At 31.7% G+C, this 57,671-nt stretch carries 47 protein-coding genes and 2 pseudogenes (1 of these 49 cut by a window edge); 31 read left to right on the top strand and 18 right to left on the bottom strand.

Annotation, left to right across the window (positions count from 1 at the left end):
* The 5 genes in view from argC to carB are tightly spaced (at most 36 nt apart) and all read left to right on the top strand, a layout consistent with a single transcriptional unit that may run on beyond the window.
* On the top strand, window positions 1–541 hold the 3' portion of the coding sequence (argC, locus tag B4H69_RS14965; RefSeq protein ID WP_180905958.1) for an N-acetyl-gamma-glutamyl-phosphate reductase. It extends 446 nt beyond the left edge of the window; only the last 541 of its 987 coding nucleotides appear in the window; the start codon falls outside the window, past its left edge; its stop codon occupies window positions 539–541.
* A gap of 36 nt (window positions 542–577) precedes the next feature.
* Window positions 578–934 carry a four helix bundle protein gene (locus B4H69_RS14960; RefSeq protein ID WP_180905959.1) on the top strand — a complete coding sequence of 119 codons (357 nt, stop codon included), beginning with the start codon at window positions 578–580 and terminating at the stop codon, window positions 932–934.
* 32 nt (window positions 935–966) lie between these two features.
* Window positions 967–2,103: an aspartate aminotransferase family protein gene (locus tag B4H69_RS14955; RefSeq protein ID WP_286514262.1), complete on the top strand. Its 1,137-nt coding sequence runs from the start codon at window positions 967–969 to the stop codon at window positions 2,101–2,103.
* A complete protein-coding gene (carA, locus tag B4H69_RS14950) occupies window positions 2,096–3,184 on the top strand; it encodes a glutamine-hydrolyzing carbamoyl-phosphate synthase small subunit (protein ID WP_114999100.1) in 1,089 nt (362 codons plus the stop codon). The genes B4H69_RS14955 and carA overlap by 8 nt, the downstream gene beginning before the upstream one ends.
* Window positions 3,185–3,195: 11 nt before the next feature.
* A complete protein-coding gene (gene carB / locus B4H69_RS14945; protein WP_180905961.1) occupies window positions 3,196–6,426 on the top strand; it encodes a carbamoyl-phosphate synthase (glutamine-hydrolyzing) large subunit in 3,231 nt (1,076 codons plus the stop codon).
* A 190-nt stretch (window positions 6,427–6,616) separates the two neighbouring features.
* Here the strand turns inward: carB and B4H69_RS14940 are convergent, their stop codons facing one another.
* The 5 genes from B4H69_RS14940 to B4H69_RS14920 all read right to left on the bottom strand — a co-directional run bounded on the left by B4H69_RS14940 (window position 6,617) and on the right by B4H69_RS14920 (window position 10,767).
* Window positions 6,617–7,651 carry a DUF3667 domain-containing protein gene (locus tag B4H69_RS14940; RefSeq protein WP_291094698.1) on the bottom strand — a complete coding sequence of 345 codons (1,035 nt, stop codon included), beginning with the start codon at window positions 7,649–7,651 and terminating at the stop codon, window positions 6,617–6,619.
* A gap of 236 nt (window positions 7,652–7,887) precedes the next feature.
* Window positions 7,888–8,508 (bottom strand): hypothetical protein, encoded by a 621-nt coding sequence (locus B4H69_RS14935; RefSeq protein ID WP_038336845.1) that lies wholly within the window; start codon window positions 8,506–8,508, stop codon window positions 7,888–7,890.
* 96 nt (window positions 8,509–8,604) lie between these two features.
* Window positions 8,605–9,312 carry a hypothetical protein gene (locus B4H69_RS14930; protein ID WP_038336844.1) on the bottom strand — a complete coding sequence of 236 codons (708 nt, stop codon included), beginning with the start codon at window positions 9,310–9,312 and terminating at the stop codon, window positions 8,605–8,607.
* A 60-nt stretch (window positions 9,313–9,372) separates the two neighbouring features.
* Window positions 9,373–10,095, bottom strand: coding sequence for a tRNA threonylcarbamoyladenosine dehydratase (locus tag B4H69_RS14925; RefSeq protein ID WP_038336843.1), 723 nt, complete (start codon window positions 10,093–10,095; stop codon window positions 9,373–9,375).
* A gap of 15 nt (window positions 10,096–10,110) precedes the next feature.
* Entirely contained in the window at window positions 10,111–10,767 is a 657-nt protein-coding gene (locus tag B4H69_RS14920; RefSeq protein WP_038336842.1) for a TatD family hydrolase, read from the bottom strand.
* A 73-nt stretch (window positions 10,768–10,840) separates the two neighbouring features.
* Here B4H69_RS14920 and mdtD point away from each other — a divergent pair, with 73 nt between their 5' ends.
* Window positions 10,841–12,244, top strand: a complete 1,404-nt coding sequence (mdtD, locus tag B4H69_RS14915) for a multidrug transporter subunit MdtD (RefSeq protein WP_291094696.1) — start codon at window positions 10,841–10,843, stop codon at window positions 12,242–12,244.
* A gap of 62 nt (window positions 12,245–12,306) precedes the next feature.
* Here mdtD and B4H69_RS14910 read toward each other — a convergent pair whose 3' ends face one another.
* Window positions 12,307–13,347, bottom strand: a complete 1,041-nt coding sequence (locus B4H69_RS14910; RefSeq protein ID WP_180905964.1) for an asparaginase — start codon at window positions 13,345–13,347, stop codon at window positions 12,307–12,309.
* Between the two features lie 125 nt (window positions 13,348–13,472).
* Here B4H69_RS14910 and B4H69_RS14905 point away from each other — a divergent pair, with 125 nt between their 5' ends.
* The 6 genes and pseudogenes from B4H69_RS14905 to B4H69_RS14880 all read left to right on the top strand — a co-directional run bounded on the left by B4H69_RS14905 (window position 13,473) and on the right by B4H69_RS14880 (window position 19,218).
* Window positions 13,473–14,309 carry a hypothetical protein gene (locus tag B4H69_RS14905; protein ID WP_291094694.1) on the top strand — a complete coding sequence of 279 codons (837 nt, stop codon included), beginning with the start codon at window positions 13,473–13,475 and terminating at the stop codon, window positions 14,307–14,309.
* A 63-nt stretch (window positions 14,310–14,372) separates the two neighbouring features.
* Complete coding sequence (gene lysM, locus B4H69_RS14900; RefSeq protein WP_038336838.1) at window positions 14,373–14,828, top strand: peptidoglycan-binding protein LysM; 456 nt, start codon at window positions 14,373–14,375, stop codon at window positions 14,826–14,828.
* Window positions 14,829–14,977: 149 nt separating this feature from the next.
* Window positions 14,978–15,820, top strand: coding sequence for an OmpA/MotB family protein (locus B4H69_RS14895; RefSeq protein WP_038336837.1), 843 nt, complete (start codon window positions 14,978–14,980; stop codon window positions 15,818–15,820).
* 88 nt (window positions 15,821–15,908) lie between these two features.
* Window positions 15,909–17,207: pseudogene (locus B4H69_RS14890) on the top strand (cation:proton antiporter).
* Window positions 17,207–17,713, top strand: a complete 507-nt coding sequence (locus B4H69_RS14885; protein ID WP_114999127.1) for a hypothetical protein — start codon at window positions 17,207–17,209, stop codon at window positions 17,711–17,713. The pseudogene B4H69_RS14890 and the gene B4H69_RS14885 overlap by 1 nt, the downstream one beginning before the upstream one ends.
* A 119-nt stretch (window positions 17,714–17,832) precedes the next feature.
* Entirely contained in the window at window positions 17,833–19,218 is a 1,386-nt protein-coding gene (locus B4H69_RS14880) for an AAA family ATPase (RefSeq protein WP_291094691.1), read from the top strand.
* Window positions 19,219–19,285: 67 nt separating this feature from the next.
* Here B4H69_RS14880 and B4H69_RS14875 read toward each other — a convergent pair whose 3' ends face one another.
* Genes B4H69_RS14875 through dnaN form a run of 3 tightly spaced genes read right to left on the bottom strand, consistent with a single transcriptional unit; the run spans window position 19,286 to window position 23,318 of the window.
* Window positions 19,286–19,720: an META domain-containing protein gene (locus tag B4H69_RS14875; protein WP_291094689.1), complete on the bottom strand. Its 435-nt coding sequence runs from the start codon at window positions 19,718–19,720 to the stop codon at window positions 19,286–19,288.
* 13 nt (window positions 19,721–19,733) lie between these two features.
* Window positions 19,734–22,163 carry a phenylalanine--tRNA ligase subunit beta gene (pheT, locus tag B4H69_RS14870; protein ID WP_291094687.1) on the bottom strand — a complete coding sequence of 810 codons (2,430 nt, stop codon included), beginning with the start codon at window positions 22,161–22,163 and terminating at the stop codon, window positions 19,734–19,736.
* Window positions 22,164–22,199: 36 nt separating this feature from the next.
* The gene (dnaN, locus tag B4H69_RS14865) at window positions 22,200–23,318 is read right to left on the bottom strand and encodes a DNA polymerase III subunit beta (RefSeq protein ID WP_125350238.1); all 1,119 of its coding nucleotides are present in this window, start codon (window positions 23,316–23,318) and stop codon (window positions 22,200–22,202) included.
* A 268-nt stretch (window positions 23,319–23,586) separates the two neighbouring features.
* Between dnaN and B4H69_RS14860 the strand changes: the two genes are divergently transcribed.
* The 7 genes from B4H69_RS14860 to B4H69_RS14830 all read left to right on the top strand — a co-directional run bounded on the left by B4H69_RS14860 (window position 23,587) and on the right by B4H69_RS14830 (window position 29,936).
* Complete coding sequence (locus B4H69_RS14860) at window positions 23,587–23,865, top strand: GNAT family N-acetyltransferase (RefSeq protein WP_125350239.1); 279 nt, start codon at window positions 23,587–23,589, stop codon at window positions 23,863–23,865.
* A gap of 6 nt (window positions 23,866–23,871) precedes the next feature.
* Entirely contained in the window at window positions 23,872–24,498 is a 627-nt protein-coding gene (locus B4H69_RS14855; protein ID WP_125350240.1) for a carbonic anhydrase, read from the top strand.
* Between the two features lie 63 nt (window positions 24,499–24,561).
* Complete coding sequence (locus tag B4H69_RS14850) at window positions 24,562–27,387, top strand: hypothetical protein (RefSeq protein ID WP_291094677.1); 2,826 nt, start codon at window positions 24,562–24,564, stop codon at window positions 27,385–27,387.
* Window positions 27,388–27,391: 4 nt separating this feature from the next.
* The gene (locus B4H69_RS14845; protein ID WP_180905974.1) at window positions 27,392–28,141 is read left to right on the top strand and encodes an SDR family NAD(P)-dependent oxidoreductase; all 750 of its coding nucleotides are present in this window, start codon (window positions 27,392–27,394) and stop codon (window positions 28,139–28,141) included.
* A 125-nt stretch (window positions 28,142–28,266) separates the two neighbouring features.
* Window positions 28,267–28,776 carry an RNA polymerase sigma factor gene (locus B4H69_RS14840; RefSeq protein ID WP_180905975.1) on the top strand — a complete coding sequence of 170 codons (510 nt, stop codon included), beginning with the start codon at window positions 28,267–28,269 and terminating at the stop codon, window positions 28,774–28,776.
* A complete protein-coding gene (locus B4H69_RS14835) occupies window positions 28,748–29,449 on the top strand; it encodes a hypothetical protein (protein ID WP_180905976.1) in 702 nt (233 codons plus the stop codon). The genes B4H69_RS14840 and B4H69_RS14835 overlap by 29 nt, the downstream gene beginning before the upstream one ends.
* Window positions 29,450–29,459: 10 nt before the next feature.
* On the top strand, window positions 29,460–29,936 hold the full coding sequence (locus B4H69_RS14830; protein WP_180905977.1) for a DUF4252 domain-containing protein: 477 nt from the start codon (window positions 29,460–29,462) through the stop codon (window positions 29,934–29,936).
* A gap of 28 nt (window positions 29,937–29,964) precedes the next feature.
* Here B4H69_RS14830 and B4H69_RS14825 read toward each other — a convergent pair whose 3' ends face one another.
* Both B4H69_RS14825 and B4H69_RS14820 read right to left on the bottom strand, forming a co-directional pair.
* Window positions 29,965–30,423 carry a GNAT family N-acetyltransferase gene (locus tag B4H69_RS14825; protein ID WP_180905978.1) on the bottom strand — a complete coding sequence of 153 codons (459 nt, stop codon included), beginning with the start codon at window positions 30,421–30,423 and terminating at the stop codon, window positions 29,965–29,967.
* A gap of 47 nt (window positions 30,424–30,470) precedes the next feature.
* On the bottom strand, window positions 30,471–32,837 hold the full coding sequence (locus B4H69_RS14820) for an outer membrane beta-barrel family protein (RefSeq protein ID WP_180905979.1): 2,367 nt from the start codon (window positions 32,835–32,837) through the stop codon (window positions 30,471–30,473).
* Window positions 32,838–32,959: 122 nt separating this feature from the next.
* Between B4H69_RS14820 and B4H69_RS14815 the strand changes: the two genes are divergently transcribed.
* Together B4H69_RS14815 and B4H69_RS14810 are read left to right on the top strand one after the other, a co-directional pair.
* Window positions 32,960–34,282: a sensor histidine kinase gene (locus tag B4H69_RS14815; protein ID WP_180905980.1), complete on the top strand. Its 1,323-nt coding sequence runs from the start codon at window positions 32,960–32,962 to the stop codon at window positions 34,280–34,282.
* A complete protein-coding gene (locus B4H69_RS14810; RefSeq protein WP_180905981.1) occupies window positions 34,272–34,949 on the top strand; it encodes a response regulator transcription factor in 678 nt (225 codons plus the stop codon). Before B4H69_RS14815 ends, B4H69_RS14810 begins: the two co-directional genes overlap by 11 nt.
* Window positions 34,950–35,036: 87 nt before the next feature.
* On the opposite strand, the gene gdhA is transcribed toward B4H69_RS14810, so the two are convergent.
* Entirely contained in the window at window positions 35,037–36,386 is a 1,350-nt protein-coding gene (gene gdhA / locus B4H69_RS14805) for an NADP-specific glutamate dehydrogenase (protein ID WP_180905982.1), read from the bottom strand.
* Window positions 36,387–36,585: 199 nt separating this feature from the next.
* Window positions 36,586–37,176 carry a DUF937 domain-containing protein gene (locus B4H69_RS14800; RefSeq protein WP_180905983.1) on the bottom strand — a complete coding sequence of 197 codons (591 nt, stop codon included), beginning with the start codon at window positions 37,174–37,176 and terminating at the stop codon, window positions 36,586–36,588.
* Window positions 37,177–37,280: 104 nt separating this feature from the next.
* Here B4H69_RS14800 and B4H69_RS14795 point away from each other — a divergent pair, with 104 nt between their 5' ends.
* Window positions 37,281–38,318, top strand: a complete 1,038-nt coding sequence (locus tag B4H69_RS14795; RefSeq protein WP_180905984.1) for a GyrI-like domain-containing protein — start codon at window positions 37,281–37,283, stop codon at window positions 38,316–38,318.
* Window positions 38,319–38,404: 86 nt separating this feature from the next.
* Window positions 38,405–41,230, top strand: coding sequence for an excinuclease ABC subunit UvrA (gene uvrA / locus B4H69_RS14790; RefSeq protein WP_180905985.1), 2,826 nt, complete (start codon window positions 38,405–38,407; stop codon window positions 41,228–41,230).
* Window positions 41,231–41,275: 45 nt separating this feature from the next.
* On the opposite strand, the gene B4H69_RS14785 is transcribed toward uvrA, so the two are convergent.
* Window positions 41,276–41,812, bottom strand: coding sequence for a hypothetical protein (locus tag B4H69_RS14785; RefSeq protein WP_180905986.1), 537 nt, complete (start codon window positions 41,810–41,812; stop codon window positions 41,276–41,278).
* Window positions 41,813–42,064: 252 nt separating this feature from the next.
* Here B4H69_RS14785 and B4H69_RS14780 point away from each other — a divergent pair, with 252 nt between their 5' ends.
* Window positions 42,065–42,529, top strand: a complete 465-nt coding sequence (locus B4H69_RS14780; RefSeq protein WP_114999161.1) for a Dps family protein — start codon at window positions 42,065–42,067, stop codon at window positions 42,527–42,529.
* Between the two features lie 109 nt (window positions 42,530–42,638).
* On the opposite strand, the gene B4H69_RS14775 is transcribed toward B4H69_RS14780, so the two are convergent.
* Both B4H69_RS14775 and B4H69_RS14770 read right to left on the bottom strand, forming a co-directional pair.
* Window positions 42,639–42,965: a YegP family protein gene (locus B4H69_RS14775; RefSeq protein WP_125350254.1), complete on the bottom strand. Its 327-nt coding sequence runs from the start codon at window positions 42,963–42,965 to the stop codon at window positions 42,639–42,641.
* 128 nt (window positions 42,966–43,093) lie between these two features.
* Entirely contained in the window at window positions 43,094–45,043 is a 1,950-nt protein-coding gene (locus B4H69_RS14770) for a KUP/HAK/KT family potassium transporter (RefSeq protein WP_221854639.1), read from the bottom strand.
* Between the two features lie 326 nt (window positions 45,044–45,369).
* On the opposite strand from B4H69_RS14770, the gene B4H69_RS14765 reads away from it, so the two are divergent.
* The 7 genes and pseudogenes from B4H69_RS14765 to B4H69_RS14735 all read left to right on the top strand — a co-directional run bounded on the left by B4H69_RS14765 (window position 45,370) and on the right by B4H69_RS14735 (window position 53,999).
* Window positions 45,370–45,831, top strand: a complete 462-nt coding sequence (locus B4H69_RS14765) for a MarR family winged helix-turn-helix transcriptional regulator (protein ID WP_019976592.1) — start codon at window positions 45,370–45,372, stop codon at window positions 45,829–45,831.
* Window positions 45,815–48,149, top strand: a pseudogene (locus B4H69_RS14760) (3-hydroxyacyl-CoA dehydrogenase/enoyl-CoA hydratase family protein). Before B4H69_RS14765 ends, B4H69_RS14760 begins: the two are co-directional and overlap by 17 nt.
* Window positions 48,150–48,185: 36 nt before the next feature.
* Entirely contained in the window at window positions 48,186–48,545 is a 360-nt protein-coding gene (locus tag B4H69_RS14755) for a four helix bundle protein (protein WP_180905989.1), read from the top strand.
* A 34-nt stretch (window positions 48,546–48,579) separates the two neighbouring features.
* Entirely contained in the window at window positions 48,580–49,761 is a 1,182-nt protein-coding gene (locus B4H69_RS14750) for an acetyl-CoA C-acyltransferase (RefSeq protein WP_038336965.1), read from the top strand.
* Window positions 49,762–49,847: 86 nt separating this feature from the next.
* Window positions 49,848–51,650: an acyl-CoA dehydrogenase family protein gene (locus B4H69_RS14745; RefSeq protein WP_291094669.1), complete on the top strand. Its 1,803-nt coding sequence runs from the start codon at window positions 49,848–49,850 to the stop codon at window positions 51,648–51,650.
* A 495-nt stretch (window positions 51,651–52,145) separates the two neighbouring features.
* Window positions 52,146–52,826, top strand: coding sequence for an SIR2 family NAD-dependent protein deacylase (locus B4H69_RS14740; protein ID WP_286496104.1), 681 nt, complete (start codon window positions 52,146–52,148; stop codon window positions 52,824–52,826).
* A gap of 39 nt (window positions 52,827–52,865) precedes the next feature.
* Window positions 52,866–53,999, top strand: coding sequence for a M20/M25/M40 family metallo-hydrolase (locus B4H69_RS14735; RefSeq protein ID WP_291094666.1), 1,134 nt, complete (start codon window positions 52,866–52,868; stop codon window positions 53,997–53,999).
* 1,011 nt (window positions 54,000–55,010) lie between these two features.
* Here B4H69_RS14735 and B4H69_RS14730 read toward each other — a convergent pair.
* Window positions 55,011–56,108, bottom strand: a complete 1,098-nt coding sequence (locus tag B4H69_RS14730) for a hypothetical protein (protein ID WP_291094664.1) — start codon at window positions 56,106–56,108, stop codon at window positions 55,011–55,013.
* Window positions 56,109–56,110: 2 nt separating this feature from the next.
* On the bottom strand, window positions 56,111–56,893 hold the full coding sequence (locus B4H69_RS14725; RefSeq protein WP_291094661.1) for an RNA polymerase sigma factor: 783 nt from the start codon (window positions 56,891–56,893) through the stop codon (window positions 56,111–56,113).
* Window positions 56,894–57,671: the final 778 nt, after the last annotated feature.

Genomic DNA, 57,671 nt, shown 5'->3' with positions numbered 1-57,671 from the left:
ATTGGCAGTGAATAATGAAATCAAAAATGATATTCACATCAATGCTGTAACGGGTTCTACAGGTGCCGGACAAAGTTTATCTGCTTCTACGCACTTTAGTTGGCGAAATAATAACGTTTCTTTCTACAAAGAATTTACGCATCAACATGAAGGAGAAATTTACCAAACATTGAATCAATTAGAAAAAGATTTCAATAACAAAGTATATTTTTTACCAATGCGAGGAGATTTTGCGCGCGGAATTTTAGCAGGTGTTTATTTAAAATCTGATTTATCAGAAGAAGAAGCAAAAAATATCTTCAATGAATATTACAAAAACGAACCTTTTACACATGTTTCTGATGCTCCAATTGCTCTGAAACAAGTTGTAAATACTAATAAATGTTTTTTACACGTACAGAAACAAGATGATGTATTGTTAATTACTTCTATCATTGATAATTTAACAAAAGGAGCTTCTGGACAAGCCGTAGAAAACATGAATTTGATGTTCGGTTGGGAAGAAAACTTAGGACTTAATCTTAAAACGGTGGCGTTTTAAAGAGTTGTACGTTATAAGTAATAAGTTGTACGTTCTATGCAGGATTATAAGAAATTAAAAGTTTGGGAATTAAGTCACGAATTAACATTAGTGGTTTATCAAAAAACTTCTGTTTTTCCGAAAGAAGAATTATTTGGTTTGATATCTCAGCTTCGTAGAGCTTCAAGTTCAATTCCAACTAACATAGCAGAAGGATGTGGAAGATTTTCACAAAAAGAGTTATCGCAATTCTTAAATATTAGTTTAGGATCAGCCAATGAAACATCATACTTATTATTCTTATCAAAGGATTTAAACTATATCACCGCAGAAGATTTTCAAGATTTAGAAAATAAAATTGAGCAAATTAAAGCGATGTTAATCAAATTAATCCAAAAAATTAAAAACGTATAACTTACAACGTAATACATAAAACATAAACAAAAATGAAACTATTCGACGTATATCCATTAATGAATGTAACTCCGGTTAAAGCTAAAGATTGTATTCTTTGGGACGAGAACGGAAAAGAATATTTAGACCTTTATGGAGGTCACGCAGTGATTTCTATCGGTCACTCTCATCCATATTATGTTGAGAAATTAACAGAACAAATTAATAATATCGGGTTTTATTCAAACTCAGTTAATATTCCGATTCAGCAAGAATTAGCAGAAAAATTAGGTAAAGCATCAGGTTATGAAGATTATACTTTATTCTTAATCAACTCTGGAGCAGAAGCCAACGAAAATGCAGTAAAATTAGCGTCTTTTCATACAGGAAAAGATCGTGTAATTGCGTTCAAAGATGCGTTTCATGGACGTACTTCTGGAACAGTTGCGCTAACAGATAATCCAAAAATTGTAGCGCCTTTCAATGCTCATCATAAAGTATCTTTCGTAGAATATAACATTGATGAAGTGAAAGAAGTAATTGCTGGAGGAGATGTTGCAGCGGTAATTTACGAACCAATTCAAGGAGTTGGAGGAATCATTTTACCTTCTGACGAGTTTGTACAAGAATTAAGAAAAGTTTGTACAGAAAATGGAGTGGTTTTAATTGCAGATGAAATTCAATGTGGTTACGGACGCTCAGGGAAATTCTTTGCACATCAACATTCTGGTATCAAAGCAGATTTGATTACGATGGCAAAAGGAATGGGGAATGGATTTCCAATCGGAGGAGTTTTAATCTCTCCAGAATTTAAAGCTTCTTACGGATTATTAGGAACAACTTTTGGAGGAAATCATTTAGCTTGTGCTGCAGCGGTAGCCGTTTTAGATGTGATTGAGCAAGAAAACTTAATCGAAAATGCAAAAGAAATTGGAGAATATGTTGGAATCCAATTAAATAAATTTCCAAAAATTAAAGAAGTTCGTGGTCGAGGATCAATGATTGGTATCGAGTTTGATTTCCCAATCGGCGAATTAAAAAACAACTTAGTTACAAAACACAATATTTTTGTAGGCTACGCTGGTACAAACGTTATTCGTTTATTGCCACCTTTAACAGTAACAAAACAATACATAGATAAATTCATATCAGCTTTAGAAACTGAAATTAACATTATCATCAATGGATAAGACAGTAAAATTAGTATTCCAAGACGGATTAGAAATCGAAGGAAAATCTTTCGGTGCGTATACTTCTGCCGCAGGAGAAGTAGTATTCAACACAGCTTTGGTTGGATATAATGAAAGTTTGACTGACCCTTCTTACAAAGGGCAGATTATGGTGATGACAGCTCCAATGATCGGTAACTACGGTGTTCCTGATGATAAAGCAATGATTAATGAAATTGAAGCTTGGATGGAATCGAACCAAATTCAAGTAACTGGATTGGTTGTTTCTTATTATGCTGATGATTATTCGCATTGGAACGCTATTCAAAAATTAGGAGTTTGGTTAGAAAGTCAAAACATTCCTGGTATTTATGGTGTTGATACACGTATGATTACAAAAAAATTACGTGAGCAAGGTTCTACTTTAGGAAAAATTGTTGCTGATACAGATGTCGCATACTATGATCCAAATGAAGATAATTTAGTAGATCAAGTTTCTTGTAAAGAAGTGATTCGTTACAACGAAGGTGCTGATATTAAAATTGTTTTGATTGATTGTGGAGTGAAAAATAACATCATCCGTTGTTTTGTAAATCGTGATGTTGAGGTAATTCGAGTTCCTTGGGATTATGATTATTCAACATTAGAATATGATGGATTATTTATCTCGAATGGACCTGGTGATCCAGCTTTATGTGTTCCTACAATTAATAATATCAAAGAATCTTTGAAAGGAGATAAACCAATTTTCGGAATTTGTTTAGGAAATCAATTGGTAAGTTTAGCAGCTGGTGCATCTACTTTTAAATTAAAATACGGACACCGTTCGCACAATCAACCTGTACAATTAGTAGGAACAAAAAGATGTTTCATTACATCTCAAAACCACGGTTTCGCAGTAGATGATTCGAAATTACCAGAAGGATTTAAAACATTCTTTACGAACTTAAATGATGGAACATGTGAAGGAATTCGTCACGAATCAAAACCAATTTTTACAGTTCAATTCCACCCAGAAGCAATGGGAGGACCAGTTGATACAGAATATTTATTTGATGAGTTCATCGAAGAAGTAAAAAAATATAAAAACGCTAACGCATAATCAGAATCACGATGTTAAAAAAAGATATTAAAAAAGTATTAGTATTAGGATCAGGAGCATTAAAAATTGGTCAAGCTGGTGAGTTTGATTATTCTGGTTCGCAAGCGTTAAAAGCGTTAAAAGAAGAAGGAATAAAAACAGTTTTAATCAATCCAAATATTGCAACTGTTCAAACTTCTGAAGGTATTGCAGACGAAGTTTACTTCTTACCTGTAACACCTTACTTTGTAGAAAAAGTAATTCAAAAAGAAAAACCAGACGGAGTTTTGGTTGCTTTTGGTGGACAAACTGCCTTAAACTGTGCAGTTGAGTTGAACAAAGAAAATATTTTCGAGAAATATGGTGTTGAGGTTTTAGGAACTCAAATTCCAGTAATCGAAGCGACGGAAGACCGTGATATTTTCATCGAAAAATTAAACCAAATTGGTGTATTAACAGCTCGTTCAGAAGCAGTAGAAACTGTTGCTGATGCAATGGAAGCTGGTAAACGAATTGGTTTTCCATTAATCATCCGTGCAGCATACGCTTTAGGAGGTTTAGGTTCTGGTTTTGCAAATAACGAAGAAGAATTATTAGATTTAGTTGAAAAAGCATTCAATTATTCTTCTCAAGTTTTAGTGGAAGAGTCATTAAAAGGTTGGAAAGAGATCGAGTACGAAGTAGTTCGTGACTCTTACGATAACTGTATCACAGTTTGTAACATGGAGAACTTCGACCCAATTGGAGTTCATACAGGAGAGTCAATTGTAATTGCGCCTTCTCAAACTTTATCAAATTCAGAATATCACAAATTACGTGAAGTTGCAATCCGTACGATTCGTCACCTTGGCGTAGTTGGAGAGTGTAACATTCAGTATGCTTTCGATACAGTTTCTGAGGAATATCGTGTAATTGAGGTGAACGCTCGTTTATCTCGTTCGTCAGCTTTGGCGTCAAAAGCAACAGGTTATCCTTTAGCTTTCGTGGCGGCTAAATTGGCTTTAGGTTATTCTTTGGATGAGTTGAAAAATAGTGTAACGCAAACGACATCTGCGATGTTCGAACCTGCGTTAGATTACTGTGTAGTGAAATTGCCTCGTTGGGATTTAAATAAATTCTACGGAGTTCGTCGTAACATAGGTTCTGCAATGAAATCTGTTGGAGAAGTAATGGCAGTTGGACGTTCTTTCGAGGAAGCAATTCAGAAAGGAGTTCGTATGTTAGACATCGGACACAGAGGTTTCGTAGCAAATGGATTCAAAATTCCAGAAGGAGAATCGTTGGATACTTGGTTAGCTGAGCCAAATGACGAGCGTTTATATGCGATTACTGAAGCTTTCAAAGCGGGATATTCGATTGAAAAAATTCATGATTTAACAAAAATCGATTTATGGTTTTTACAACGTTTAGAAAGAATTTTTAATGTATCAAAAGAATTTGAAGCGTTAGAAAGATTTGAACAAGTTGAAGCAGATTTAGTAAAACGTGCAAAATTATTAGGATTCTCGGATCAACAAATTGCAGTTTTAGTAAAAGGAGATCAAAACGTACACAGAAACGAATTAACAGTTCGTGAATTACGTAAAAACTTCGGAATTAAACCTGTTGTAAAACAAATTGATACGTTAGCAGCAGAATTCCCAGCACAAACAAATTATTTATATGTAACCTATCACGGAACTGAAAATGATTTGGAGCCAGAAACTGAGAAAGCAGTTTGTATTTTAGGATCTGGAGTTTATCGTATTGGTTCGTCTGTAGAGTTTGACTGGTGTTCTGTAAATGCAGCGCATACAGCATCAAAAAATGGTTACAAAACAATTATCATCAACTATAATCCAGAAACGGTTTCGACAGATTATGATGAGTCAGATCGTTTATACTTCGAAGAATTGTCTTTTGAACGTGTAATGGATATTTTAGATTTTGAACAACCTGAAGGAACAATTATTTCGACAGGAGGTCAAATTCCAAATAACTTAGCGATGAAATTGTACGATCAATCAATTAATATTTTAGGAACTTCTCCTTTAAGAATTGATGATGCAGAAAATCGTCACAAATTCTCTGAAATCTTAGACGAATTAGGAATCGACCAACCACGTTGGAAAGAGTTATCTTCTTTAGAAGCGATTCATAACTTCGTAGAAGAAGTAAATTTCCCAGTATTAATTCGTCCTTCTTATGTCTTATCTGGAGCTGCAATGAACGTAGTTTCAAATAAAGAAGAATTAGATGCTTTCTTAAAATTAGCGAAAGAAGTTTCTCCAGATTATCCAGTTGTAGTTTCTGAATTCGTACAAGGAGCAAAAGAAATTGAGTTGGATGCAGTTTGTCAAAATGGAGAAATTGTAGATTACGCAGTTTCTGAACACGTAGAATTTGCGGGAGTTCACTCAGGAGATGCAACAATGTATTATCCACCACAAAAAGTGTACATCGAAACAATTCGTCAAATGCGTAAAGTTGCAGCGAAAATTGCAAAACGTTTCGAAATTTCTGGACCAATGAACATTCAGTTTTTATCAAAAAATAATACAGTTCGTGTTATCGAAACTAATATTCGTGCTTCTCGTTCGTTTCCATTCGTATCGAAAGTTGCAGGAAATAATTTAATCGAAAAAGCAACAAAAGTTTTATTAGGATTAGAAGTAGAAAAAGGACATTCAGAAGTCGTTTACGATTTAGATTATGTAGGAGTGAAAGCTTCTCAGTTCTCATTTACACGTTTAGCAGGAGCTGACCCAGTTTTATCAGTTGACATGTCTTCGACAGGAGAAGTAGGGTGTATCGGTGATACAGCAGAAGAAGCTTTATTAAAATCAATGTTATCTGTTGGATATGAAATTCCTGAGAAAACCGTTTTAATTTCTGGTGGACCAATTGCTTCTAAAGTTGCTTTATTAGAGCCTGCGAAACAATTAATCGCAAAAGGTTACAAAATTTATGCAACAGAAGGAACGCACAAATTTTTTACAGAAAATGATGTGTATTCTACGCTTGTTTACTGGCCTTCTGATAAAAAAGAGCCAAATGTAATGTCTTATTTACATGACAAGAAAATTGATATGGTGATCAACATTCCGAAAAACTTAACAAAAGCGGAATTAGACAACGATTATCAAATTCGTCGTACAGCTGTAGATTTCAATATTCCGTTGGTAACAAATGCACGTTTAGCTTCGGCTTTCATTAATGCATTTACAAAATTATCGATGGATGATTTAAAAATCAAAACTTGGAATGAATACCGTAATAAATAGAAATTAGAATCTAGATATTAGAAGTTAGAAAGCCTCGCATTTGCGAGGCTTTTTTTATGTTATTTTTTTGAATTTGTCATTCCGACAAAAGAAGGAATCTAAATTTAATGCGAAGCTGAAACGAGTTCAATTTAAGTCATCCTGAACTTGTTTCAGGAACACATCATACGTGATTGCCTAATAATCTTGATTAAACATGAAGAAATGAATACACAATAATTCCAATAACAATTATTGAGAAAATAAACGTATTAATTCCTAAAAGTATAGCACCTTTAATTGTTGTAATGATAAATCCTTGGTTATAGAGTTTTTTCAACGCAAGGAAAAAGTAAACAATAATATATAAAACAATCAATGTATTAATTAAAGCTATTATGGCTGATACAGCATTACTATCAATATAATTTGAAAGTTTATTCAAAAGAAAAATTACCAAAATTGATAAAAGAATTACCGTAAAATAATGCAGTGTAAAAATTCCGTGATCAAAATACCACCATTTCTTTTTGTTGTAAAAAATCCATAAGAAGAAAGCAAACAAAGGCATGTATACAAACAAAACTTTCGGAATGACATGCAAAGATTTCTCAACAATAGCTTCTCCTAATTGTTCATCAGAAACCTTTCTTTTTCTCAACTCTTGGTATTTTTCAATAAAGGGAGATAATATTAGAACGTTATTTTTTACTTTAGATTGCAAGTTTTCAATAGATTCCTCGTTCAAATCTTCTAAAGAGTTTGCATTTTTATTTTTTTCAACTTCAGATTTTATTTTTGCACTTTGCTCGACAGTTGTCAATCCTTTGTTCTGTAAAGTGTCTATTGTAGCATTAAGTGCTTTTTGAATTTTTTCAGTATTTTCTATTGATATAGGTTCATTGGAACTATCATTATATTCAGTTTTATGAGAAGGAAATATAGAAATAAGGAAAAACGTTACAAAACTGACAAAAATGTACATTTTAACAGGATTAACAGAACTATTTCGTTTACCACTCAAATATTCTTTGGTTAAAACTCCAGGTTTCAAAAATAGTTTTTTGATTGTTTGCCAAAAACTTCCATCGTAATGAACAAAATCTTCGATAAAGTGAGTAAATAAAAAGTGAAACGGTTGACGTGTTTCTACATTTTCTTGTCCGCAATGTGTGCAATAATGTTCTTCTACGTAATGTCCACAATTTTGGCAATTATGATCTTCTCTTAGTTTTCCGTGACTCATGTGTTAATTCTTAGTGATGATAAATCTATAAAAAGATTATTTATTTTGAAATAATCACGAAGAAATATTTGATTAAATATAGATTAAGAAAATTAGCTTTTTTGTCTTTCTAAGTCATCCTGAACTTGTTTTAGGATCACATCATTTTATGATAAACTAAAGATAGATTCTCTACTTCGCTTCGTTCTAAATGACAATTGAGTAAATGTCATTCCGATGAAAGGAGGAATCTAAATTTATTTTCTTTTTCTAAAATTGAAAAATATACTAATAGTCAATAAAAATCCTAAAAGACTTAAACCTATCCAATAATATTTATTTCTTTTTTCGGCTGATAATTTATACAATTCAAACTCTTTTTGGATTAAATTCTCTTTACTTGAATTTGGAGGAGGCGGAATATTAAGAGTGTTTTTTTTCAGATATTCTTTACTAAGTTTTTCTAATTCTTCTAATTCAGATTGTTCAACAAATTTTAAATCAGAAGTTCTTGTACAAATATTTGTATAGATGCTAAAATCTGTGATAAATCCATAAATTAAATAGGTTTCATTTAATTCGAAGTTACTTCCGCAACCTCCAAACATTGATGAGGCAGGTGTGTAAATAGTTGTATAATATTTTTGTTTTTTATTTGTAATATCTATATTTTTTTTGAAATTTTTCTCGATTTCAAATGTATAAGCAAAAACAGGATTTGAAGAATAATCATAAAGAGTTGTATCAATTTTAATGACTTTTCCTATTATAATTTCATCAAATTCATCAAATGAATTTTTAACAGATGGAAATTCTCCACAACTACAACCAAACGTAAAAGTTGAGATTAAAAATATGAAAGTAAAAAAGTATTTCATTCAAATCAGTGTTTCCTCTAATTTACAATATTTATCCAAACAAAAAATCCACTTCAACAGAAGTGGATTTTTTTATTTCTTGTAAAAATAGTTAGCTTAAAACTCAGCGAAAAAAGCTTCTACTTTTTCTACGCCGTTTGCATCTAAAGCTTCAACCAATTCTTTTTTGATTTCAGTTAATTCTTTCTTTTTCGCTTTTTTCAAAACTGGTTTTGCAGTTTCCAAAAAGTTTTCGATTTGTTCTAAACCACGAGAACTTAAGAATTTTTCGTCTGTTTTTTTCAATTTAGCGTAAACTTGTACCAACATTCTACATTGTTCCAAAGCCAAAACGTATTCTTTTACAGTTTCTAACGTAATCATGTAATGCAACATCAATTGTACTGAAGGCATATTACGTTGATGACCAAATTTCGTGTATTTTTCTAATGCAATTCCAAAAGATTCTTTACTACGTTCGATATTTTTATTTAAAGCTGCAGAAATGACAACATTAAACCAATCGTCTGAATTATCAGAGTTTTGAGCGATATCGAAAAATGCATTATCCGCATTCTCAAAATCTTGTAAACTATAATATGATAAAGCAATTAATTTCTTAGCATCGTACATTTGTTTTGGGTCTTTTGCATCCAATAAACCTTCACAAATTTTGATACACATCTCGAAATTGCTGTTTCCAAATAAATCTCTCGCAGTGTTCAACAACGAATTAGTCGCATTCTGTTCCAACGCTTGCTCGTACATAAATTGACGCGCTCTCAAAACATCCTCGTATGTGATATAATCGTAATTGATTTTCATTTTTTTCGTCTCTTTGTTAATTCGCAACTAAATTAATTAAATCTTTAAGAAAGTACTTAATTATTTATCTTTTTTTAATAAATGTCGAATCACCGTTTCTGCCGCATGCAACCCGAATAAACCAGGCATCCACGAATTAGTTCCGTAAAACGATTTTTTATAATTTTTTCCATCCGTTAATTTAACCGAAGATTCATCAGGAACTTCTGTCGAAAAAACAGCTTTTACACCTTTATTAATTCCTTCTTTTTTTAATCGTTTTCTAACATTTTTTGCCAAAGGACAAACATCTGTTTTACTAATATCACGCACTTGTACTTTGCTTGCCAAATATTTTCCTCCAGCGCCCATATTGCTGATTACTTTAATTTTTTTGCGTTTTGCAGCTAAAATCAAATTAATTTTTGGTGTAACAGAATCGATGCAATCTAACACATAATCAAAATCTGGTGTGACGATTTCGTGTGTACGTTCTGGACTCAAAAATTCGTTGATACGCGTTAATTCTAATTCAGGATTAATGTCCATTAAACGATCGCCAACGATGTCTACTTTGTTCATTCCAACAGTTGAGTGTAAAGCGGGTAATTGTCGATTAATATTTGTAATATCAACAGTATCACCATCAACAATTGTCATTTTTCCAACTCCTGCGCGTGCGATAAATTCTGCGGCAAAAGAGCCAACTCCACCTAAACCAACAACTAAAATGTTCGAATTTTTTAGGATTTCTAAACCTTCTTCTTTGAATAATAATTCAGCTCTTTCTTGCCAAACTGCCATTGAAATGTATTTTAATTATGATTGAACTTCGTAACCGAAAATTGCTTTCCAATTTTTCGCTTGTTGAAGTTGTAATTCCTCGATTGTAATTTTTCTCAAATCCGCTGCAAAAGTATAAATTTCTTCAATAGAAATTTCGCTTGCATCATTTTCTAAAAAGAATTGATTCGCAGAAAGATTTGCAAATATAATTTGTAAGTTTTTGTTTGATAGAAGATTTTTACCAAAAGATGCAAAACAATTTTGCGCAATAATTTGATTGAGTAACTGTTCATTCTTATTGAAACCATGAAAAATAAACGGAATCGTCAATTTCATTTGTTTTCGAATCTGTAAAATTTCTTGATAAGCACGAACCGAATGTATAATGACTGGAAGTTGATGTTGCATCGCAATTTCTAACTGTTTTTTTAAAACGTTGATTTGTAATTCAAAATCTGTTTCGCACAATTTATCTAATCCAATTTCACCGATTGCTAAACAGTTTTTATTCGAAATAGTTTGATTAATAATTTCGATTTCTTCCTTTATTGATGAGGTTTTGATGTAAGCTGGATGAATCCCAATCGAAAATAATTTAGCTTCATTATTCAACTCATTTGGAAACTGATTATACAGTTCCAAAACATCTGTTTGATCGGATAAATGATGTGTATGCGCGTTGAGAAACATAGTTCAAATTTAATCTTTTTCAATGATTTTTCGAAATGTTAAAATAGGAATAGAATTTGCTATAGGAATTTGAATGAATTCAGATCATATTTTAAGTCCAAAAATGTTGAAGTTTTTGCCATGGCTTGGTGCGATGGCAATTTTTATGCAAGCTTTGGACGCTACAATTTTAAATACATCTTTACCTACAATCGCAAAAGAATTAGGAAAATCGCCTTTAGAAATTCAGTCGATTATTGTTGCGTATACGTTAACAATCGCTTTGTTAATTCCTTTGAGTGGTTGGCTTTCGGATAAATACGGAACGAAAAAAGTTTTTCAATCTGCTATACTGATTTTTACACTTGGATCCACACTTTGCGCATTTGCCACAACTTTACCTTTTTTAGTCATTTCACGCGTTATACAAGCGATTGGAGGATCGATGATGGTTCCTGTTGTACGTTTAGCAATTTTATATGCTTATCCAAAAAGTGAATTATTAAAAGTAATTAATTTTATAACTATACCAGGGTTAATAGGACCACTTTTAGGACCAACAATTGGAGGTATTTTGGTTGAAACGTTATCATGGCATTGGATTTTCATCGTGAATATTCCATTCGGAATTATTGCACTTTGGATGACAACTTTTGCGATCCCCGATTTTAAACATCCAGTTTTTAAATTTGATATCAGAGGTTTGATTCTTTTTAGTGGTGGTGTTACAATATTGACATTGATTATGGAATTGACATCTTCTCGTGTGATTGGTTTGCAAACAATCATTGCATTGACTGTAGTTTCTGCCTTTTTGATTGGTTTGTATATTTATCATGCAAAACATAAACAACATCCTTTAATCGATTTGAATTTGTTTAACATTAGAACTTTGCGAATTGGTATTATAGGAAATCTTATTACACGATTAGGAATTGGAGGAATACCTTTTCTTATTCCGCTTTTATTGCAAGTTGGTTATGGATATTCGGCTACTGTAGCGGGATTAATTATGATTCCATCTGCAACAAGTAACATTATTGCAAAATCGTTTGTTGTGCCAATTGTGAATAAATTTGGTTATCGAAATACGTTGATTTCCAATACAATAACTTTAGGATTAATCATTTGTATGTTTTTCTTTTTAGAATCGAAATCACCAATTTATTATATCATTCCGTTAATGGTTTTGAATGGATTTTTTAGTTCAATTCAATTTACGGCGATGAATACCTTGTCTTTAGCCGATTTGGACGAAAATACATCCAGCGAAGGGAATAGTTTATTATCGGTTACACAACAATTATCACTAACATTTGGAATTTCTGTAGCTGCATTAATTTTAGGCGTTTTTAGACAAGCAGGATTTGTAAATGGAGTGGAAGTACAAGCTTTTCGTTATTCATTTTTGACGATGGGCGTGATGACAATTTTATCAACTTACATCTTTTTCAAATTAAGAGAATCTGATGGCGCTTCAATGTCGGGGAAGAAATAAAATTTAGAACATAAAAAAATCTCTACCAAGTAGAGATTTTTTTCGTTTTATATTATTTTGATTTAATCATTGTAAAAATGATGGCGAAGTTCACCTTTCAAGTTTGCTTCGTATTGCGTTTTGAATTCTTCTTTCGAAAGGTTTTGACCTAATAAATAAATGGCTTTGGTAATTGCAGCTTCCATTGTCAAATCATAACTCGAAATTGCGCCCATATTTAGTAACGCATCACTTGTAGCATAACGTCCAAGTTCTACCATTCCGCCAGCACATTGCGTGTTGATGATAAGATGAACTCCTTTATTCGTTACTTCTTCCAGCAATTCAATAAACCAACTATCGGTAAAAATATTTCCTGTTCCGAAAGCCTCAATAATAAAAGCTTTCATGTTCGGAGCGTTTAAAACACTTTCGATAAAAGAACGATTCATTCCAGGGAAAATCTTCAAGACACCAACATCAGCATTTAGATTTTTGTTGATCGAAAGTTTATCCGTAACAACATTTTTTAACAATAAATCTTCTTTCACTTCCAGATGAACACCGGAAACTCCAATTACTGGATAATTCGGCGACTCGAAAGCATCAAAGTTTTCTGCATTAATCTTAGTTGTTCTATTCGCACGAAACAATTTATATTCAAAATACACACAAACTTCCTTGATAATTGGTTTGTCATTTTTACGTAACGAAGCCAATTGAATCGAAGTAATTAAGTTTTCTTTCGCATCTGTGCGCAAATCTCCAATTGGTAATTGTGAACCAGTGAAAATGACAGGTTTCTCGAGGTTATCAATCATAAAACTCATTGCAGAAGCTGTATACGCCATTGTATCTGTTCCGTGCAAAACAACAAAACCATCATAGTTTTCGTAGTTTTGTTGAATGGTTTCGGCAATTTCTATCCAATATTTAGGTTTCATATCAGACGAATCTATAGGCGTATCGAAACTATGATAATCGAAAGAACAATCTAACAGACCCAATTCCGGAATTTGTTTCAACAAATTATCAAAATTGAAAGGTTTCAAGGATTGGTCACCATAATCTTTCGCCATTCCAATTGTTCCTCCTGTGTAAATTAATAAAATTTTTGTTTGCATGCGGTTTGATTAATTTCTGGTTAAAATTAACCATTATAAAAAATCTGTACAACATCTTTTCTTAAACTCCGATATTTTGTAAATTGGATAAATAATTGTGAACAGAAATTTAAACTATCAACTTGATGAAACTATTACTTTTAGCCATTACAACTTTGTTAACATCAGCTTATGTTAATGCACAATCTGATGAAGGATTGTTTGAAGTTGAGTACGAAATGAACGGACAAGAACTGAAATCTTTTGCTTTTTCTACGGATAATTGTGCGCAGAATTTGATTGTGAAATCGTGGGAAAATTGGGTAACGAACAAAGAAGGTTCTTCTGCTTTTTTGAAAAGACATGAAGCGAGTAATATCAAGTTCAAAAATTCGCAAGATGTGTATAAATCTGTGATTAGTTTGGTTGATGAAGAAAATGGAAAAACGACTGTGATTAATACATTAACGGATCAAAATGGAATGACATTTAATAGTAATTCGGCAGAGTTTGATAAAATTTATGCTCAATTGCAAGATTTAGCAACAAAAACGAAGCAAGGTTGTGTACGAAATGAGTTGAGGTTAGCGAACGAAAATATGATTCGATTGACAAAAGAAAACGCTGATGCACAATTGAAAAAAGGAAACTCGATCAAATCATATCTAAAAGATAATAACACCTTATTGAAATTAGAAAGTAAAAAGCAAGCTTTGGGTGATAAATTGGATTTGGTGGTGAATCAATTGGAAAGAGAATCAAATGATAAAGTAACTGATGGCTTGATGAAGAAAAAGATAAAAACAGAAAATTCTTTGCGATCGATAGAAGATCAAGTAGTAACATTGAGCGGAAAAATACAAACTGCTGAAGAGAACGATAAAGGTTTAGACGCAAAAATTAATCAATTAACAAGTCAAATTCAGCAACAACGCTCGATTACAGAAAATTTAAAAAAGAAATATTCATCAATTGCACGATAATTGTTAGAGAAATTATATATTTACTAAATATCAACAAATAAATATTATTAAAATCAACTCGTTATGGGATTATTTTCATTTATCAAAAATGCCGGAGAAAAAGTCTTCGGAGGTGCAGAAACACCAGAAGAAAAAGCAGCTAAAGTACAAGAACAAGTTGCAAAACAAGGATTTGATTTGTCAGGAGTAACTTTTTCTGCTGATGGAGATAAAATTGTGGTAGCTGGACAAGCGTTGGACATCAACGAGAAACAAAAAATTTTAGCAACAGCAGGTAACATTGATGGAGTGGAAGGAGTAGAAGATCAATTAACATTGAAAACACCTTTAAAAATCGAAATTCCAGACTTATCTAAGACAATGTATACTGTGAAAAGTGGAGATTCTTTATCTAAAATTGCAAAAGAAGTTTATGGAGATCCAATGCAGTATCCAAAAATTTTCGAAGCAAACAAACCAATGTTAAAACACGAAGATAAGATTTATCCAGGTCAGGTTTTATATATTCCTCAGGATTAATACAATAGAAATAAAATATTAAGGTTAAAACTCCTACAACCAAATGATTGTAGGAGTTTTATATTTTTACAGCATGGTTTTTGCAGAATATATACTCGCAATAAAAAATAATAACATATATTCGTATAACTGAAATAAAAAAAATAATTATGAAAGTTTCAATTTTGCCAGTAGCGGTTATCGCTGCTTCAACTTTATTTAGTTGTGTGAGTCAGAAGAAGTATGATGAATTACAAAATAAATTCAATTCTGCTTACTCTGAGAACCAAGGATGTCAAACAGAATTGGCTGTAGCGAAAGCTAAATTAGCTAATTTTGAATCTAACCAAGGTCAGTACGAAAACACAGTTCAGAGTGAAAGAAATCAAATTAAACAATTACAAGAGCAATTGAAAAATTGTATTAATGGTGGTTCTAAAAATGTTTCTGAATTAGTGAACGAAATCAATCAGTCTAACAAATACATCAAACATTTGATCGATGCGAAAAGCAAATCGGATAGTTTGAACATGGTTTTAACAAACAACCTAACACGTTCTTTATCTAGCAACGAAGCAAAAGATGTTGATGTTAAAGTTTTAAAAGGTGTTGTTTACATTTCGTTAGCTGATAACATGTTGTACAAATCTGGTAGTTACGAAATTTCGCCTGCTGCAGGAGAAACTTTAAGTAAAATTGCGAAAATCATCAACGACTATAAAGATTACGATGTATTGATTGAAGGTAACACAGATAATGTGCCAATTTCTAAACCAAACATCCGTAACAACTGGGATTTATCTGCTTTACGTGCATCTTCTGTTGTACAAGCGTTACAAAACCAATACGGTGTTGATGGTAAACGTTTAACAGCTGGTGGACGTGGAGAATTTAATCCATTAACTACAAATGCTACTGCGGAAGGAAAATCTAAAAACCGTCGTACACAAATTATTATCTTACCTAAGTTAGATCAATTTATGGATTTAATTGGGCAAGCTCCAAAAAACTAATTTTGATAAAAAAATCAAATTAATATAGAAAGAGCCACTTTAAAGTGGCTCTTTTTTTGTAACTTTTTCCAAATTTTAATCAATACCAATGGAACTATATTATTCTTTTTCGGTTCTAATTGTTCTTGCTGCATTATTTTCTTATGCAAACCTTCGATTCCTAAAATTACCTGGAACAATTGGAATTATGATTATCGCCATGTTAGTATCTGTCGCTATCCGTTTATTGGGAGATAGCTATTTTCCTGATGCTACAAAAGACATGTTTCAACTCTTTAATAGTTTAGACTTTAATGAAATATTGATGGGCGCAATGCTTAATTTTCTGCTTTTTGCAGGCGCAATGCACGTTAATATCTTAGATCTGAAAAACTTGAGATGGACAATTGCTACTTATGCTACAATTTCGGTAGTATTATCAGCATTTATTATATCAGCAATTTTATATTATATCGCGCCATATTTTGGTATTCAAATTCCGTATATCTATTGTTTATTGTTCGGAACATTAATTTCTCCAACTGATCCAATCGTTGTATTAGGAATTTTGAAACAAGCAAAAGTTCCTAAAATTATTGAGACAAAAATTACAGGAGAGTCACTATTTAATGATGGTGTAGCCGTTGTAATGTTCGCAGTAGTTTTACAAATAGCAACTAATCCAAGTTTTGATGCTGACTTTGCAAGTGTTTCAAAATTATTCTTGATGGAAGCTGGAGGCGGAATTTTACTTGGACTATTATTAGGATTTACAGCTTCTAGATCCATGAAAAAAATTGATGATTATAAAGTTTCAGCTTTAATTACATTGTCGATTGTAATGGGAGGATTTTTGATTGCAAAATAACTTCATGTTTCGAGTCCTTTAGCTATGGTTATCGCAGGTTTAATAATCGGAAATTATGGAAAGAGATTCGCAATGAGCAAAACAACTCAAGATTATTTAAACAAATTTTGGGAGCTTATTGATGAGATAATGAACGCTATTTTATTCCTTTTTATAGGTTTCGAATTGTTATTAATAGAAGATTTAATGGATCAAATTCTATTAGGAATTGTCACAATTTTTATCGTCTTATTATCTCGAACATTATCAATTGTGATTCCAGCTCGTACTATTTTAAGAAAAAATACCTTTTCCAAAGGTTCGCTTATCGTTTTAGTTTGGGGAGGAATTCGTGGTGGAGTTTCAATTGCATTAGTTCTTTCGATGCCAAATTCGGAATGGAAAGATTTGTTATTAGAGATTACATATATCGTTGTTTTATTTTCAATTGTTATTCAAGGTTTAACTGTTGGTAAAGTAGCACATCGTGTTTTAAAAGACGAATCTGATGAAGCAAATAAAGAAGAAATGGAAGATTATCTTAATTCATCTAAATTGTAATGTTCGAAAGTCAATTAAAATTATTTACGCAATCTTATGATGACGCAATTTTTTATAATAATGACGCTAAGGTTGATGGTACAATTGGAGCAAAGTTGCACTTGTCTTACTATTATATCGACATTCCCTATAAAAATTGTTTGATTTATGTAGAACAAGAATTAGGAAATCATAATCTAGGAAAAATTCGAGTAACCTTAGATAAAATATCGTTACCAATTTTTACGATTACGAATATTAATCATCTTGTCAATTTATTTTTAAGAAAGAAACAGATTCTAAAAGTTGATTGTAGCAATGAATCTTTTAAACATTATTTACAGAATTTATTGATTGAAACTAATCTTGAAAAAATAGCAAAGGATAATTTATTCGAACCTAAAATATCAAGTAAAATTGAAGGTGAAAATTTGGTTATAGAAACAATTTACCATTTAGAATTTGAAGAAAAAATAGAAGCTTTGAAAGCTTTAATCGAATTTTACAAGAAATTAATTTCATATTAGCAAAAGCAACAAGCGCATCTATAGATGCGCTTGTTGCTTTAACAGAAGTTTAGAATTTAAAATGGTCTAGTTCACGAATTAATCTTTATTTTTAATAGAAATTAGAACAAGCCAACAGAATGAAATTAAAAGATTTATCTAATCAACTCGAAATATCTTTAGGAAGTTTACAGAATTTTATCAATGATTTTAATATTGATTTGAGTTTTTGTATTGACGAAAATTTTAATGTAACACAACAATTTATAGCATTTTCGGAAGAGAATAAAGACTTCTTAAAAAAATATGCAGAAGATTATTCCAAAGAAAAAACAATAGAAGAAATCGCTAAAACAATTGGAGCGAAAGAAGAAGAAGTGCTTCATTTTTTTGTAACAAATGGAATTCCTGCCGAGGTTGCAAAGCAGATGAAAACGGGAGTGTCAAGTTATTTGATTCATTCTTACATTGGGGGAAAATATCCGTTTATAGAAAAAGCATTTCCGCAATGCGAAGATTTTTCTGGTAAAAGTTTAGTTGGTTATACCGATTTGTATTTTTATATGACTGATATGTTAGATCCATTTATTAGCAAAGATCAAGGAGAAAGTTGGGGAATCTCAAAACCTGCTGGCTTGATTTTGTATGGACCTCCAGGTAGTGGGAAAATATATTGGGCAAAGAAAATAGCGGATATGATTGGTTACGAATTTGTACATATTTTCAATGATTATTTAGTTGGGAATTTTGATAACAAAAAGAATAAATTCTCCGATTTTCTTTCAAAAAAGATGAATCAACCTAAAACATTATTGTTTATTGATTCGTTCGACGAAATATTACATTCTACTTCTGTAAATACCATTTATCCCGAAATGGTCGATTTGTTTTATTCCGTTCTTAGACATATTCAGAAAAATGATACGAAAGAACTTTTGATTGTTGGAGCTGTTGAATCTTTAGCAAATTTGAATGATGAAATCGTTGCACCTGGTCGTTTTGATTTACATATTCCGATTTTTCCTCCAACTTTTGACGAGCGCAAACAATTACTTCTACATCACATGACTACGAATTTGGCGCAAGATTCTCCGTTATTATCAATTTTGAAAAATCAAAATGCGTTGAACAAAGATTTCTGGACGCCTTATGCGGCTGAAATGAAAATTTTCTCAAATACAATGATGATTGATTTTACACAATCGCTTAAAAAACGTTTATATGCATTATACAGAAAAGATGAAACGAAAAATATTGTGATGACAGAAAAGGTATTGTTTTCTGCATTCCAAGAAGCAAAATCGAAATTAACGCCTGATTATTTAAAACATTGCGCAATTTTCTTAACAGAAGCCAAGCAAAATGTTGGTCAAGATTTTCCGCATCGTCTGATCGAATTAAATGCTGATTTAGAGTTTTATTTATCATCAAAAGAAATTCCGATTACTAAAATTGGTTTCAAGCAAAGTGATGAAGCAATTTCTCCTACAGCTCAACAAGCAGTTGAAGAAAATAAAGAAGTTTAAAATAAAATAATATAAACCACAAAAAAGCGCTCTTAGAGCGCTTTTTGATTTTATAATTGATTAAAACTTACAAAGTTTTTAATGTCAATAATAAGATATTTCCTTTGTAAAGATGTAATTCTTTTCCAGAAACTTCGTAACGATTTACACTTTTCAACATCGATAAAAATGCTTTTTCTTCTTGCAAATTAGGACAAGCCATTTTAGTTTCAGAAAAATTAACAAAGCTTGTTACGCCGCTAACTTTTGTAAAAGCAGCATTGAAATTGTTGCAACCCGCAAAACCACTTACAGTCGAATTCGCTTCGTCTATAACCAACATTACGTCCTTATCGTACAAACCTTTTACTACGTTGTTATCGTTGATCAAATACCAATTTTGATTTGAAATCGAAACTTCCGATTTTGGTTTAATTTTAGCAGTACTTGCGCTTGTAGAACAAGAAGTTGCTATAAAACTCATCAAAATAGTTGCTGAAAATAAAGTTACAATCTTTTTCATTTTTCGGAATATTTTATCTCAACTCAGCGTTGAATTTTTCTTGATACAATTTGATTAATTTATTCATTAAACCATCAATTTCTTGATCACTTAATGTTTTATTTTCGTCTTGAATCATAAAACTTAAAGCATACGATTTTTTACCAGCTGGCAATTTATCTCCTTCGTAAACGTCGAATAAATTAACAGCTTTCAACAAATTCGTTTTCACTTCTTTTGTCGCTTTGTACAATTCTTCATATTTCACAGAAGAATCAAGCAATAAAGCTAAATCTCTACGAGAACCTGGGAATTTAGAGATTTCTTTGTATTTCAAATCGTGTTTGTTTGCTAAAGCAACCATTGCATCCCAATTTAATTGAGCAAAGAAAACATCTTGATTAACGCCTAATTTTTTCGCTAATTTTTTGCTGATGATTCCTAGTTTTCCTAATGGTTTTTGACCAGAAATAAACTCAATTCCATCTAAGAAATTATCATCTTTTGCAGGTAACTCATCTGTAATTTGAATATCTAATCGAACAAAAATTTGTTTAATCAAACCTTTCAAATCAGCAAATGAAGCTTTACGTAAATTTCCTGTCCACGATTCGCTATTAAAGTTTCCTGAAAGAACGATTCCTAAACATTTATTTTCTTCGTAAATCCCATCAATTTTGCGGTAAACTTTCCCAAATTCGAACAATTTAACATCCGAATTACGACGGTTGATATTAAACGCAACATTTTCTAATAAACCATTCAACAAAGTGCGACGCATAACAGCTAAATCAGCCGAAAGCGGATTTAACATGGCAACACTTTCTCCTTCTGGATAAAAGAAAACTTCTTCGTATTCTCTTTTCGTTAACGAGTTATTGATGGTTTCATTGAATCCGAAAGAAATCAATTGACGCGCAATAAAATCTTCGATTTTATCTGGACTAACTTTTTGATTTGGAACATAAGAAAACGAGAATTTAGAAGGTATTTCGATATTATCGTATCCATAAATTCTTAAAATATCTTCAATCAAATCCACATCACGTTGTACATCTACACGATAAGCAGGAACTTCTAAATCTAAAACTCCATTATTTTCTGACAAAATTTTAATTTCTAAATTTTCTAAAATCGATTTGATTTTATGTTCTGGAATTTCAACTCCTAATAATTCAACCACTTTATGTAAACGTAATTTTACATTAAAGTTTTGAATAGGATTTGCATAAATATCATCAATATTAGATGCAATTTCAGCACCAGCAATTTCAACTAACATCATCGCAGCTTTCTTCAACGCGTCGATAGTTATGTTAGGATCAATTCCACGTTCAAAGCGGAAAGAAGCATCCGTATTTAATGCATGTGCTTTCGCTCCTTTACGAATTGTTACTGGCTCGAAATATGCTGATTCTAAGAAAATAGTTGTCGTTGCATCCGAAACTCCAGAATCTTTTCCTCCGAAAACTCCAGCAATACACATTGGATTATTCTCGTTGCAAATCATCAATTCATGTCCTTTTAATGTACGTTCAACGCCATCTAAAGTTGTGAATTTTGTTCCTTCTGCTAATTTCTGAACGATTACTTTATTTCCTTCAATTTTAGCTGCATCAAAAGCATGTAAAGGCTGACCTAAATCGTGTAAAATATAATTGGTAATATCAACCACATTATTAATTGGCGATAATCCTATAACTTTTAAACGATTTTTTAACCAATCTGGCGACTCAGCAACTTTTACATTTTTTAAGTAAATACCTGCATAACGAGGCGCTGCTTCTGTATCTTTAACCTCGATAGAAATAGGATTTTTTCCGAAATCTGTCGTAGGATAATTTGATACATCATATGTTTTGAATGTTGACGCGATATCACGAGTTTTAAGGGCCGTATGTAAATCACGCGCTACACCAAAATGTGACATTGCATCCGCACGATTTGGCGTTAAACCAATTTCGATTTCGTGGTCAACTTCATCATTTTTTCCGAAAAGGTCGAACGTAGAAGTTCCAGGTTTTAAATCTTCTGGTAAAACCAAAATACCAGAATGATCTGTACCAATTCCTAATTCTACTTCAGAACAAATCATTCCGAAAGATTCTTCACCACGAATTTTTGCCTTCTTGATTTTAAATTCACCATCTGGTGAAGGTAAAACCGTTCCGACAGTTGCAACAGGAACATTTTGACCTTCTGCAACATTAGGAGCTCCACAAACAATTTGCGTTTCTTTTCCGTCTCCTAAATCTATTTTAGTAACTCTTAATTTATCTGCGTTTGGATGAGGCACAGCTGATAAAACTTTACCAACTAATACGGTTTCCAAATAATTTTTAGCTCCACCTACTTGTTCTACACCTTCAACTTCTAGACCCGTACTTGTAAGTGTTGAAGACACTTCATCAAGTGTGATATCTGTATCAATGTAGGTTTTTAGCCAATTGTATGAAATTTTCATTGTATTGTATAAATGAATTTTATGTATTCTTTTTGATTATGCGTTTAACATAACTGGCATAACTAACATTAAGATTTCTTCGCCATCTTCTAGTCCATCAACTGGTTTGATGATTCCTGCACGATTCGGTTCAGACATTTCTAATGTTATTTCTTCTGATTGTAAATTGTTCAACATTTCGATTAAGAAACGAGAATTGAAACCGATTTGTAAGTCAGTTCCGTTGTAATCACAAGGAAGTCTTTCTTCTGCTTTGTTTGCAAAATCGATATCTTCAGCAGAAATTGTCAATGAATTTCCAACTAATTTTAATCGAACTTGGTTTGTTGTTTTGTTAGAGAAAATTGCCACACGTTTCAAAGATGTCAAGAATAAGTTTCTGTTAATCGTTAATACATTTGGATTTTCTTTTGGAATTACCGCTTCATAATTAGGATATTTACCATCAATCAAACGACAAGTTAACACGATGTTTTGGAATGAAAAACGTGTATTTGTATTGTTGTATTCGATTGTTACATCGTCATTATTTCCTCCTAAAATATTTTTCAATAAGATAAGTGGTTTTTTCGGCATAATATATTCAGCAGCTTGTAAATTCTCTAAACCATTGCGAGTATATTTTACCAAACGATGCGCATCTGTAGCAACAAAACGGAAAATATCTGCATTTGCTTGGAAGAAGACTCCTGTCATAATTGGACGTAATTCGTCGTTTCCTGTCGCAAAAATAGTTTTGATAATTGCTTCTGATAAAATGCTTGCACTAAGTGTTGTAGAGCTTGCGTCTTCGATATCTGGCGTTTGAGGATATTCGTTTGCGTCTTCGAATGCTAACTGATAATTTCCTTGTTCTGAAACAATTTCCAACGTATTTCCTTCTTTTTGGATAAAAGTAAGCGGTTGCGCAGGGAAAGTTTTCAACGTATCAGTTAAGATTTTTGATGGAATTGCAATTTTTCCATTATCATTAGACTCAACTTCTAAAGTTGTTGAAATTGTTGTTTCTAAATCAGAACCAGTGATAGTTAATTGGCTACAATCCAATTCGAATAAAAAATTATCAAGGATTGGTAAAGTATTATTAGAGTTAATAACCCCTCCGATTAAGTTAACATTTTTTAATAACGTGTTGCTCGATACAATAAATTTCATATGAAGAATATTTCCTTAAAATATCTAACAAATGTAATAAATAATCAAGTAAAAAACTCAAACCTATACATTAAATATTATATAGAATGGCTTGTTGTTGATTATCAAATAGAAAGATGATTGTAAATTGATTGTTATTATTTGTTTAAATTTTCTTTGAATTAAAAACTTTTCACCCGTAAATTTGTCTTGTATATCGAGACTTTTAACAAATCTTTTTGACCAAATCTCATCCAAAAAGATTAATTTGAATTTAAAATACTATTCTATGAAAATTGAATTGAATTTAGAAGGAAAAAATGGAGTTTTTATACTTCTTGATGAGAATAATAAAGAAGTTGGTGAATTAACTTTTATGCTGAAAGAAAAACAAATGTTGATTAATCATACAGGTGTTAATCCCGAATTGAGAGGACAAGGTTTGGCCGAAAAATTAGTGTTAGAAGCTGTAGATTACGCAAGAAAAAATCAGTTGAAAATCATTCCATTTTGTAGTTATGTGAGCGTTTATGTTGGTAAACATCCAGAAGTGCAAGATGTAATTTAGAAAATTATGAATTTAGAAAAAGTTTTTGAACACAACCAAGAGTGGGTAAATAAACGTTTAGGACAAGACGAGCAATATTTTGATAAGCTTTCGGCTGGTCAAAATCCAGAAGTGCTTTACATTGGTTGTTCGGATAGTCGTGTGACGGCAGAAGAATTGTTGGGAGCGGAGCCAGGTGAGGTTTTTGTACACCGCAATATAGCGAACATGGTAATTAGTTTGGATATGAATACCACTTCTGTTTTAGACTATGCGGTAGAACACCTAAAAGTGAAACATATTGTAGTTTGTGGACATTATAATTGTGGTGGGATTAAATCTGCAATGATTCCGAAAGATTTAGGAATTATGAATCCTTGGTTGCGTAATATTCGTGATGTTTATCGTTTACATTCAGAAGAATTGAATGCAATCGAAAACGAAGGAATGCGTTACAACCGTTTGGTAGAGCTAAATGTACAAGAACAATGTGTAAATGTGGTAAAAAATCCTTTTGTACAACGTGCAATGGAAAATGGATTAGAAGTACATGGTTGGGTGTTCGATTTGTTTACTGGAAAATTAATTGATTTGAATTTAAACTTCGATAAAATCTTAGAAAATATCAAAGAAATCTACGATATCAACGAATAAATTTAACATTTTGTTATATCTGGTATAATAATTGTTCTTAAGACTGTTAACCAAACTATATCAATGATTAACAACCGTTGGATAAAAAAAATAGGTATCGCATTAATTTCAATTATTGCGGTACTTTTTATTTTAAGTTTTTACATCTCCTATTTTCTGAATGATCGACTTCCAAAAATCATTGCAGAAAAAAACGATACCGCTTATAATCTGACTTACGAAGATTTGAGCTTTTCTATTTTTAATTCGTCTTTATCACTAAAAAATGTTGAAGTTTCTCCAAAAGATTCTTTGTTAATAAAGGATTCGATTGACGCAACAGGAAAAGTCAAAGAAATAAATGTTGTCGGTATCAATTTTATAAAATTAATTACCAAAAAAGAAGTTGCTGCCTATTCAATCAACATCAATAATCCTTCTGTAAATTATTATCTTAAAGAGAAAAAAGATTCGGTCAAAAAAGATACAGCACAATCCAAAGTTGGGCAAAGTATTGATGTTTCCAATGTGAATATCAACAATGGCGAGTTTAATTTGTATTCTCAATCTGGAAAAAAACATATTGCAAATGTTTCTAATTTTTCGATCGATTTCGACGGCGTTCGTTTCAATGAGCGAACAGCGGACAAAAAAATTCCGTTCAGATATTCTGCTTTTGACATCAAATTAGATTCGATGTTTTTTGTAGTAAAAGATCAACAATTGATTAGAGCACGAAAAGTTCGTTTTAATGAAACTGATTTTGAGTTGGACAATTTCTTGATGAAACCGCTCAAAATGAACGGAAAAATGTACGTTCCAAACGATTCTGAAAATGATTTATTGGATATTGAATCACCACTTCTTTCACTTTCCAAGATGGATTGGGGATTTACTTCGGAAGATAAATTATATTTTAAAACAGATTTAATCAAATTCAAAAATCCAAAAATTACCATTATTTCTGCTAAACCAGAGAATAAAGTTGAGAAAGAAACAATCAAAAAAGTAAGCATAAAAACGGAAGATGCGGAGTTAATTAATATCAAAAAATTGCAAATAGAAAACGGTAAAATTCGTTCACTTTTCTCTAATGCAAAAACGGTAAAATATGCAATAAACAATGTTGCATTAAATATCGAAGGAATAAAAATGAATGCGTTGACGCGAACAAATGATATTCCGATTGATTACAAAACTTTCCGTATTAAGTTGGATTCGATGTATTATCGATTGAATGAAATGCACACATTAACAGCATCTAATTTTGATTTGACAGAAAAGAAATTGATTCTGAAAAATTTCAAAATGAAACCATTGATTTCAAAAAATCAATTTAATAGAAACTATACAAAATCAAATACGTTATTAGATGTCGAAGCGCCAATTTTGACGTTGAATAATAACAGTTGGGGAATAAAAAATGGTGATTTCTATTTTCATACAAATTCAATCAAATTGGATGAGGTAAATGTGAAAATCATCGATCAAAAGAATGAAAAAGTTATTGCGAAGAAAGTTGAAAAAGCAACAGAAAAGTTCTTGATTAATTTTAATCTTGGAATTGATACGATTCAAATCAAGCAATCTCGTTTTATTGCTTCACAAAAATTTGATTTCAATAATGTTAATTTGACGGTTTTAGGATTGAAAAATGATTATGGGAAAGAATTTCATGTTAATCATGTTATTTTCAAAAATCCAAAATTTACAATTTATGGACAGCCAAGACGAGTGGCGCAGCGCGAAGGAAAAACCTCAAAAGAGTTTAATGATGTTATAAAAGTTGATAAAATTTCGTTGGTAAATGGACATTTAGATGTGATTCCTTATCAACAAAAAACGCCGAATTTAACATTGAAGCAAATTCAGTTAGCATTTAATCATATTAATGTTGATCCAAAAACAATTCAAGAAGCGATTCCTTTTTCTTATAAATCTGTATTACTGAAATCTTCGGGAATTGATTTCGATTTAGGAAAAACGTATAAGATGAATACTGGAACTTTGCAGTTTCAGAATGGGAATTTGACCTTAAACCAATTAAAATTAACACCAAAACTTTCTCGAAAAGCGTATACAGCTTCATTAGATAAACAGGCCGATTTATACACTGTTTCTGTCAATCAATTACAAGGAAATGGAATTCAGTGGGGAATTTCTCCATCCAAAGATTTCTTTTTGAAAGCAAATCAAATAAAATTGAACCAGCTTTATGCTAACATTTATAGAAGTTTGGTTCCGCCTGATGACACAAAACGTAAAACAATGTTTTCACAAAAATTACGCGAAATGAAATTTGATTTAGGGGTGAAACAATTGCAATTGGTCAACTCTAAATTAGAATATGAAGAGGAAACGGCTAAAAGTATCGGAACAGGAAAATTGACGTTTTCATCTATAAACGCAACGGTTAAAAATGTCAATTCGGGTTATCGTAAAACATCTTTACCAGACGTTGATGTTGATTGGCGTTCAGAATTTATGAATGGAGATTTGCGTGCAAATTGGACATTTAATCCAATGAATCGTTCAGAGAAATTTAATATCAATGGTTCAATTTCAAAACTTCCTGCAAAAAATCTCGATCCTTTTGTGAAACCATATCTTAAGGTTTCTGTAGACGGATTTTTCAATCAAATAAAATTTAATTTTGATGGAAATGATAAAGTTGCTGGAGGAAATTTTGGAATAGATTATCAAAATTTGAAAGTGAATGTTTTGCGTGATGATGGTTCGAAAAGGAAATTATTATCAGCAGTTGGAAATGCGGCGGTAAAGAATGATTCTCGTGGAAAAATGAAAGAAGAAAAAGTAGAAAATATCGAACGAAAACAGGATAAATCATTTTTTAATTTCTTTTTAGCTTGTATCTTAGACGGTCTTAAAAAAGCACTTTTAATTATTTAAGAAAATGAAAAGAACAGTCTTCATAACCGGAGCAACATCTGGCATAGGAATGGCGACAGCAAAGAAATTAGCACCAAATTATCGTTTAATTTTGTGTGGGCGTCGTCAAGATCGATTAGATGAAATTCAGGCAGAATTGAGTCAAATTACGGAAGTTAAAACCATTCAATTTGATGTTCGAGACAAGGAAGCTGTTTTTAATGCAGTAGAAAGTTTAGAAAATGAGTGGAAAAATATTGATGTTTTAATCAATAATGCAGGAAATGCACACGGATTAGCACCTTTTGATACAGCTGATTTGGAAGATTTGGAAGCGATGATTGATATCAATGTAAAAGGATTAATTTACGTTTCGAAAGCAATTATTCCAATTCTTAAAGAATCATCAAATGCGCATATCATCAACCTTTCGTCGATTGCAGGAAAAGAAGTTTATCCAAATGGAGGAACATATTGTGCGTCGAAAGCGGCAGTAGAATCGTTGAGCAAAGGAATGCGTTATGATTTGTTGCCTTACGGAATCAAAGTTTCCAATATTGCGCCAGGAGCAGTGGAAACAGAATTTTCTTTGGTTCGTTTCAAAGGAAATCAAGAACTTTCTGATAATGTATACAAAGGTTTTGAGCCATTGGTTGGAGAGGATATTGCAAATGCAATAGAGTATTTGTTGCAACAACCAGAACATGTACAAATTGCCGATGTTACAATCTTTCCAAAAGCGCAAGCTGGAGGAACTGTTATTTATAAAGGATAATTTATTAAAATATATTCAATTGAAAGCCTCTATTTTAGAGGCTTTTTTATTTTATTCGAAAAAAGTTTCAAAATCGATGTAACACTTTTTAGTATTGAGCTGTCTTATTAGTAAAAGCACTCAATATGAATCAAGAAACGTTTAAAACATCGGTATTTGTCCACAAGGATAAGCTGTATCGTTTTGCGCGTAGGATTTTGATTAGTGATGATGAAGCGTTTGATGTTGTGCAAGAAATATTAATGAAATTGTGGGAAAAACGCGATTCGTTAATTGAAGTGGACAACATTGAGGCTTATGCAATGCGAATGGTAAATTATGAATGTATAAATCGATTACGAAAATTTGATGTTCGAGAGAATTATAAAAATACAACGCAAATCAATTTGAGTATTCAAGAAGATCCACAAGAAATAAAACCGATTATTCTAAATTTGATTAATCAATTACCAGACAAACAACGCAAAGTAATGCATCTGAAAGATGTAGAAGAACTCGAAATAAAAGAAATTGCTGAAATTCTGGAAATGGAAGAAAATGCAATTCGAGTAAATTTGATGAGAGCAAGACAAAAAGTAAGAGAACAATTAGAAGTTTTTTTTGAAAATGAAGAAAGAGCAATCTATTATAAATAAAGACGATTTTTTTGAGGGAAAATTAACCGATGATCAAGAAAAACAGTTGAAAAATAATGAAAATGATTCTTTTTTTGAAACATTAAAAGAGGAAAAAGAAGTCAAAATGGAATTAAGTTTTGATGATTTTATGACAAAAGTTGAAGAAAATCAACCAAAAGTTATAGAAGAATCAAAATCGAAAGAATTTTTTCTATGGAAAATTTCGGGAATTGCGGCATCCATTTTACTTGTTGTTGGATTATTTTTCTTCTTGAATCAAACAAATAAAATTGAAGATCATCAAGAAATTGTGAAAATAATTGAGCCTCAAAAAAAAGAAGTAGAAGTTGTTAAGAATAAAGAAGAAAAAACAGGAGAAGAGCCTAATACAGTGATTTCTGAACCAAATAATATTGAGATAAAACACGAAGTTTCGCAATTTGTAAAAGAGACAAAATCAATTAAACAAGAAAATAAAAAATCAACCATTCAACCAATTGAGCAAGAGATTATAAAGCCTGAAAGCGCAGAAAAATATTCATCAGATTTTGTGATTGTAAATGGTCAACCAGTTGAAAATATGGAAGAAGCGAAAGCTTTGGCTTATTCTACAATGAAATTATTTTCGAAAAATGTAGACCAAGGAGCGAAGGCAATCGGACAATTAAAATCATTATCAATAGAACTTTAAAAATAAAAATATGAAAAAATATGTATTCATTTTTGCATTATTCATTGTTGGATTTGCAAATGCGCAGACAAATAAATTCGTCGATATTTACAACCAATTTCAGGATAAAAAAGGCGTTACAACGATTACCATAAACAAAGCAATGTTTAGTATGATGGGAAGTATGACGGCAAATGATTCTGATTTGAAAGATTTGGATGGCTTGTTCAAAAAAATGAATTCGATCAAAATGATTATGATTGATAACACGAACAAAGATGCTAAAAATCAAGTGAAATCTGCTTTTGATAAAATGAAATTAGAGGAATTGATGTCGATAAATAAGGACGGAAGTAAAATTCGTTTTTTAACAGAAAATGCAAATGCAAAAGTTTTTAAAAATGTGTTGATGAGCATTAATAGCGACGATCAACAAATGTACATGATTATGGATGGTGAAATTACGGCATCCGAAATGAATAAAATGGTAAAAGAAGGGAATAAATAAAAGAAAAGCTGAGCAACGCTCAGCTTTTTTAGTTCAATATTTTCTCATAACAAACACTTTCTTCGACATCTTTGTATTGATCGTAATTTTCGATTCTTGTGTAATCACATCGCTCATACAAAGCGATTGCTTCGGGTTGTTTCAATCCAGTTTCCAAAATACATCGTTCATAATCCAATTCGATTGCCCAATTTTCTAACTCATTCAGAATTTTTGCCGCAATTCTATTTCCTCTAAAATCAGGATTTACATACATTCTTTTCACTTCCATCGTTGTGTCAGAATAATGTTTTATTGCACCACAACCAACAGGAATTTCGTTTAAATAGGTGATAATAACGTGATTTATCTTATCAACTTTATTAAATTGTGAAAAGAAAGAATGAGATTCTCCATCTCTTATCGCTAAATCTTTATCTAATTCTGTTACCAATTCTTGAAAATCTTTGTTAGATGAATTTGTTCGAATAATTTTTACTGAATTCATTTTATTGCTTTTGTTCAAATTTAATAAAACTTACGTTTTTTGTAACGCTAAATTCTATTTTGTTCAGCGGTTTTTTGCGCTTGTTTCGCATCTTTTACTTTCTGATTTCCGAAATTGTATTTTAAATTCAACATAAAATATTGCGTATCGCGATAATCTTTGAAATACTGATTTTGATTCGCATATTTCGTAGAAATCGTATTGCGATCAGTTTTGAAAATATCATTGAAAACCAAACCAATTTCGAAACGTTTATCCCATATTTTTTTGTTTAAAATCAAATAGGTGTTTTGAGAAGAACTAATATCAAACGAACCTTGAATTGCCTTCGAATTATATTGATATCCTGCCGAAATATTAAATGTTTTTGCTTTGTCTAAATCCAATTGCGTGCTCAATGAAAGGTGATAAAAAAAGACATCGTTTTTGTATTGCAGATTATCTGGACCAAAATAATAGTTTTGATTATATTCTCCCATCGCAAATAAATTCAGTTTCCACCACGATTTTAGATTAAAATTTTTCGAAAGATTTGCTCCAAAAGCTTCTCCATTTTTGATGTTTGTAAAATGATAAACAGTTTCAAAAGTTTCAGGATTTTGTAATGAAATTTCCATTGCCGGATCTTTTTCGTATCGATAATAGGTTTCGAAATTCCAATCTTTCAAAGTGTAGGATAAACTCAAATTGTGGATAATCGTAGAAATCGCATTGGCATCGCCCTGAAAATAAGAAAATAGATTGTAATATGATTTTGAAGGATTCAAGAAATTATAATTAGGTCGATCAATTCTTTTTCCATAATTCAAACCAATTTGTCCAGCATTTTCAAAATTATACATGACGTATAAAGTTGGAAAAAGATCGGTATTTGTTCGTTTATTTTGGCTAATTGGATTATCAGAAATCGTATTTATAAGAGCTGTTTCAGATCTCAAACCAGCTTTTGTTTCCCATTTTTTCCATTTGTAATTTCCAGAAATATATAAGGCGAAAATCTGTTCTTTGTAATTAAAAATATTACTTTTTTCGGGTTGATATTCGATTTGATTTTGGATCGATTCAAAGAAATCCAAATCATTATCATTCTTTACAAAACTATATTTCGCTCCCGCTTCCAAGCCGAAATTTTCATTAGTGAAACTATAATCAATTTGTGTAGAAAATAGATTCAATTTTTGAAGTGCAGCACTCAAAAAACGATTTTCTTCATAAGGTTTATCTTTGAAATTCAGTTTTGTTAAAACATCTTGATTTTCTTTGTAATAACGATGACTAAAATTGTTACTCCAAGTCAAATTATTTTTCCCATTTTTTTTGTCATAAACCAAATACGTATTAAAATTATTTGAAGCTTCGCGACGATGATTTTGTGTTGTATAAAATGATTCAAGTTGATTATTCGTTGTATTGTAAATATTTGTCGGAACGTTATAATTCCCAATTGAAGCAGGATTTCTAGAACCATTTATTCCAAACTGAAAATTCTGTAAACTATCAATTGAATATTGAGAAGCAAAGTTGTAAATATGTTGTTGTTTCGCAACTGTTCGACGGATCATGTCGCTTTCCCAACGTGTTTGATCTTTTTCATAAGTTGTTACATCAAAATTTTTACGAACATATTTTCCATTCACAAAATAATAACTTCCTGTCAATTGCCATTTTTCTGTATTGTAAGATTGGGTAGTACCCAGCATTCCTTTGCTATAAATAGATTGATGATAACGTGTTGCAATTTGTCCTTTGTAACCAGAAAGAACATTTTTCTTCATTTTAATATTTATAATCGCGCTTCCAGAAGCTTCATATTTTGCAGGTGGATTGGTAATTACTTCAACCGAAGAAACTGTTGCGCCATCAGTGTTTTCCAACAATTGTTTCAAATCATCTTGCGACATTAATGTTTTTTTATCATTAATCGTAACCAAAATTTGCGTATTTCCTCTCACACTTAACTGTTCATTTTTTAGAAGAACATTTGGCGTGTTTTTCACGATATCCCAAGCACTTAAATTTTGCAAAGGCGTATTTTCGACATTAAATTCTATCCGATCAATTTTTCGTTTCAACAAAGGTTTTTGACTAGAAACAACAACGTCTTTTAAGTTAATTGTTTCATCTTTTTGAAGTGTAATAATCAAAGAATTTTCTGAGTTGGCTTGATATGTCTTTTCAAATTCTTGGTAACCAAATTCTTTAATATAAATTATAAATGATTGTGCTTGATGAAGCTCAAAATTAAATTCGCCATTTTCGTTTGATTCAGTTATAATTGGATCTTGTGAAGGAATTTCAACTTCAATAGAACTATTTTTGATTGGTTGATTTTGTTCATCGATAATTTTTCCAGAAATAATTTGTGCGAAAATTAAATTTGGAAGTAGCAGAAAAAATGTCATTACTATTTTCATGGTTCAGATTTTTAACAAATCTCTTTCAAGTTTCGATTTTACTTGGTTAATGAACGGTTAACGATGAGTTAATGTGTAATTTATGTGCGAAAACAATGTATTTTTGAATTGATGAAAAGCTTATGAAATTATCTAAAAAACATTATACATTTATTTTTTCTTTTGCATTGATTGTTTTGGTTGCATTGCAAGCCTATTATATCTACAATTCGTATCGTTTGATAGAAAAAGATATGAATAAAGAGGCGTCTGAAATTGCTTTGAAAGTTGCAGATGAAATGAATCAAATCCAGAAAGTAATCGATGAAGATAATTTGATTAATAGTTTTAAGATGTTATCACATGAAAAGGATAAACAGTTTGATGAACTGAATGTTATTCGTTTTAAAATAAATAATAATCATCAAATATTTACGTCTAAAGTAGATTCGTTAGTGGATTTTTATTCCAAAGGAGAGAATTATCAAATTGCGCTGAAAATGGAAATTTATTCTATTTATGATGAAATCAATAATAAGGAATTATTACCTAACAAACCGTTGGTTATGTATCGTACATCATCCAAAATAAATCATCCAAAATCGATTAATCAAAGCGTATGGAGTTCCGATGATATTAGTAATCAAAAAGATTCTGATTTAGGAATTGATGAAAGTGTACGACATAAATACAAAGTGAAATCACAAACGTATTATGAGTTATTAAATCTTAAATTTTTAATTCTCAAAAAAATTATTCCTTTAATCATTGTGAGTTTGTTGATTGTTGGATTAATTGTCTTTTTGTATTGGAAAAGCCTTAAAAATTTATCGAGACAAGAAGAAAAAATCAATCAATTACATTTGACAATAGATTCTATTGCGCATGAATTGAATACGCCAATTACGACGATGAAATTTGCTCTGCATCAAGTTCAACATCAAGAAACGAAACAAATGATGAATCGACAAATTAATCGTTTGGAGCAAACTGTCGATTCTATTTTTGTAAAAAATGACGAAAATTCTGAGTTGTTAGATGAGGTTATTTTGAGTGAAATTATTCAAAATATTCAGCTTCAATATCCAGAAGTTAAACTTATTCATCAAAGTATTTTCGAGAAAAATAATGTATTAAGAACAAAAGATTTTCAACAAATAGCTCAGAATTTGATTGAAAATTCAGTGAAATATGGCGCTTCTGAAATTGTATTAAACTTTAAATTTCAAAAAGAAATAAAATTGAGTTTTTCGGATAATGGAATTGGAATTCCAACGAATGATTTGTCATTTATTTTTGATAAATATTATCGTGTAAACCGTTCTGTTAACCAAAATGTAAGCGGTTTGGGTGTTGGATTATTTTTGGTCAAGAATACAATCGAACGATATTTAGGAACAATTAGCGTTCAGAATAATAAAGACAAAGGTGTTCAATTTTTAATCGTTTTGCAGAATGAAAACTAAATTAATTTTAGTAGAAGATGATCAAGATTTGGGAACAGTTCTCAAACAATATCTCGAATTTTCTGATTTTGAAGTGACTTGGTTTGATCATCCGCAAAAATTATTGAAGGAAATAGAATTGTTAAAATCAGCTCAATTAATCATTTTTGATGTCATGTTACCAGAAATTGATGGTTTTTCTTTAGCGAAAAAATTAGCCGAAACCATTACAATTCCCTATTTATTTTTGACAGCTAAGGCGCAAAGTTTTGACCGTGTTTTAGGTTTGAAATTAGGTGCAGATGATTACATCACAAAACCTTGCGATCCAGAAGAATTGGTTTTGAGAATAAAAAATATTTTGAAAAGAAATCAACCTGTTTTAGAAGAATTGATTAAAATTGGAACTTATGTTTTTCATCCAAATCAATTGCAATTATCTTATCAAGAAGAAAAATTTCAGTTAACAGAAAAAGAAGCAGAATTGTTGAGTTTCTTGATTCAGAATAATCAAAAATTAGTGAGCCGTAAAGAGATTTTAGAAAAAATTTGGGGCGAAAACGATTATTTTATGGGTAGAAGTTTGGATGTTTTTATGACACGTTTGCGCAAATATTTTCAGAACGATGAAACGATAAAATTTGAATCAGTTCGTGGAATTGGGTTTAAAATTAATTTTCCTCTCTAAAAATAAAGCTGAACAGAAGTTCAGCTTTAATAACAAACAATTGAATTCTAAATTCAGTAAAGGGAACCGAATTTTATAAATGGATTTTTATATTCCTTGAGCAATCATAGCATCGGCAACTTTTACGAAACCAGCTATATTAGCGCCTTTGTAATAATTTATATTTTCTTGAAATTCACCTTTTCCATATTTTTTACATTGGTGATGAATTTTGATCATAATTTCTTTTAATCGATAATCTACTTTTTCTCTGTTCCAATTTTGACGAATCGAATTTTGAGACATTTCTAATCCAGAAGTCGCAACACCACCGGCATTTGCAGCTTTACCAGGTCCGTATAAAATTTGATGATCCAAAAAATAATGAACCGCTTCGGGAGTTGTTGGCATATTTGCACCTTCTGCAACCAATTTGCATCCGTTGAGATGTAAAGTTTGAGCATCTTGCAAATCCAATTCGTTTTGTGTAGCACATGGCAAAGCTATATCACAAGGGACTTTCCAAGGGTTTTGGTCAGAGAAAAATTTAGCGTTTGGATAATAATCAACATACTTTGAGATTCTGTCATAATTATCATTTTTAATTTTGAAAATGACCTTTAATTTTTCTGTGTCAAAACCATCTTCATCATAAATATATCCAGAAGAATCAGAAAGTGTTACCACTTTAGCACCCAATTCCAGAGACTTTTCAGCAGCATATTGTGCAACATTTCCAGAGCCAGAAATAGAAACAGTTTTACCTTTTAAGGTTTCTTTTTTTTCGGCTAGCATACATTCTACAAAATATAATAAACCGTAACCAGTTGCTTCAGGACGAATCAAAGAACCGCCATATTCCAAACCTTTTCCAGTTAAAACACCTGTAAATTCGTTTCGCATTCGTTTGTATTGACCGAATAAATAACCAATTTCTCGTCCTCCAACGCCAATATCACCCGCGGGAACATCTACATCTGCACCAATATGACGAGATAATTCGCTCATAAAAGATTGGCAGAAGCGCATAATTTCCATGTCAGATTTTCCTTTTGGATCAAAATCAGAACCACCTTTTCCGCCACCCATAGGTAAAGTTGTCAGGCTATTTTTGAAAACTTGTTCAAAAGCTAAGAATTTAAGAATAGATAAATTAACAGACGGATGAAAGCGCAAACCGCCTTTGTAAGGACCAATCGCAGAATTCATTTGTACACGATAACCTTTGTTGATTTGGATTTCGCCTTTGTCATCAACCCAAGTTACTCTAAACTGAATAATGCGTTCTGGTTCTGCAATTCTTTCAAGAATTTTGAATTTCTTGTATTTAGGATTTTCTTCTACAAATGGTAAAATGGTTTCGGAAACTTCTTCAACTGCTTGTAAAAATTCTTTTTCGTTTGGGTTTTTTGATTTAATTCTTTGAATGAATTTTTCTGAGTAAAATAAAGTATCCATGTTATTTGTGTTTGATTATTGATAAAATTACAATTAACAATAAAAAAAATAACATATTTTTTAAAGTAAACTTTTAATATTTATGAAGTTGATAATTTTGACTACTCAGAATCTTTAGGTTGATAATTTTTGAAACAAAAAAAGCAGGAAAATTTCCTGCTTAATAAATTTTGTATTTTTATTCAGTTTAAGACAAGGCTTATTTTTTGAAAAATCCACCCAATAAACTCATAGCATCTCCAATTCCTAATTGTCCGTCACCATCTTGGTCTAACAATTTTTCGAAACCACCTAAATTTACTCCACTTTGGTTTGTTTGAGTTGTAGAACCACCAACTAAACCGCCTAATAAACCAGCAATTCCATTTGAATCTAATCCAGCAGACTGTTTTTGTTTACCCAAATAGCCCATTACAATTGGTGCAACTAACGCTAAAATTTGAGTAACTTGTGCTGTATTCAATCCAGATTGTTGAGAAATTGCAGATTCTACATTTTGTTGTTTATTTCCTAAAACGTGACCTAAAATTCCTAATCCATCTTGTTGATTTCCTCCTTGACCTAAAAATCCAGAAAGATTATCCAAAATGCTCCCGTCATGTTGATTTAAAGCATTCGAAATTCCTTCAGCACCTCCGCCTTGTGCATTTTTATTTAAAGCAGACAATAAAAAAGGTACAGCTGCTGCAACAGCAGTTTGAGCTTGAGATTCATTAATCCCTAATTGTTTTGCAGCAGAACCAACAATTTGTTGTCCCATTGCACCCTGAATTAAATTTGTAAAGTCCATAAGTTTATATTATTTACTCAAATATACTATTTTTAACAGATTAATTCAGATTAATATTAAGAGTCCTACAAAGTATTTCTATTTTTGTACAATCAATTTTGTAAATGAAACAAATAAATCTTTTTTTAGTAATCATTATTGCGGTTTTGGCTTTATTGCCAATCGTTTTACCAAGTCGTTTCGATGAAGAAATGCAATATGAATTTGATGCCCCTGTTGGTTTGGTGTACGACGAATTTTATAATCTTCGTCAATTTTCGAAATGGCAACAATTTACAGCTGCGGATTCTTTGACAATCAAGAAATTTTCTAATACAAAAGAAGAGGACGAAAATTATATGATTTGGGATTCTGAAGATGCTTCAATTGCTTCTGGAAAAGTAACGATTGAAAATTTTTCGATAAATCGTTTCGTTAATTATACGATAAAATATGATGGTTGGGAAAAATTAGATAGTCTTAATGTTAAATTTGAACAACAAGAAAATGGAAAAACAACTGCAAAATTGAATTATTTAAGTCAAGAAATTCCTTATTTCTACCGCTATTTTGCTTTTTTCAAAAATCCTGAATCTAAATTTGAAAAATCTTTGGATAACCTCAATCAAAAAGTGAAAGTTAGATTAGATAAGGATCAAAAAGAAGGTCGATTGAATTATGGTGAATATCGAATTGTAGAATTAGGTCGAACAAATTTATTAGCAATTCGTAAGCAGTCAAGTTTAGCAGAAAAAGATATAATGGATAAAGTGGATGGCGCTTTTGAGGTGATTTATAAATCATTAATGAATAAAGATGAAGGTGGTTTTGATTTCGATTTAGGTTTCCCATATGTCTATTTTACTGATTTTGATAAAGAAAAAGATAAAACAACATTTTTTGCAGGAATACAATTAATAGAAGATTTGCCTTTACAAAAAGAGATGAAAAAAGTGGTTGTTCCTGGTGGAGATTATTTGTTAACATTGCATTTAGGACCTCGTTCTAAACGTGCACAAACAATCGAAAAAATGAAGAATTATGCAAAATCGAAAAAACTACAATTGGATACAAAGCAATTAGAAATTATGTTAAACGATCCGAAGGAAACTGATAGTTTAAAACTAATTTCTCGAATTTATATTCCAATTAAAAAACAATAAATACTTAAGAATTAACAATTTTTAAAGTACACTTAGCCACAGAAATGTGGCTTTTTTTGTATTTTTGCAACTTCTTACAAACGAACATGGACAAAGATTTTATTGAAGTTTACGGTGCACGTGAACATAATCTAAAAAATATTGATGTAAAGATTCCTCGAAACGAGCTTGTGGTAATCACGGGTTTAAGTGGAAGTGGAAAATCTTCGTTGGCTTTTGATACGATTTATGCAGAAGGACAACGTCGTTATATCGAAACTTTTTCGGCTTATGCGCGTCAATTTTTAGGTGGTTTGGAACGTCCAGATGTTGATAAAATTGATGGTTTGTCACCAGTTATTGCAATTGAGCAAAAAACGACCAATAAAAATCCGCGTTCTACTGTTGGTACAATTACAGAAATTTATGATTTTCTTCGTTTGTTGTATGCGCGTGCTTCTACGGCTTTCTCTGTTGAAACAAACGAACAAATGATTGCTTACACAGAAGAGCAAATCATTGAGTTGATCCGTGCACAATACAGCGGAAAGAAAATTGCAATTTTAGCACCAATTGTACGTTCAAGAAAAGGTCATTATCGAGAGGTTTTTGTGACATATTCTAAAAAAGGTTTTCTTGAAATGCGTATTGATGGCGAGTTGAAAGATATTGCACCAGGAATGATGTTAGATCGTTACAAAACGCATGATATTGAATTGATGGTGGATAAAATGTTGCTGAATGATAAGGTGAATGATCAACGTTTGCGTTCAAGTATCGATCATGCAATGCATCAAGGAAATGGAATTACGATGATTTTGGATTACGAAACCAATGAAACCAAATTCTTTTCTCGTTCATTAATGTGTCCATCGACAGGAATGTCATATGCGTTGCCAGAACCGAATACATTTTCGTTCAATTCGCCAAAAGGAGCTTGTCCAACTTGTACAGGTTTAGGCGAGTTGAAAGTGGTTAATCACGAAAAATTATTTCAAGATAGCGAAAAATCGTTGTTTGATAATTTGGAAGAATTATTTGAAGCGCTAAAATCATCTTCTCGAATAGAAAAACAATTGGAAGCGATTTTTGTCAAACATAATGTAGACCAAAAAGTAGCATTCAAAAAACTTCCTCAAGCATTAATTGATGATGTAATGAATGGTTTGAAAGAAACTTTGAATGTCGATCTTAAATTTGCATCAGTCAAAAAAACATATAAAATCGATTTTGAAGGATTGAATGAATTTCTTTCTGAAATAATGGAAGATAAAAATAATCCGTCTTCAAGTTCGATTAGCAAAAAGTTTGGAAAGAAAGTTATTTGTCCAACTTGCGAAGGAAAACGCCTTAAAAAAGAATCGCTTTTCTTCCGAATTGACAGTAAAAACATTGGAGAAGTTGCGGAAATGGATCTTCAATCGTTGCAAAAATGGATTGAAAATGCGCCAGTTTCGATGACGTCGAATCAACAACAAATTGCGCACGAGATTCTGAAAGAAATTTATACGCGTTTATCTTTTTTATTAGACGTCGGATTAGATTATTTGAGTCTTAATCGTTCTTCGAGAACCCTTTCTGGAGGCGAAGCGCAGCGAATTCGTTTGGCAACTCAAATTGGTTCTCAACTGGTAAATGTGTTGTATATTTTAGATGAGCCAAGTATTGGTTTACATCAACGCGATAATGTCAGATTGATTGATTCGTTGAAGAAATTACGCGATATAGGAAATTCAGTTTTGGTTGTAGAACACGACAAAGACATGATCTTAGAATCGGATTATGTGGTTGATGTTGGACCAAAGGCAGGAAAAAATGGTGGTCAAATTGTTTGGGAAGGTGAACCGGAACAAATGTTGAAATCAAATACATTAACATCAAAATACTTAAACAATCAGTTACAAATCGAAATTCCAAAAGAACGAAGAAAAGGTAATGGATTAGAATTGAAACTTTTTGGTGCATCTGGAAATAATCTAAAAAATGTAAATCTTACTATTCCTTTGGGTGAATTGGTTGTGGTTTCAGGGGTTTCAGGTTCTGGAAAATCAACATTGATTAATGAAACATTGTACAGAATTCTGAATCAACATTTCTTTAGAGCAGAAAAAGATCCGATGCCTTATAAAAAAATCGAAGGTTTAGAACATTTGGATAAAGTAATCGAAGTGGATCAATCGCCAATTGGTCGTACGCCTCGTTCTAATCCTGCGACTTATACGGGAATTTTCTCTGATATTCGTACGTTGTTTACAAATTTACCTGAAGCCAAAATTAGAGGTTACAAGCCTGGACGTTTTTCATTTAATGTAAAAGGTGGGCGTTGTGAAACTTGTCAAGGAGCAGGTTTGCGTGTGATTGAAATGAATTTCTTACCTGATATTCATGTCGAATGTGAAACATGTAATGGTAAACGTTTTAATCGTGAGACGTTGGAGGTTCGTTACAAAGGAAAATCGATTTCGGATGTGTTAGAAATGACGGTAAATGAAGCGGTAGAATTCTTTGAAGCGATTCCGAAAATATATCGTTATGTCAAAATGTTGCAAGATGTAGGTTTGGGTTACATTACGCTTGGGCAGCAGTCGACAACATTGAGTGGAGGAGAGGCGCAACGTGTGAAATTAGCAACAGAATTGGCTAAAAAACAAACAGGAAAAACAATTTATATTTTAGATGAACCCACAACAGGTTTGCATTTTGAAGATGTTAATGTGCTGATGAAAGTAATCAATAAAATTGTAGAATTTGGAAATACTGTTATCATTATCGAACATAATTTGGATGTGATAAAATTAGCTGATTATGTGATTGATATTGGTCCAGACGGAGGGAGCAAAGGTGGAAAAATTGTGGCAGAAGGAACGCCAGAAGAAATCATTAAGAATCCGAAAAGTGTGACAGGAAAATTCTTGACAGACGAATTGAAATAAATAAAAAAATCCATCTAAAAATTTTTAGATGGATTTTTTTATGACTTATAATCCGATTGAAACACCCATAAAAGGTTGTAATCCTGAAGAAAATATACTTTCGTTTTCTTTATATAAAACATTGTACATCACGCCAGCTTGAAATCTTACTGGTCCATTCGATTGATATCCAGCTCCCAACCATAACGCAGATTCGTCCATGTCAGTTTCATAAATACTGTTGTAATATGGCGTACGATCGTTGTACTTTTGTTTTCCTGTGTAGTACATATAGTTGGCTCTCAAGAAAATGTTCTCGATTGGAAAAAAGTTAATGTAAGGACCAACATTAAACAAATTTTGCTTTACATAGTCATCTTTCGCATACTGATAACCTGCTGTCGCACCCAATTCTAAATTGTTTGCAACCATATATCCAACACTTGGAGAAATATTAAACCCAAAATAACTATTATTCCCAAAAGATAGTCCCAAACCACCTCCAAAACGCCAATTATTATTAAGCGTTTGATTTTGATTAATTTGAGAAAAAGCAGTATAGCTTAGGGTTAAAGAAATGATAAATAAAAGAAACTTTTTCATAGAAATTTAATTAATTTTTAACTTTTAAAAATGGCTCTAATTGAAAAAACCACTATAAATTTGTCTCATCAAAAATAGTAATTCTGTTTTTAAGTAAACATCATTATTTATTTTAAGTTAATTCGAGTCGTTCATAGTTTTTAATTATAAAAGAATAGAAATAAGATTTGATAAATCTATAATTCATTCGTTTTCTGGTTCTATATTTGCATTAGTAAAGTTAATCAAATAGACAATATAAAATTTAATCATATGAAATTATTATCGCCAGAAAAAAAACAAAAAATCGCTGATATTTTAATTAAATTATTAGCTGATGAACATATTTTATACTTAAAAACAAGAAATGCACATTGGAATGTAGAAGGTCCTGATTTTCAGACAATACATGTGTATTTTGAATCGTTATATAACGAGTTACAAATTGTTATAGATGATGTTGCAGAAAAAATTCGTCAAAAAGATGTTTATGCACCAGCAACTATGGCAGAGTATTTGCAGTTAGCTCACTTATCAGAAACAAGAAAAACTGAAAACAAAGATAGTTTAAGTTTTATTGCTGATTTACTACACGATCACGAAGTTATTATTGACTTTTTGGCACAGGCTGTAGTAGAAATTGATGAGTTTCATGATATTTCAACTTCGGATTTCTTAGTTGGTTTATTAGAACAACATCAAAAAACTGCTTGGATGCTTAGATCGCATCTAAAATAAAGTTGAACATTATTTTACTTCATAAGTTTTTAGTGTTAATTCATATTAGTGTTAATTAGGTTGAGCCTTGGATTTATCCAAGGCTTCAGCTTTTTATGACGGTTTGTAATTAACCTCCTACTTCTTTTATTTCTGCATCAGCAGCATTTGTTTTTACAGAAGCAATTCCATTTTTAGCGCCAGATTCAGTTTCGTACGATTGGCTTGTCCCAATTACTTGTCCATTTGTTGCCTTTAAATTGAAATGCCATTTACCAGAAGCACCTTCTTTTAATTCGTATTTAGAATCATCTTGCGAATTTTTGCGAACAGATTCAATTCCGTTTTCGCAGCTTGCTTTTTGTTTATAACCTTCGCTTGCCAAAATATTTTGTCCATTTTTAGCTTTCAAACGAAAACGATATTCTCCTGCTTTGTCTTGATAAATTTCGAACATAATTTAATTTTTTATAAATATTTTATTTTGTTGATTGATATAAATTTATAAAAATTATTTGATAATTATCAATCTATAAAATATTTACAAAAAAAATCCTGAAAAATTATTTCAGGATTTCTATTTTTTTATTGAATTCTTTTTAAATCGTCAATATTATGTTTGTGCATATAAAGAGGAATGTGTTCTATAACAACGTCGTTCTTTTCTAGACCAAAAGATTTCGGAATGTTGAATTCTATTTTCTTTAATAAATAATAAACTTTTAGCGTGAAAAATTCTTTCATACTTAATTTAGTTTCAATTGAAGGAAATTTCTCAATCAAAACAAATTTCATGTCAGGATCTTGATTGTATTTTTTCAAACATGTACTCAGATATTTTAACTCTAATTCTCCATTTGCATACATATCGTTGATTACTTTTTTGATATATTGTTCTGTTTTTGGCTGAACTCTAAATCCTACATTAAATGTAATTCGATATATTTTTTGATCGACAATTGGCAATATTTTATAACTCAACGTATAGGGTTCACTATCTCGGTTAATGTTTACAAACCAATAGACATCTGCACGTTTTGGGCGTTTTGATAAAATAGATTGAATGCTATATTTTTCGATATTTTTTGGATTCGTAGATTTCGTTAAGTAAAATAAGAAAGTAGAGTATTTATTGATTGTTTTATCTTCGCTCAATTCTGTTAATACATTTGCGTAGCGCTTTATTTTAACGAATTCTAAGTTTCGTGAATTAAGGATTTTTCCGTAAAAACTACAATACATTATTACAAAGAACAACCATCCCATTAATAATGCTAAATAGCCACCATCAACAAATTTGACAACATTTGCTACGAAGAAAGAAGATTCTATCGCTACGAATATCGACAAAATTGCCACAATAAATACTTTGTTGAATTTTGTATAATAATTAAGGTAATAGGATAACAAGAAAGTCGTCATTAACATGGTAACCGTTATGGCAAGACCGTAGGCGGCTTCCATATGGGACGAATCTCGGAAATATAGAACGATAAAGACACAGCCAGCCCATAACATAAAATTGATTGTAGGAATATAAACTTGGCTTTTGTGTTCGTTTGGTTGAATAATTAATGTTCTTGGCCAGAAACCTAAGTTAATTGCTTCATTGATTAATGTAAAAGATCCTGTAATCAAAGCTTGTGATGCAATAATAGCTGCACCTGTGGCAATACAAATTCCAGGGATCAAGAACCAATCTGGCATCATTTCGTAGAAAGGATTTCTACCGTCTAACATAGGGTTGTCTTGGTGCATTAACCAAGCTGCTTGCCCTAAATAGTTTGTTACTAAACAAATTTTAACGTACAACCAACTAATTCTAATGTTTTTTCGACCACAATGTCCTAAATCGGAGTATAATGCCTCAGCACCTGTTGTACACAAGAATACAGCGCCAAGAATCCAGAATCCGTGAGGATAATTCATTAACAAGTTATACGCGTAATAAGGGTTTAATGCTTTGATGATACTTGGATGATGTACGATATGTAAAACTCCTAAGCCTAGAAGCATTGTAAACCATAAAACCATAAATGGTCCAAATATTTTTCCTACTTTATTTGTTCCAAATCGTTGGAAGAAAAATAACATCGAAAGGATAAAGATGACAATAGGTATAGTAGGTAGATTTTCGAGTCCGTTTAGCATTCGTAGTCCTTCAACAGCGGAAGAGACGGAAACGGGGGGAGTGATAATTCCATCGGCGAGCAAAGCAGAAGCTCCAATGATAGTAGGAATAATTAGGTTTTTACCTTTTTTCTTGATTAATGAATACAAAGAAAAAATTCCTCCTTCGCCATCATTATCCGCTTTTAGTGTCAACCATACATATTTGATAGAAGTCTGAAAACACAAAGTCCAAAAAACACATGATACGCCTCCGTAGACAATGCTCTCTTCAATCACGCGATTCTCGCCAATTATCGCTTTCATTACATATAAAGGACTTGTTCCAATATCACCGTAAATGATTCCAAATGCGATTAAGAGCGTTGCCGCAGTTACTTTGTTCATCGTATGGTTTGATTCCATAAGCAGTATTTTAAAATTTCTACGAATGTATGTCGTTGAAAAGAGATTAAACAATCTTATTTATTTATAATACAAAACCAACATTATACTTATTTTCGATACTAATTATAGCGTATTTTTACACTACTGCAGTCGGTTTTTTATTAATGGAATAAATTTAAGTATTATTTAATCATACTATTTATTTTATTAATCATAATTTAAAGTTACATTTCATTGAGAAATAGTAAATTGAATCATTATTTGTTAAACAAAATTAAATTTTAAAACTTTATTATGCTTGCATAATAAAAAAAAGATTATATTTGTTAGACATACACTAAAATATGTTAAGAGAAGATTTAACGATAGATTATTTATTGCGTTCAACATGGTTGTCAGTTCAGAAAATGTATAATGAGCAAGCAGGTGCTTACGATTCTACAATGGTGTATGCCTTTACATTATTATCAATAGATCCGAAAGGAGGTACGCCAAGTACGTCGCTAGGACCAAAGATGGGAATAGAGCCAACAAGCTTGTCGAGAACATTAAAAAACTTAGAAGCAAGAAATTTTATCGTTCGAAAACCAAATCCAGAAGATGGGAGAAGTGTGTTGATCACTTTGACTGAAGAAGGATTAAGAATGAGAGATATTTCAAAACATTTTGTTTTGCAATTTAATGAATCAATTAATAATCACATCGAGCCAGAGAAAATGCAAATTTTCTTGGAAGTGATTTATAAGATTAACCAATTAATATCGGACAAAAAAATATTTAAAAACAATTATGAGAAGACACGTTAAACACGTAACTGTATTAGGATCAGGAGTGATGGGGTCTGGTATTGCATGTCATTTTGCAAATATCGGAGTCGAAGTCTTGATGTTAGATATGGTTCCTCGCGAGCTTACACCACAAGAGCAAGCGAAAGGACTTACTTTAGAGAGTAAAGTAGTTCGTAACAGAACTGCTCAAACTCACTTAGATGCTGCTTTAAAAAGCAATCCTTCACCAATTTATGACAAAGCATTTGCTTCTCGTATAACTGTAGGGAATTTTGATGATGATTTCGAGAAGATTAAAAACTCGGATTGGGTAATAGAGGTTGTGATCGAAAGATTGGATATTAAACAATCTATTTTTGAGCGTGTAGATAACTTCCGTAAACCAGGAACTTTAGTCACTTCTAATACTTCTGGTATTCCAATTCATTTGATGGCTGAAGGTCGTTCAGATGATTTTCAGAAACATTTCTGCGGAACGCATTTCTTCAATCCGCCACGTTACTTAAAATTATTCGAAATTATCCCAACTCCTCAAACAGATAAATCTGTTGTTGAGTTTTTCCAAAACTATGCATCTTTATTTTTAGGTAAAACACCAGTTTTATGTAAAGATACGCCAGGTTTTATCGGGAATAGAGTAGGAGTTTACTCGATGGCGAAAGTGATGGAATTGGCGCAAGAAATTGGATTAACGATTGAAGAAGTTGATACTTTGACAGGTTCTATTTTGGGTCGTCCAAAAACGGGAACATTCAAATTGGGTGATTTGGTTGGTTTGGATACAGCATATAATGTAACAAAAGGTTTACAGCAAAATGCGCCAAATGACGAAATGATCCAAGGTTTGAAAGATTCAAAATTCTTGGATTTCTTAATCGAAAATAAATTCTTAGGAGATAAAGCGAAAAAAGGTTTCTATTATAAAGAAATTGATAAAGAAGGGAATACCAATCGTTTTGCCTTAAATCTTGATACGTTAGAGTATCGTCCAATGGAACGTGCAAAAGTTACAGCTGTAGAAACTGCTAAAAATGCAGGATCTATGCGTAATAAATTAGGTGTTTTATTGAAAGATTCTGGTAAGGCTGGAGAATTGATTCGCAAACATTTTGCTTCATTATTCGCTTACGTTTCTCAACGTGTTCCAGAAATTACAGATGTACTTTATCCAATTGATGACGCTTTAAAAACAGGTTACGCTTGGAAATATGGTCCATTTGAAACATGGGACTTGGTTGGGTTACAAAACGGAATTCAATTAGTAGAATCAGAAGGTTTCAAGGTTTCGGATTGGGTAAAAGAATTAGCTGCTTCAGGTGCAGATTCTTTTTATAAAATCGAAAATGGTAAGAAATTATTCTATAATCAATCATCAAAACAATTCGAATTAATTCCAGGTCAAGATGCATTTATTATTTTAGATAACATCAGAAAAACAAATGAAATCTGGTCAAACCAAGAAATATCTATTCAAGATTTAGGAGATGGAATCATCAATATTGAGTTCCGTTCTAAAATGAATTCTCTTGGAGGAGGAGTTTTACAAGGAATCAATAAAGGAATCGAGTTAGCAGAAAAAGATTATCGTGGAGTTGTAATTGGTAACCAAGGAGATAATTTCTCTGTTGGTGCTAATTTAGCCATGATTATGATGATGGCTGCAGAACAAGATTGGTGGGAATTGAATATGGCAATCAAAATGTTCCAAGATACAATGATGCGTGTTCGTTATTCATCTATTCCAGTTGTTGTTGCTCCTCACGGAATGACGCTTGGTGGAGGTTGCGAAATGTCAATGCATGCGGATAAAATTGTAGCTGCTGCCGAAACTTACATTGNNAACTGAATTCGCTTTAAAAGATGATGTAAAAGTAAATCATTTACGTGATAATTTCATGAATATCGCAACTGCGAAAGTGGCAACTTCAGCTTATGAAGCGAAGAATATGGGAATTATTCGTGAGCAAGATATTGTTGTAGTAAATGCCGAACGTCAAATTGCAGAAGCGAAGAAACATGCAATTATTATGGCAGAAGCAGGTTATACACAACCAATTCAACGTAAAGTAGAAGTGTTAGGAAAAGAAGCAATGGGAATGTTCTATGTTGGAACAGATTCTATGGTTGCTGGACGTTTTGCTTCGGATCATGATCGTTTAATTGCGAATAAATTAGGATATGTAATGACAGGTGGTAATTTATCTGAATCAACTTATGTTTCAGAACAATACTTGTTAGACTTAGAGCGCGAAACATTCTTATCTCTTTGTGGAGAAAGAAAAACATTAGAGCGTATTCAGCATATGTTAAAAACAGGTAAACCGTTGCGTAATTAAAATTGTAGTATTGAGATTTTAGATATTAGTATTGAGATGCATAAACTTGAGGATTTGATAATTTGGAAAAAAGCGATTGAGCTGACAAAACAAGTTTACTTGATTTGTTTAGAATTACCTCAAGACGAAAAATTTGGTTTGACAAGTCAAATTAAAAGAGCAACAATTTCAATTCCTTCTAATATTGCAGAGGGAGCAGGAAGAAACTCGAATAAAGAATTCGTTCATTTTTTATCTATAGCAAATGGTTCTTCTTACGAATTAATGACTCAATTAATTTTAGGAATAGAATTACAATTATTGAAAAAAGATAAAGTAGAACACATCATTTTATTGTTAAATGAAATTCAAAAAATGAATTATGTATTTCAACAAAAATTAAAATCTAATATCTAACATCTAAAATCTAACATCTAAATTTTTAAATAAAATGAAACAAGCATATATAGTTACAGGATATAGAACAGCTGTAGGAAAAGCGCCAAAAGGAACATTGCGTTTTACGCGTCCAGATGAAATGGCAGCTACAGTAATCAAGCGCTTAATGCAAGATTATCCAACTTTAGATCCAGCACGTATCGACGATTTAATCGTTGGATGTGCGATGCCAGAGGCAGAACAAGGATTGAATATGGCACGTCTTATCTCATTAATGGGATTAGACACAGACAAAGTTCCAGGTGTTACAGTAAATCGTTACTGTGCATCAGGATCAGAAGCAATTGCGTTGGCAGCTGCTAAAATTAGAACGGGAATGGCAGAATGTATCATCGCAGGTGGTGCAGAATCGATGTCGTATATTCCGATGGGAGGTTACAAACCAATTCCAGAAACAGATTTAGCGAAAGATCATCCAGATTATTATTGGGGAATGGGATTAACAGCTGAAGAAGTAGCAAAAGAATTTAAAGTGTCTCGTGAGGATCAAGATTTATTTGCATTCAATTCGCATCAAAAAGCATTAAAAGCAAATGCTGAAGGAAAATTTGCATCTCAAATCGTTCCAATTGATGTTGAATACAGTTTCTTAGATGATAAAGAAAAAGTTCAAACAAAGAAAATTGATTTTAAAGTGGACGAAGGACCACGTGCTGATACATCAATCGAAGGTTTAGCAAAATTACGTCCTGTTTTTGCGCAAGGAGGTTCAGTTACAGCAGGTAACTCTTCTCAAATGTCGGACGGAGCAGCTTTCGTTATGGTAATGTCAGAAGATATGGTGAAAGAATTAGGTCTTGAGCCAGTTGCACGCTTAGTTGCATATTCTACGGTAGGTTTAGCACCTCGTATTATGGGAATGGGACCTTTGTTTGCAATTCCAAAAGCGTTAGAACAAGCAGGAATGAAATTAGAAGATATTCAGTTAATCGAATTGAATGAAGCTTTCGCTTCTCAATCAGTTGCAATTATGCGCGAGTTGAATCTTAATCCTGATATCGTCAATGTAAACGGAGGTGCAATTGCTTTAGGGCATCCACTTGGATGTTCGGGTACGAAATTAACCGTGCAATTGTTACATGAAATGGAAGCGCGTAAAGCGAAATATGGAATGGTAACCATGTGTGTTGGTACAGGACAAGGAGCAGCTTCAATTTTCGAATATCTAAAATAATATATAGAATTGAGAGGTTAGATGATAGATTTCAAATTTATCTAACTTCTCAATTTTAAAATCTAATATCTAAACAACAAAAAAATATGTCTACAAATCCAAATAGATTAATCGGAGGTCAATATTTAATTAAAGATGCCTCTTACAATGATATTTTCACTTACGAAGATTTATCAGAAGAACAACAAATGATTTTGCAATCTGCAAAAGAGTTTATTGATAAAGAAGTAGTGCCTAAAAAACACCAAATTGAGAAAAAAGATTATGCGTTGATTGAAGAATTAATGCGTAAAATTGGTGAATTAGGTTTATTAGGGATTTCTGTTCCAGAAGAATATGGTGGAATGGGAATGGGATTCGTTACAACAATGTTAGTGTGTGACTATATTTCAGGAGCAACAGGTTCGTTAGCGACAGCTTTTGGAGCACATACTGGAATTGGAACAATGCCAATTTTATTGTACGGAACAGAAGAACAAAAACAAAAATATTTACCAAAATTAGCAACAGGAGAATGGTTTGCATCTTACTGTTTAACGGAGCCAGAAGCAGGTTCTGATGCAAATTCAGGAAAAACAAAAGCTGTTTTATCAGAAGATGGTAAAGAATATATCATCACAGGTCAAAAAATGTGGATTACAAATGCAGGTTTTGCTGATTTATTCATTGTTTTTGCACGTATTGATGATGATAAAAATATCACAGGTTTCATTGTAGAAAAAGATAAAGCTGGTGCTGGATTCTCATTAGGAGAAGAAGAAGATAAATTAGGAATTGTTTCTTCATCAACACGTCAAGTTTTCTTTAATGAAGTTCGTGTTCCAGTAGAAAATCTATTAGGAGAAAGAGACGGAGGATTTAAAATTGCAATGAATGCATTGAATGTTGGTCGTATTAAATTAGGAGCAGCATGTTTAGATGCGCAACGTCGTATTTTAGATTATTCGTTACAATATTCTTCAGAGCGTAAACAATTCAATACGTCAATCAATTCGTTTGGTGCAATCAAAGAGAAATTAGCTGATATGGCTGTTTCTGCATTTACTTCAGAAGCTGGTGCGTATCGAGCAGCGAAAGATGTGCAAGATGCAATCGAAGATAATATGGCAAAAGGAATGCCTCATAACGAAGCGGAATTAAAAGGTATTGAAGAATATGCAATTGAAGCTTCTATCTTAAAAGTTTGGATTTCTGATGCAACTCAAATTTCTGCCGATCAAGGAATTCAGATTTATGGAGGAATGGGATATTCGAAAGAAATGCCAATGGAAGCAGCTTGGAGAGATGCGCGTATTTCGAGAATTTACGAAGGAACTAACGAAATCAATACCTTATTATGTGTATCGATGTTAGTAAAACGAGCATTCAAAGGAAAATTAGATTTAATGTCTCCTGCAATGAATGTGGCGAACGAATTAATGTCTATTCCATCGTTTGATGTTCCAGATTATTCAGAATTATTTGCGCAAGAAAAAGAAATCATTGCAAATCTTAAGAAATCGTTCTTTATGGTTGCGGGTTCTGCTTTGCAAAAGTTTGGTGCAGAATTAGAGCAACACCAACAGTTGATTATTGCTGCTTCTCGTATTATGCAAGAAATTTATATGGTTGAATCGGCGATGTTACGTGCAGAAAAAATTGCAAATGTAAAAGGTGCTGATGCGGCGAAGAATGCAGAAAAATTAGTTCAATTACAATTATTCAAATCGGTAGAAATTATCAAAACAGAAGCTACTCGCGGTATCGTTTCTTTCACAGAAGGAGATGAGCAACGCATGATGTTATCTGGTTTAAGAAGATTTACACGTTACAACGAATATCCAAACGTAGTTAACTTAAAAACTGAAATTGCAGAATTGTTAATCAAAGAAAATAAATACACTTTCTAAGTATATTTTAAATACAAATTATTTAAAGCAGTCAATTTATTGACTGCTTTTTTATTTTTAATATGTTGAAATATAATTTGGTATATCATTTGATGATTCTAGAGTAAGTACTAGTCTTTATATAAGTTAGTTGAGTTTTCATGGTACTTAAGTTTTAGTAGAGAAAGGCCTCAGTTGTTCCCAATTGAGGTTTTTTATGCCTTGAGGTTAAAGTTTATTCATTAAAAATAAGAGAGTTAAGTCGATATTTCTTAATGAAATACTTTTCGAAAGAAATCATTTGAAGTAACTTTAATTCAAATTAATAACCCAAAAACAAAGCTTATGATAATTAATGCAGCAATTCTTATGTTGACCATGTTTGCAACATTTAGTATTATGTGTCTAGTCAAATTAGATGAACTTAAAAAAATAAAATAAAACCGAAACTCCATTTCTATAAATGGAGTTTTGTTGTTTTATAAAGTTATATTTACTTCAATTAATACATTCGAAATGAAAAAGAAGTTAGTTGTTTTAACCGGAGCTGGAATTAGTGCTGAAAGTGGAATTTCTACTTTTCGTGACGCGAATGGTTTGTGGGAAAATCATGATATTATGGAAGTCGCTTCGATTGATGGTTATCAAAGAAACCCAAAATTGGTTCAAGAATTCTATAATCAACGTCGAAAACAATTATTCGAAGTAGAACCCAATGCAGCGCATCATTTCTTGAAAGAGTTAGAAAATGATTTTGAAGTTGTAATTATCACTCAAAATGTAGACGATTTGCATGAAAGAGCAGGTTCTTCTAAAATAATACATTTGCATGGCGAATTGAGAAAAGCGCGAAGCGAAAAAGATGAGAATCAAATTATTGATTGGAATAAAGATATCAAACTTGGAGATTTGGCTGAAGATGGAAATCAACTTCGTCCGCATATTGTGTGGTTTGGCGAAATGGTTCCGGAAATAGAAAATGCGATTGATGAGGTTTTAAAGGCAGATATTTTGGTAATTATTGGAACATCGATGCAAGTGTATCCAGCTGCTTCGCTCAAAGATTATGCAAAAACAAATGTCCCAATTATCTATATCGATCCATCAGATACCTATACCAATTCATCTATTACGCATATCAAGAAAAATGCAACAGAAAGTATCGAAGAATTAAAAACTATTTTGAATAATTTTTAATCTTTTACGTTTTACTGTTGATTAATTAATTTAGAGAATATGAAGTATATATTTCTACCATTATTTGTTTTTTCTATTAATGCGGCTGCACAAGAGTTAAATCCATTCTATCAATCGATAGTAGATCAAGTTAAATATGATTCTGTTCATCAAAAGCTACAAAAATTTCAAGATTTCGGAATTAAAACTGTTGGTTCGTCAGCTCATGAAAATACATTTACATGGTTGAAATCTTATTATACAACATATGGTTATGCCACTATAGAGCAACAATCAGTTAATGTTTTTGGAAATGTTGGAAATAATTTGATCATAACAAAAATTGGAAAAAAATATCCTGATGAATTTATTATCATCGATGGTCATTATGATACATTAAATGGACCAGGAGCGAATGATAATGGATCGGGAACGGTTACTTTATTAGAAATTGCTCGATTAATTAAAGATATCGATACTGATTATTCGATCAAGTTTATTCATTTTACAGGAGAAGAACGCGGTTTAAAAGGAAGTCAGACATATGTCAATCAAATTGCAGTTCCTCAGAATTTAAACATTAAAGCTGTTCTGAATATTGATGAGGTAGGAGGAGTGGCGAATAAAGTAAATTCAACAATTGTTTGTGAGCAAGATGAAAGTAATCCAACATCAAATAATGCAGCTTCTTCTGATTTGACTAATCAAATGTCGAATATTTTTCCCTTGTATACAACTCTAAAAACTGAAATTTCGAATGCTTATAGTTCCGATTATATGCCTTTTCAGGCAGTTGGTTATCCAATAACTGGACTTTTCGAAAAGAATGAAACACCTTATGCACATACTGCTCAAGATATAATAGCTAATTTAGATTTGAATTATTTGACAGAAGTAGCGAAAGGGGCTTTGGCGACTATATTACATTTTTCTCAAGCACAAGAGAAGTTGACTACAACAGATCATACTATTTCAACTTTGCAAGTGTACCCAAATCCAGTAAAGAGAAACCTTCATTTTTCGCAGATTTTAAAGCAACCTACAATTTCTATATATAACGAAACAGGAATACAGGTCTATGAAAAGAAGTTTCAAACAACAGTTTCACAGATAAATTTAGAACATCTTACTTCTGGCGTTTATTTCGTTAAAATAAATTCGAATCAACATAGTTTTAAGATTTTGAAGAAATAAATTGTTGCGTCTCATTTATGTAATAAATTGACTTTTTTAGTTGAATAGTTACTTTTTTTGTCTAAATGGTAATCAACCTTTCGATACACGAGCACCGAACAAACCATACGCAATGGATATACAATGGATACAGAATACATATAGCGCGGATACACAACCGATATAGAAAAAATGCATTTTAGTGCATACAACCTCCATTTAGGTTAATGGATAACCAATTAGGTTCATTATTCGTCACTTCTAGTTAATTTGTTTATCTAAGGGGTAATTTTACATCGTTGTTGTGCCCCTTCAAGAAGAATACCGAATAAAAAATGAATATTCCAACCACAATAGAAACATAGGTTTTATTAAGTTTTACGTTCTACGCTTAACGTTTTACGGATTTTGTCATTCTGAGTTTATTTCAGAATCGCATCCAATGATACTTATTTTAGAGGTTTGAATCGCCTTGGTCATTGTGCTGAATATCAAGTGGAAATACTGTTTTTGGTCATGTGTTCTTACGATTTAAATGATTCTCAAAGGTTATTTTTGTAATCTACTTCATTTTATATTTGTATTCAAAAAGTGATTTTGTGTTATTTCGAAACCTTGAAAATTCTAGCCTCTCACAAATACATAATGGATTTTACTTAATACATTATAAATATTACATAGTACAACACTAAAATCTACTTTTTTAAATGAAATTTAAAGATTATCATTGCTCAAAAGACGAGTTTCAATCCATTGAAACTTTAAAAATGATATCCTTTTGTATTCCACTAAACATTTTTTTGTATAAAAAACAACTTGGCAATTATTACAACATCTGAACTACAAAAATCTTTTACATACATTCTACTGCCACTATGTTGCCTTTATCCTGCCTTTATGTTGGGAGTATCTAGCAAGTATCTGTAGATGAAAAAAAATTGGCCCTTGCGTTATATATGTTGTTTATATTTAGTGAGTGTTTATTATCAACCTCACCTTACGGGTGTACAATCACCCTCAAAAATTATATTTTTAAGCTGTTATAAGCTCAATTCCTGCTTTATCTGCCTTATATTTTATTTTGGTCATCAGTTTATAATAACTCCAATTTCTCAGTACAAAATCTTCTTCTTTGGCCAGCTCTATCTTTTCTTCTTGATCCATTAAAATAAGTGTTCCTGCTTTATTATTTACACAAAAATCAATTAACTTTCTGCTGTAAACATGTAGTCGATGATGCACATAATTTTTTTCTACTTGACTCATTTTATCTAGCGCTTTTAGTTTCCTCGTTTTTCCTTTGCCCGATTTTGCATAAGTTGCCCCAATTTGTATTCGTTTACGGGACGCTTGTATCGCTAACCTTCGGTATAGAAACTCTTCTTTGGTTCCTATAGTAAGCCGAGATTTTCCTATTTTTACAACCAACGGATATTCCAACGACAAAGAAACTTCTGCAATAATTTCGGGTTGTAATTGATGATTTTCTTTTTCGATCTCAACAACAGCTAACCAAAATATTTTACTTTTTTCTAACTTTATTTGTGATGTACAAAGTTTAATTTCTCCGCTTACCACTTGTTCCAATAACCTTTTATTACTTGTAAAATCTTTTCCCAAATAGGTTTTGAATGGAAGTTGAAACAACCGAAAACAAAAACATTTTTTCTCAGGATTGTAAGAGAAGCTACGTATACTTTCTGCTCCAAAAGGAAATGCCATATCTCGTTTGAAGTTTTTTAACGAAGCTTCTCCTTTCCAATATCTTTGAGAATCTTTGTTGTATGAACTGTGGAGTCTATTATTTAAACAAGATAATATATTGGTTGGAATTTCACCTTTAAAACGGTCTGATAGCACACGATAAGTGGTACTCATTTGCGAATTTTTTAATATACCCTCTGCATCTTTCTTCTCGTCCATTAATTTATATTTAACACCTTCAGAGAGGTACAAAAAATCTTTCATCATTTCTTGTACATACAAATGAGAAACAATCAAATTAGCGGCTTTAAAACATCTGTTTTGCCATCTATAAAGCTTGTCTAATGCCTCTTTGCGTTCTTCTTGAGTTGGTAAATCGATAAGTATTTGTATTTTTCGAGTGAGTATTAAAGTAGATTTTTCCATGATCAATAGTTTAGGGATTGAACTTTGTTTTGTTGAGTGAATTTATAAGCGACTATAAATTCATTGTGTACCTCTTTTTGAGACAATTGTAATGCTGAAGCTATTGTTGAAAAAGATTGTTTATGCTTACATCGAAGTTTTAAAATCAACGATTGTGTTTCAGATATTTGATTTTCCTTCTCTGCTGTAGAGACTGTTTTGGTTTTAATAATTAATTTATCTTGGTGACTTAAAATCTTCTTAAGATCATCAATAGCATGTTTAATTTCGTTACTCGTTTCAGTGATTCCTCTTCCCATTGCTTTAGCAATCGCTTTGTATTGAAATCCATGTTTTAAACAGAGTTCAATCAAATGCTTTCTTTCAGCACTTAATAAGGGTAATACTTTTATAATTTGATCAAAATAGTGCTGTTGTGTTTCTTGTTCGTTTAGGTTTTGAATGTTATCTGCGGGATCATATCCAGCTAAATAACTTTGATAATTCTCATAACTTTCTAGTGAACTTACAGTTCTAAAAAACTTATTCTTCGGTTTAGCATAATGCGAATAGCAACTGTATTTCATTACAAACCTTAAAAAGAATAAGATATGATAAGGAGATTCCATCTTTTCGCGATATTCCCATAATTTTAGAAATGCATCTTGTACCAAGCATTCTACTACAAATTCATCCTCAATTATTTGTTTACCAAACCAAAAGATTCGTTTATTGTACCTGACATAAATACGTTCGAAGGCAGTAGAATTACCTTTTTTTAATAATTCAAATTCTTTTTCTAGCATAATAAAGGTGGTTTTATTTATGTTTTACGTGATACGTATGACGTTCTACGTTTTTACATAGTTTTTAAATTCAACATTAGTTTTAAAAGTCACTCTTTTTCCTGTACATCGCGCCAACTTTGTTTTTGGGAAAGGGTTTTTTGTTTTTTATTTCAAATTTGTTCTTTACTTTCATTTTTTTGCTCATCCAAAAAACGAAACAAAAAAAGATGCCGACAGTAGTCTCTCAATGATTCAACTAAATAAATTATTTCCATAAAGTTGATAACTCACTTCGTTCAAACACCTCAACTTTTTTATTCCAATAATTTAGAGTTGAATTGCATTTCGATTCTAAATCGTCGGATTTTTAACTCTTTTTTCAATACTCAAATCCTTTTTTAATAACGGATTTTAGAGTCGACATACGATTTGCAGACGAGTTTCAATCCATTGAAACAAGCGTAAAAAAGATTAGTGAGCGATAGCGAGTCATTTAATCTTTTTAGAGAGTAAAATGAAGATTGAACGTCGAAAATCGCAGTCTTGACTTTTTTGGTTCGTTTTTGTGTTAAGACAAAAATGAACGTAAAGTACTTTCTATCACTTTTTTATTCATAGCATATCTATTTTAATTATAGGTATTCACATGCCCTTCGGGGAAGAGAGCAAAAAAGTAATCAAAAAACTCTTGGCCGTAAACCTCTCTACTCAAAATGTTTTCACTCCACTAAAGATTTAAAAAAAACTATGGGCTAAAATCTTTTTAACGTTGTACTCAAACATTTTCTTAACGTGA

It is taken from the genome of Empedobacter sp. UBA6745 (assembly GCF_002453775.1).
In the GTDB taxonomy this organism is placed as follows: domain Bacteria; phylum Bacteroidota; class Bacteroidia; order Flavobacteriales; family Weeksellaceae; genus Empedobacter; species Empedobacter falsenii_C.
This window is presented reverse-complemented; position numbering and strand designations above follow the sequence as displayed.

Bases quoted from the DNA above. Each gene is read 5' to 3' on its own strand.
- B4H69_RS14960 (WP_180905959.1), top strand. From the start codon at position 578: ATGCAGGATTATAAGAAATTAAAAGTTTGGGAATTAAGTCACGAATTA.
- B4H69_RS14955 (WP_286514262.1), top strand. From the start codon at position 967: ATGAAACTATTCGACGTATATCCATTAATGAATGTAACTCCGGTTAAA.
- carA (WP_114999100.1), top strand. From the start codon at position 2,096: ATGGATAAGACAGTAAAATTAGTATTCCAAGACGGATTAGAAATCGAA.
- carB (WP_180905961.1), top strand. From the start codon at position 3,196: ATGTTAAAAAAAGATATTAAAAAAGTATTAGTATTAGGATCAGGAGCA.
- B4H69_RS14940 (WP_291094698.1), bottom strand. From the start codon at position 7,651: ATGAGTCACGGAAAACTAAGAGAAGATCATAATTGCCAAAATTGTGGA.
- B4H69_RS14935 (WP_038336845.1), bottom strand. From the start codon at position 8,508: ATGAAATACTTTTTTACTTTCATATTTTTAATCTCAACTTTTACGTTT.
- B4H69_RS14930 (WP_038336844.1), bottom strand. From the start codon at position 9,312: ATGAAAATCAATTACGATTATATCACATACGAGGATGTTTTGAGAGCG.
- B4H69_RS14925 (WP_038336843.1), bottom strand. From the start codon at position 10,095: ATGGCAGTTTGGCAAGAAAGAGCTGAATTATTATTCAAAGAAGAAGGT.
- B4H69_RS14920 (WP_038336842.1), bottom strand. From the start codon at position 10,767: ATGTTTCTCAACGCGCATACACATCATTTATCCGATCAAACAGATGTT.
- mdtD (WP_291094696.1), top strand. From the start codon at position 10,841: ATGAATTCAGATCATATTTTAAGTCCAAAAATGTTGAAGTTTTTGCCA.
- B4H69_RS14910 (WP_180905964.1), bottom strand. From the start codon at position 13,347: ATGCAAACAAAAATTTTATTAATTTACACAGGAGGAACAATTGGAATG.
- B4H69_RS14905 (WP_291094694.1), top strand. From the start codon at position 13,473: ATGAAACTATTACTTTTAGCCATTACAACTTTGTTAACATCAGCTTAT.
- lysM (WP_038336838.1), top strand. From the start codon at position 14,373: ATGGGATTATTTTCATTTATCAAAAATGCCGGAGAAAAAGTCTTCGGA.
- B4H69_RS14895 (WP_038336837.1), top strand. From the start codon at position 14,978: ATGAAAGTTTCAATTTTGCCAGTAGCGGTTATCGCTGCTTCAACTTTA.
- B4H69_RS14885 (WP_114999127.1), top strand. From the start codon at position 17,207: ATGTTCGAAAGTCAATTAAAATTATTTACGCAATCTTATGATGACGCA.
- B4H69_RS14880 (WP_291094691.1), top strand. From the start codon at position 17,833: ATGAAATTAAAAGATTTATCTAATCAACTCGAAATATCTTTAGGAAGT.
- B4H69_RS14875 (WP_291094689.1), bottom strand. From the start codon at position 19,720: ATGAAAAAGATTGTAACTTTATTTTCAGCAACTATTTTGATGAGTTTT.
- pheT (WP_291094687.1), bottom strand. From the start codon at position 22,163: ATGAAAATTTCATACAATTGGCTAAAAACCTACATTGATACAGATATC.
- dnaN (WP_125350238.1), bottom strand. From the start codon at position 23,318: ATGAAATTTATTGTATCGAGCAACACGTTATTAAAAAATGTTAACTTA.
- B4H69_RS14860 (WP_125350239.1), top strand. From the start codon at position 23,587: ATGAAAATTGAATTGAATTTAGAAGGAAAAAATGGAGTTTTTATACTT.
- B4H69_RS14855 (WP_125350240.1), top strand. From the start codon at position 23,872: ATGAATTTAGAAAAAGTTTTTGAACACAACCAAGAGTGGGTAAATAAA.
- B4H69_RS14850 (WP_291094677.1), top strand. From the start codon at position 24,562: ATGATTAACAACCGTTGGATAAAAAAAATAGGTATCGCATTAATTTCA.
- B4H69_RS14845 (WP_180905974.1), top strand. From the start codon at position 27,392: ATGAAAAGAACAGTCTTCATAACCGGAGCAACATCTGGCATAGGAATG.
- B4H69_RS14840 (WP_180905975.1), top strand. From the start codon at position 28,267: ATGAATCAAGAAACGTTTAAAACATCGGTATTTGTCCACAAGGATAAG.
- B4H69_RS14835 (WP_180905976.1), top strand. From the start codon at position 28,748: ATGAAGAAAGAGCAATCTATTATAAATAAAGACGATTTTTTTGAGGGA.
- B4H69_RS14830 (WP_180905977.1), top strand. From the start codon at position 29,460: ATGAAAAAATATGTATTCATTTTTGCATTATTCATTGTTGGATTTGCA.
- B4H69_RS14825 (WP_180905978.1), bottom strand. From the start codon at position 30,423: ATGAATTCAGTAAAAATTATTCGAACAAATTCATCTAACAAAGATTTT.
- B4H69_RS14820 (WP_180905979.1), bottom strand. From the start codon at position 32,837: ATGAAAATAGTAATGACATTTTTTCTGCTACTTCCAAATTTAATTTTC.
- B4H69_RS14815 (WP_180905980.1), top strand. From the start codon at position 32,960: ATGAAATTATCTAAAAAACATTATACATTTATTTTTTCTTTTGCATTG.
- B4H69_RS14810 (WP_180905981.1), top strand. From the start codon at position 34,272: ATGAAAACTAAATTAATTTTAGTAGAAGATGATCAAGATTTGGGAACA.
- gdhA (WP_180905982.1), bottom strand. From the start codon at position 36,386: ATGGATACTTTATTTTACTCAGAAAAATTCATTCAAAGAATTAAATCA.
- B4H69_RS14800 (WP_180905983.1), bottom strand. From the start codon at position 37,176: ATGGACTTTACAAATTTAATTCAGGGTGCAATGGGACAACAAATTGTT.
- B4H69_RS14795 (WP_180905984.1), top strand. From the start codon at position 37,281: ATGAAACAAATAAATCTTTTTTTAGTAATCATTATTGCGGTTTTGGCT.
- uvrA (WP_180905985.1), top strand. From the start codon at position 38,405: ATGGACAAAGATTTTATTGAAGTTTACGGTGCACGTGAACATAATCTA.
- B4H69_RS14785 (WP_180905986.1), bottom strand. From the start codon at position 41,812: ATGAAAAAGTTTCTTTTATTTATCATTTCTTTAACCCTAAGCTATACT.
- B4H69_RS14780 (WP_114999161.1), top strand. From the start codon at position 42,065: ATGAAATTATTATCGCCAGAAAAAAAACAAAAAATCGCTGATATTTTA.
- B4H69_RS14775 (WP_125350254.1), bottom strand. From the start codon at position 42,965: ATGTTCGAAATTTATCAAGACAAAGCAGGAGAATATCGTTTTCGTTTG.
- B4H69_RS14770 (WP_221854639.1), bottom strand. From the start codon at position 45,043: ATGGAATCAAACCATACGATGAACAAAGTAACTGCGGCAACGCTCTTA.
- B4H69_RS14765 (WP_019976592.1), top strand. From the start codon at position 45,370: ATGTTAAGAGAAGATTTAACGATAGATTATTTATTGCGTTCAACATGG.
- B4H69_RS14755 (WP_180905989.1), top strand. From the start codon at position 48,186: ATGCATAAACTTGAGGATTTGATAATTTGGAAAAAAGCGATTGAGCTG.
- B4H69_RS14750 (WP_038336965.1), top strand. From the start codon at position 48,580: ATGAAACAAGCATATATAGTTACAGGATATAGAACAGCTGTAGGAAAA.
- B4H69_RS14745 (WP_291094669.1), top strand. From the start codon at position 49,848: ATGTCTACAAATCCAAATAGATTAATCGGAGGTCAATATTTAATTAAA.
- B4H69_RS14740 (WP_286496104.1), top strand. From the start codon at position 52,146: ATGAAAAAGAAGTTAGTTGTTTTAACCGGAGCTGGAATTAGTGCTGAA.
- B4H69_RS14735 (WP_291094666.1), top strand. From the start codon at position 52,866: ATGAAGTATATATTTCTACCATTATTTGTTTTTTCTATTAATGCGGCT.
- B4H69_RS14730 (WP_291094664.1), bottom strand. From the start codon at position 56,108: ATGGAAAAATCTACTTTAATACTCACTCGAAAAATACAAATACTTATC.
- B4H69_RS14725 (WP_291094661.1), bottom strand. From the start codon at position 56,893: ATGCTAGAAAAAGAATTTGAATTATTAAAAAAAGGTAATTCTACTGCC.